Below are 57,012 nucleotides of genomic sequence, written 5' to 3' on the forward strand. Positions count from 1 at the left end.
CAGGCCGGCGCGGGCACGGATGTGGACGACCTCCAGGGCGCGCCCCGTCCTGCTCGGCGTCCCGGGTGTCGGACTGCTCGGCGCGCCGAGTGCCCAGCGGCGCCGCTCCGCCTGCCGGTCGCCGAGCCCGGCCAGGGTCGCGGTGTTGAGGGCGGCGACCTCGTCGGGCGCGGCGCCAGCGGCGAGGCGGTCCAGGGCGCGGCGCTGGGACGGGCTCAGGACGCCGGCCAGGCCGGTCTCGATCACCGGCGCCGCCCGCTCGGGCTCCCCGGCCGCCTGCTGGGGCTCGGGCTCCGGCAGGGCGACCGCCCAGATGCGGTCGGCCTTGCGGCGCAGGCGGTCGAGGTCGGTGGTGGAGCGCAGCCGGGAGCCGGCCGGCATCAGGCAGGCGACGGACCAGTTGTGGGCGACCTTGCCGGGCCAGGCCGTATCCAGGCGGATGGTGCGTCCGCGCAGCTGCTGGACGGCCGCGGCGGTGGTGACGGTGGTCAGGTCCACCAGGGTGTTGACGGCGGGGCAGTCCCACCCCTCCCCCAGCAGGCCGCGGGTACCGACGACGAGGCGCACGGCGCCGGAGGCGACGAGCCCGCCCACCGCGAGCACGAGGTCGGCGCTGCGCGCTGCGCTGCCGTCCACGGTCAGGGACCAGCCGTCGTCGTGGTCGGGCAGCTCCAGGCCGGTGCGGGCGCGCAGGCGTTCCAGGAGCTCCTCGTCGCCGTGGGCCAGGCGCAGGTGGGAGGCGGTGAGCAGGACGGGGTGCAGGCCGCGCAGAGCCGTATCGGTCAGGATCGCGCTGAAGCAGCGCACGGCTCCGCCCGCCGCGCCGGGGCCGTCTGCACCATCGGAACCGCCGGCGCCCACCAGGACGTCGAGGGCCCGGTGGGGCGCGGAGTGCTCGGCGGCGTCGGTGACGACCACGGCGCGCAGCCGCTCCCCCAGCGCGTCCAGCTCGTGGCGCAGGATGTTGATGACGGCGACGTCCTTGGCCCGGGAGGCGGCGGTGATGACGTCGAGGGGCGAACGGCCGGTGCGGATCCCGGAGTCGGTCAGGTGCAGCCCGAAGCCGCGCAGGGTCTGGCGCATGTCGTCCCACTCGTCGCGGCGGGCGGGGTCGGGCAGGAGGCGGTCCAGGGCGTAGCGGGCCAGCAGCCGCAGCTCCTCTGCGGCGTCGAGGGTGTCGAGCTCGGGCAGGAGCGGGGCGAGGAGCACGCTGAGGGGGGTGGGGGTGTAGTCGCGCGTGCGGCGCAGGAGGGCCCCGGCCGACGCGGCGAGATCTGGGTCGGTCTCGAAGCCGGCGGCCAGGGCGCGCATCAAGAGCGGGTCGTCGGGGGCGAGCGGCCTCCCGGGGCGTCCGGCGCCTTCGGCCGGGTCGTCGGGCGCGAGGGCGTCGGCGCCCAGGCCCGGGGCGACGACTCCGAGGAGGTAGTCGATACCATCGGGCGCGAGGAGGTACTGGGCGGTGCGGTGGCGCAGTTCGGCACCGGCGGTGGTCAGGAAGGAGGTCTCCTCGGGCGTGGGCAGGGTGAACCAGGCCAGGGGCCGGTAGGGGGCCAGGTGCCCGGATCGTACGACGGCGGGCACGGGCACCTCGGCGTCGACCTCGCCCAGCAGGGCGTGGTAGCGCCGCCAGGAGCGGTCCTCGCTGCTGGGCTCGGTGGCGGTCAGGCCGATGAGGGTGGGCGCGGCGCCCGCGGCTGCGAGACGGCGACGCAGGTAGTGGACGACGACGGCCCAGTGGGCGCGCAGGTGGTGGCACTCGTCCAGGACGATCGTGGCCACGCCTGCGGCGACGAGCGCGTCCAGGCGCTCGCGCGCCCCGGAGGCCAGCAGCGCGGCGACGGCGTCGTCGTCGAGCTCGTCAACGCGGGCGCGGACGGCGGCGGCGCGCGAGCGCAGGCCGCGCGCGTAGGCGGCGGGGTTGCCCGCGGCGAGGGCGTCGAGCCAGGCGCCGGCCCGGGCCGGGGTGCGCCCGTCGCGCATGAGGTCGTCCAGCCACCGCTCCCGGGCGGCCGCCTCCCAGGGGCCGGCGGCGTCGACCACCGACAGGGCCTGGTAGGTCAGGACGGTCAGGTCCGCGGGCTCCTCCCCCGCCTCGGGGGCGCGGTCGGCGACGGCGGGCGCGCCGCCGCCGGGGGTGCGCAGGAACCGGGCGGCCTGCTCGGCCCACTGGGCGCGGATGACGGTGGTGGGCGCCAGGACCAGGGCGCGGCGCCCGTTGCGGACTGCCAAGGCCAGGCCGAGCACGGTCTTGCCGGCGCCGGGCGGGGCGACCAGGTGGAGGGCGGCGCCGTCGTCGGGGGTCACGCGAGCCAGGAGGTCGGCCTGGTAGCCGCGCAGCGGGACGACCAGGCGCCAGGGGGTGAGCGGACGCTCAGCGGTCATGGCGGCGGCACCGCTCGGCCCCCGGCTCGGCCGGCCCGGCATCGGGAGCGACGTCGATGAGGAGCTCCTCGCTCTGGCGCTGGGCGACCGTGTGCACGTGGGCGGGGTTGAAGACGTCCTCGACGGCGCCCAGGACGGCGCCGCGGGGGTCGGGCCTGCGACGGCGCCAGTAGATCCAGCCGCGGCCCTCCATCCACAGGCAGAGCCGGTCCACCGCCAGGAGGACGGCGGCGACGGCCGTCGCCGCGAGAAGCAGTCGCACAGCCGCAGTATGCCAGGGCGGCGGGACCGGGGCGGGGCCGCCGCACGGCTCCGGCTCAGGGGCGGGCGAGGGCCTCGCGCACGACGGCGACGATCTCGCCGGCGGCCTCGGCGGCGGGCACGCTGCGCCTCTCGCCGCTGCGGCGGTCGCGGACCTCGACCGTGCCCTGCCTGGCCAGGTCGCGCCCGACGACGACGGTGTAGGGCACGCCCAGCAGCTCGGAGTCGGCGAACTTCACGCCCGCGGAGACCCTGCGGCGGTCGTCGTAGAGGACCTCGATGCCTGCGGTGTCGAGCTCCTCCCCCAGGGCGGCGGCGGTGTCGAAGATGGCGTCGTCCTTGCCGGTGGCCAGGACCTGGACGTGGTAGGGGGCGACCCGTATGGGCCAGGCGAGCCCCCGCTCGTCGTGGTTGGCCTCGGCCAGGGCGGCCATGACCCGGCTGACCCCGATGCCGTAGGAGCCCATGGTGACCACGCGCGCCTTGCCGTTCTCATCCAGGACGCTCAGCCCCAGCGCCTCGGAGTACTTCCGGCCCAGGGCGAAGATGTGGCCGATCTCAATGCCTCGGGCCAGCTCCAGGGGGCCCGAGCCGTCAGGGGCCGGGTCGCCGGCGCGGATCTCGGCGGCCTCGATGGTGCCGTCGGCGCTGAAGTCGCGGCCCTTGACCAGGTGGAGGACGTGCTTCCTGGGCTCGTTGGCGCCGGTGACCCAGCTGGTGCCGTCCACGACGCGGGGGTCGAGCAGGTAGCGCACAGAACCGGTGAGGCGCTCGACGCCGTCCTCATCGGTCTCGATGCGCCGAAGGGGCGAGTTGGGGCCGATGGCGGTGGGGCCGATGTAGCCGCGCACGAGCTCGGGGTGGCCGGCGAAGTCCTCCTCGGCGGCCATGTCGACCTCGGCGGGGGCGACGGCGGCCTCGAGCCGCCTCATGTCGACCTCGCGGTCCCCGGGCAGGCCCACGACGAGCAGCTCCTTGGAGCCGTCCGGATGGGTCAGGGCGACCACGACGTTCTTGAGCGTGTCGGCGGCGGTCCACGCCCGGCCGTCGGGGCGGGGGTAGCGCTCGTTGCACAGCGCCACGAGGGTCTCGATGGTGGGGGTGTCGGGGGTGTCGACCACGCGGGCGGGCGGCTCGGCGCTCGCGTCCACGGGCTCGGGGGCGAGGGTGACGACGGCCTCGGCGTTGGCGGCGTAGCCGCCGGCGGAGCGCACGAAGGTGTCCTCGCCGATCGGCGAGGGGTGGAGGAACTCCTCGGAGTGGGATCCGCCCATGGCGCCGGCCATGGCGTTGACCGGGACGTAGTCCAGGCCCAGGCGGGCGAAGATCCGCTCGTAGGCGTCGCGGTGCAGGCGGTAGGAGGCCTCCAGCCCGGCGTCGTCCATGTCGAAGGAGTAGGAGTCCTTCATGACGAACTCGCGGCCGCGGATGAGGCCGGCGCGCGGGCGGGCCTCGTCGCGGTACTTGGTCTGGATCTGGTAGATGACCGCGGGCAGGTCCTTGTAGGAGGAGTACATGTCCTTGACCAGGAGGGTGAACATCTCCTCGTGGGTGGGCGCCAGGAGGTAGTCGTTGTCCCTGCGGTCGGTCAGGGTGAACAGGGTGGGGCCGTACTGCTGCCAGCGCCCGCTCGCCTTGTAGGGGTCGGCGGACAGCAGCGCGGGGAAGTGGACCTCCTGGGCGCCGATGGCGTCCATCTCCTCGCGCACGATCCCCTCGATCTTGCGCAGGGTGCGCAGGCCCAGCGGCAGCCAGGTGTAGATGCCGGGGGCGGCGCGGCGTATGTAGCAGGCGCGCACGAGGAGCCTGTGGCCGGCGACCTCGGCGTCGGCCGGGTCCTCGCGCAGCGTCCGGATGAAGGAGGTGGAGAGTCGGTGCAGCACGGGCACATGGTACGTGCTGCGCATGCGCCTGACAGCCGCGTGCGCGGCGGCCGGGCCCGTGGTCGGGCCGCACCGCGTGGCCCCAGCCGTCACCGGGCCATGGTCCGGCGCGGACGCGATGCGAAACTGGTGCATCATATGTTGATGCGCTAGTCTAGCATCATGCGCACCACGGTTGATCTTCCTCCGGCGCTCCACCACCGGATCTCCCGGGCCGCCGCAGCGCACGGAGTATCGCTGTCGGCCATGATCAGCGAGCTGACCGCCCTAGGACTCGAGCAGTCCGGGGCCGAGGAGGAGATCGGCACGAGCCCCGTCACCGGTCTTCCCCAGCTGCGTGCGGGACGGCCCGTCACCGCCGAGGAGATCAATGACTTCCTCGCGGAGAGCGAATGAGCATCCATCTCGTCGACGCCAATGTCCTCATCGCTCTGCTCGTCCCCGACCACCAGCACCACAGTGCGGCGGAGTCCTGGATGGACGGGCTGGAGGACGCGGACCTGATCGCCTCGGATCCGGCGGTGGAGGGTGCTCTCACCCGGTACGCGGTGCGGATCGGGCACTCCGCCGCTCAGGTGCAGCGCACGCTGCGCCGGGTGCACGAGATCGCCCGATGGCGGTTCTGGCCCGATGACCTTCCCTATGCGGACTCCGACCTGAGCACGGTGCGCGGGCACCGGCAGGTCACCGATTCCTATCTCGCCTCCCTGGCCCGCCATCACGGCGGACGCCTGGTCACCTTCGACCGGGCCCTGGCAGCCCGGTTCCCCGACGTCGTCGATCTGATCGGGTCGGGACATCCCGGGAAGTAGGGATGGGGAGGGCTGGTCATTCATGGCCTGCCGCCGACCGCACCCAGGGCGCCTCACGGCGAAGGCCGGAGGGGCAGGGATTTCGGCCAGATGCAGGAGCTTCGGTCGGGCGCAGGGGTCGTGCGCCCGATGCGGGACTCCCGCCACCCGCCTGAGGCACGGAACCTCTGCTTCAGGACGAGCCCCCGATTCGGGCCGCGCGGGCTCGGCAACGGCCCGGCGTCAACCAGTGCCGGCCCGCGGAAACGCGAGAAGCGAGCAACCCATGAGGCTTATTCAGCAACAGGCCGCCCTGGGCCACTGCCTGGGCTGCCTCAGCCTGAGAATCGAGTGTGATAATCCAATTCTCTCGCGAGACGGCCGATGCTCTTACTAACGACACGAACAACCCATCATGAATAACACCCTTACATCTGCACCTGCGCCAGCACCACGATGAGCGCGCCGACGAAACCGATCACCCCGCAGATAATTCCTGCCGTACCCATGCCCCGATTCTTGGCAAGCCCCTGGTCAGCAGCCGCCTGGGCCTGAAGCCCCAGGACGATGGCGATAATCCCGAAGATCATCCCGCAGCACAGGAGGCTGACCACCCCCAGGCCCAGCGCCCAGTTCCCGAGGTAGTTCTTCTCGTCGCTCGGATAATACCGATCCGAGCGATAGCCCCCGGGATAGCTCACTGGACCCCCATCATGCCCTCCATCAGGAACAGGCTCCTCGTCGATCCCCGTACCGTATCTCCATGTCGGTCATCAGGAGCGCCCTGGCGGTACTGTATTGCCACAATCCACAGAAACGGACCGGGGAAGAGAGCCGCCGCCGTTGCGGAAAGCCCACTACAGCCCCTAGTCGCAACGCTACCCGGATGAGAGCATAGGCGAGCAGTCATTCCGGATGATGGAACAACCCATCGCCGGCGCAGCCTCGTCGAGGCTTGCCCACAGAAATCTTTCCGCCTCGTGCCTGCGCATCTCAGACCCCGTTGCTGCTGGGCAGTGAATAGCGGCCACCGCCATGAAGGCGCCATCACGCCAGGCACCCGGACCACGACCGTGCGTGAGCGCGAGGTGGCGATCCTGGCGGCGCAGGGCCTGGTCAACAGCGAGATCGCGGACCGCCTGGGGATCGGGGCGGCCACGGTCAAGACCCATGTCTCGGCACTGCCGGAGAAGTTCCAGGTCAGGAACCGGGCGCAGCTCGCAGTAGCTGCGGCAGACCGGCTGACGCCCCTCCTGAACCGGGTCCCGTCCGTCGTCGGGCTCGTATCGGACTCATCGCGCCCTGCTGGTACATCCCTGCCGCAGCACCGGGCGACAGGTGACCGACGCCTGATTGCAGAGCCGGAAGCGAGCCATTTAACCTGACCCGGATCATCACAGCCCACTGGGCCGCAACCAAGGAAGCGTATGGACAGGCACTCCCCCACCCACGAGGGCCACGGCCGCACCTGGGCGAAGGCCATCCTCCTGGGTGAGCACTCCGTCGTCTACGGGCACCCCGCCGTGGCCATGCCGCTGCACGACCTTCAGATGCGGGCAACCGCCGCACCGGTGACTGGGCCCTCGATGCTGCGCGGCCTGGACTACTCCGGTCCCATGGACGCCAGCGGGCCGGGCTTCGCCTGCGTCGTGCGCGCCTTCGAGGCGGCCCGCGAGCTCTCGGGCTGCCTGGAGCAGCCCTTTGAGGTGACCACCAGAAGCGACTTCCCCCATGAGCGCGGGATGGGGTCGTCGGCCGCTGCTGCGGGCGCCGTCATCCGCGCCGTCCTGGACGCCTGCGGGCGTGCGGCCTCCACGGATGAGCTGTTCGCCCTGACTCAGATGGCCGAGCAGGTCGCCCATGGCAGGCCCTCCGGGCTGGATGCCGCGGCCACCAGCTCCCCCTGCCCCATCCGCTTCCAGGGCGGCCAGATGCAGCCGCTCACCCAGCGCATCCAGGACGCCCGCCTCGTCATCGCCGACTCCGGCGTCCACGGCAGCACCCGCGAGGCCGTCGGAGGCCTGCGCGAGCGCTACGAGGAGGATCCCGACGGCGTCGGCCCGCTCATCGCCGCTCTCGGCAGGCTCGCGCAGGTCGGCATCGCGGCGCTGGACGGCGGCGACGCGCAGGCCCTGGGATCGGCGATGAACCGTGCCCATGAGGTGCTGGCGCAGCTGGAGCTGAGCCTGCCGGTCCTGGACCGGCTCACGGCAGCCGCCCGCGACGCCGGGGCCCTCGGCGCCAAGCTCACCGGCGGCGGGCTCGGCGGGTGCGTGATCGCGCTCGCCGACGGCGAGGAGGCGGCAGGCCGCATCCGCGGCGCCTTGGAGAGTGCGGGAGCGCCGGCCGCATGGATCTACCAGATGCGCACCAGTGAGGTGAGTCAGTGACGTCCCCGCAATCCCCGGCAATGCCATCGAGGCCCGCAGCATCCACCGCGACGGCGAGCGCGAACACGAACATCGCGCTCATCAAGTACTGGGGCAAGGCGGACGAGTCGCTGATGATCCCCACCACCTCGAGCCTGTCCCTGACCCTCGATGACACCTGGACCACCACCACGGTCTCCTTCGACGGAGGCTCGGGCGACGCTGACGCGGTGAGGATCAACGGCTCCGCCCCCAACGGGACGGCGCTGGCCCGGGTGACCCGCTTCCTCGACCTCGTGCGCGAGCGCTCCGGCATCGCGCAGCGGGCGAGCGTGGACTCCACCAGCACGGTGCCGTTGGCGGCCGGCCTGGCCAGCTCCGCGGCCGGCTTCGCGGCGCTGGCCGCGGCGGCCTCGCGGGCAGCTGGGATGGACCTGGACGGCCGCGCCCTGTCCCGGCTCGCCCGACGCGGCTCCGGCTCGGCGGCGCGCTCCGTGTTCGGCGGGCTGGTGCTGTGGAACGCCGGGGGTGACGACGCCGCCTCCTACGCCGAGCCCATCAAGGGCGCCATCGAGGGCGCCGACGAGGAGACCGCTGGGAGCGGCCTGGACCCGGCCATGGTCGTCGTCGTGCTCTCCGGGGCGCGCAAGACGATCTCCAGCACGCAGGCCATGCGCCGGACCATGGCCGCCTCGCCGCTCTACCCCGCCTGGGTGGAGGCGAGCCGCGAGGACCTGCGCGCCGCCCTGGAGGCGGTTCGCTCAGGGGACCTTGCGCGCCTGGGCGAGGTGGCCGAGGCCAACGCCCTGGGCATGCACGCCTCGATGATGGCCGCGCGCCCCGCGATCATGTACTGGCTGCCGCGGACGGTCGAGGTGCTGCACACGATCCGCGCCATGCGCCAGGACGGCCTGCCCGCCTGGGCCACCATTGATGCCGGCCCGAACGTGAAGGTCCTGACCCGGGGCAGCAGCGCCGAGCAGGTCGCGACCGCGCTGCGCGAGAGCGTCCCCGGCGCAGCGGTGTCGGTCAGGCGCCCCGGCGCCGGTGTGCGATTCGAGGAGGCCTCCCGGTGATCTCGCAGAGCGCCCCCGGGAAGCTGTATATCGCCGGAGAGTACGCCGTCGTCGAGCCCGGGCACCAGGCGGTGCTGGTGGCCGTCGACCGCTTCATCACGGTGCGGATCACGGAGGCAGAGGATGGCGGCTCCGCCGACCCCACCGGCCATATCAGCTCCACCCTGTACGAGACGCAGTCCCTGACCTGGTACCGGCGCCCCGAGGACGGGGTGGTGATGGTCGACAAGCAGTTCGACGACTACGTGGTCTCCGCGATCCGCATGGTGGAGCAGATGGTGCGCGAGGCCGGGGGCCCGCTGCGCTACTTCGACCTGTACGTCTCCAGCGAGCTCGACGACGGCAGCGGGCGCAAGCTCGGCCTGGGCTCCTCCTCGGCGGTCACCGTCGCCACGGTGCGCGCCGTGGCCAGGTTCTACGGCCTCGTCCTGGATGACATGGCCGTCTACAAGCTGGCGCTGCTGGCCACGGATGCCGTCCAGCCCATCGGCTCCGGGGGCGATATCGCGGCCAGCTCCTTCACCGGATGGGTCGCCTACACCTCCCCCGACCGCGCGTGGCTGCACCAGGTGAGCGGGGCCCCGGGTACGGGCAGTAGCCCAGGGGGGTCAGCGGGGCTGAGCGAGCTGGTGCGGATGGACTGGCCGCTGCTCAGCATCCGGCGCCTGCCCGCCCCAGGCCTGCGCCTGAGCGTGGGATGGACCGGCAGCCCCGCCTCCACCCCGCGGCTGGTGGCCGACGTCCAGGCCCACACGCGCGGGGCGCAGGACGCCGCCTACACCGCGTTCCTCCGGGAGAGCGAGGCCTGCCTGAGCGCCCTGACCCTGGCGCTCCGAGAGGACGACGCCCAGGAGACCGGGCTCCGAATCCAGGAGGGGCGCCGTCTCCTGTCGGGTCTGAGCCGCACCAGCGGGATCACCATCGAGACCTCGCAGCTGCGCCGCCTGGTGGAGATCGCCCAGGAGCACGGAGCAGTGGCCAAGAGTTCGGGTGCCGGCGGCGGGGACTGCGGCATCGCGCTGTGCCCGCCCGGGACCGATGTGGCCGCCATGCACGCGGCCTGGGAGTCGGCGGGTATCCAGCCTCTGGACTTGCGCGTCCACTCCCACAGCGGAGACGACTCATGAGCAGCACGGGCATGAGCGCCGCAGGGCCCGCCGAGGAGCAAGCTCGCGCCTCGCGCAAGGACGAGCACCTGGACCTGGCCGTGCGCCTTCATGGCACGGACCGGCCCAACGCCTTCGACGACGTCTCTTTCATGCACCACGGCCTGCCTGGAACGTCCGCCGACTCGACCGACATCAGCACGAGCGTGTGCGGCGCACGCTGGCCGGTCCCCTTTTACATCAACGCGATGACCGGGGGCACGAGCGCCACTGCGGCGATCAACACGGACCTGGCGCGCGCTGCCGCCGACGCGAGCGTCGCGATCGCCTGCGGCTCCCAGCACATCGCCCTTCGGGAGGCCGAGCGCGCCGACGGCTTTAAGGTCATCCGCCGCGAGGCGCCGGACGCCTTCGTACTGGCGAACGTGGGCCCCACGGTGTCCCCGGACCTGGCGCTGCGGGCCGTGGAGATGATCGGAGCCAACGCCCTGCAGGTGCACGTGAATGCCGCCCAGGAGCTGGTCATGCCCGAGGGCGACCGGGACTTCCGGGACTGGGACGAGCGCATCGCCTCCATCACCGCTGCCGTGCCCGTACCGGTGATCGTCAAGGAGGTCGGCTTCGGGCTCTCACGGCGCACGATCGCGACCCTCGTGCGCACCGGCGTCGCCGCCGTCGACGTGGCCGGCGCCGGGGGCACCGACTTCATCACGATCGAGAACGAGCGGCGTGCTGGCCGGGAGTACTCCTACCTGACCGGCTGGGGGCAGTCGGCGGTGCTGTGCCTCCTGGAGTCACTGAGCGGCCGTCTGGACGGCCGAGAGCCCATCGGGCTGCCGGTACTGGCCTCCGGGGGCGTGCGCCACCCGCTCGACGTCGTGCGAGCGCTCGCCCTGGGGGCCCGCGCCGTCGGCATCTCGGGACACTTCCTGCGCACCCTGGTCGACCACGGCACGAGCGGGCTGCGGCGCGAGCTGAGGACGTGGACCGACCACGTGCGCACCCTCATGACCCTGCTGGGCGCACCCGACGTCGAGCAGCTGCGCCGCACCGACGTGCTGGTCACAGGAGACACGGCGGAGAAGGCGCGCCTGCTCGGCGTGGAGCTGGAGGCTCTCTCCCGCCGCTCGGAGCGGTAGGCGGACAACCAGCTGCATATCGCCTACTACGCCGGTCTGCCTCTTACCGTACGAGCACGAGGAGCGTAGTAAGGGGAAAAGGAGCGTAGCAAGAGGATGGCGCACGGACCGATCCGGCTGCGGCTCAGGCCGGGGCGGCCAGCGTCGCCAGCGCCTTGACGATGCCGGGTGCGGCGTACAGCGTCATGAACTGCACGCCGTAGTTGACCCCGAGGCGGTTGAGCGCCCCGCACACCACGCCGATGAGCAGCACGCCGAAGATATTCGGGACGCCGGCGTCGATGTAGGCCAGCAGCAGGACGAATGCCACGAACAGCGCCAGCACCGCCTCGTGCGGGATGCGCCGCACGACGAAGTAGGTGATCTGCGAGGACCAGCGCACGGCGATGATGTAGGTGATCGCAACGGAGACCAGCGCGCCCAGGGCGACGGCCGCGATGAAGCCGGGCACCTGCAGCTGGTAGTGCAGGTTGTTGTGGTTATCCAGGTCGTAAACGGGTGGCGCCTCGAACAGCGGCATCGCGGGCCCGGCGGACACGCCCGAGACGGGGAAGCCCAGCGCGACCAGCGGGATGATGACGCCGGCCAGGTAGGTCGAGTGCGTCAGCGCGCTCATGACGGTGACGGCGCGCTGGGAGCGGCGCACCCGGTCCTCCTTCTGGCGCGACGCCGTGGCCTCCCCCAGCAGGAATGTCAGGCCCACAGGGCTGAGCATGAACAGGGGCGTGGAGAGCGCCGCCATGGCGGCGCTCCACCATCCCTCGGACCGGGTGATCAGGCGGCCCGGCATCAGCCTGTGGGACTCGAACCCGGAGCGCAGGAGCGCAGTCCTCGTGCGTCCTCCGTGAGGCAGAGCCGCACGGCGCCCGGGGTTGAGCAGCTCCAGGAGAGTGACGAGCATGGGGCCCACCGTGATCCCCAGGAAGAAGGAGATGCTCACCTTCTTGTCATCGGTAATGATGTGGGTCATGCGGTAGAGCGCGGGCAGGGCCTCGAACATGAGAGCCAGCGGGATGATCGACACCAGTGCGAGGACCCGGTTCTTCCCGAGCAGCGCCAGGAGCACCGCGCAGGCCGCCAGGATCACGGGGGTATGGGCCTTGATCGGCTCGGCGAAGCGTGCGAGCAGCCCCGCCAGGGCGAAGCTCAGGGGGATGGAGATCGCGGTGCCGATGGTCGAGCCGACCGCCATCTTGCGGATCGTGTCCGAGGCCAGGCCCTTGCCGCGCAGGAGCACGGAGTGATCCATCAGCGGGGCCGACATCACCCCGCCGGGCAGCCCGACCAGCGCCGTGGGTATGCCGTTCATGAGGTTGAGCGTGACGACCGCCGAGACGAAGAAGGCGAGCACCACCTGCGGCGGGGCGCCGGCCAGCACCAGGGCCAGGGTGACGGGAGCGAGCACGCTCGTCTCGTCGGTGCCCGGGATGAAGCCGATGAAGGTGTACAGGACGACGGCGCCGAGCACCGCCGTCAGCATCATGAGAATAAGCTCGGGAGTCACTCGGCACCGCCCTCACCGGAGGCGGCGCAGTCCTTCCTGCCGGCCTCATCGACGATATCGACCTCGCGCTTGGGAGCCACCAGGAAGCAGTTCACAATGAATCCGACGACGGACGCCCCCAGCCCCCAGAAAAGTGTTTGCCCGCCGACTCTCGAGGAAATCATGACCGCTGCGACGGCGCATGCCACCGCCACCAGTAAGCAGATCACAAGGTCCTTGGGCGAGACGAGGTCATTCCAGACCTCAACATTCTGACGCTCCGTGCCCTCGGAGCCGGCTTCGGGTACATCACGCACGGTCGGTGATGCTATGCGAGTCCCCTTGCACGCACTATATGCTGTTCGCCATGGCCCCGCCGACGCCCGAAGGCGTGGCGGCGCGCCGCGACGTCGTCGAGCGCCTCAGCACTCCCCGTCCGGGTCCGCGCCCGCGGGGGCCTGGTCGCCGGGAGGGGGCAGTAGCCCCGCCTCCCTGGATCTCCGGAGGTACTCCACGTGCAGGCCGTCCAGCGCCTCGGGCACGCCGCCCCTCTCCATCTCCGTCAGGGCGTGCTGCCCGGTCGAGGGGTCGGGCACCGGTCCCACGGCCACATGAAGTCGGCGAAAAGGATGAAGACATAGTCGTGTACGGAGTTCTTGACCCTCGTCCGCATCGGGAGAAAAGCGAGCGTCTGCTCCCAGGGGATGAAGCCCACGGAGCTGAGAGTCGTACGGACGACAATGCCGTCGTCATCGATCACCAGGGCGGGGCCTCGGCTCAGGCGGACGATCCCGGCAATGACGGCCACCGCGAGAAGGAGCAGAGCCGCGCACAGCGCACCGAGAGCCAGGGTGATCACCGCTGAGACCGGGTTCGAGCGGTCGTAGAAGAGCCAGAGGTACACGCCGCCGAGGGCGCCGAGAGCACTGACCAGGATCATGGCGGCGGCCGTCTGGCAGAGCCTCCACGGCCTGTGCCGGATGACGAGCGCTTCCACGTCCCCATGCTGCCACGCAGTCGCCCGCAGCAGGGCCCGATACGGCGAAGAGGACCGCTCCGGGTTTGCGGACGGGGCCGGCCGGCATAGAATGAGCCCGCAAGTTTGTTACACAAACTACTTTGGTTATGGAGGACCTTATATGAGCGCCGGCACCCCCCTCGATCCGCGCGCCGCCCTCGAGACGATCAGCGAGCAGCAGGCCGCCCTCCGGCGGCGCGTCCTCATCCGCTCCTCCCCTCTGCTGGCCGCCGGCCTGGCCTGGCTCATCGGCTACGGCGCCGGGTGGCTCAGCATCCGCCCCGACTACACCATGCCGACGCCCGTGTGGGTGGTCTACTTCGGCTGCCTCGCCGCAGCCGGCGCCTACACCTGCACCTATATCGTCCGCCGTGCGCGCGGGGTGCGCGGCGCCTCCAACCGGGCCGGCGTCCGCTACGCCATCGCCTGGGCGGGGGGATTCGTCCTCGGCCTGGTCGTCATGGGCCGGACCGGGGCCTTCCTCGCCTCCCTGGGGACGCCGGAGGCGGCGGAGACGGGCATGATCCTGGGCAACGCCGTGCCCTGCCTCATTATCGGCACCCTCTTCGTGGCCTGCGCCGCCATCTGGGACGAGCCCGTCATGGCGTGGGTCGGCGGCTGGCTCCTCGCGGTCACCACCGCGGCCACCCTCGTCGGCGGGACCGGCCTGTGGGCGATCATGTCCCTGGCGGGCGGCGGCGGCGCGCTCGTCGCGGCGGCCGTTGACGCGCTCCGCACCCGGGCCGTGGGGAGGGCGGCGCGATGAGCACCGACGCCCCGCTCGACCCGGTCATCCACGCCCAGGCCAGGCTCCGCATTATGGCGACCCTGGCGGGCCTGCCCCGGGGCGATGAGATGGTCTTCCCCCGACTGCGCGAGCTGCTCGGCATGACGGCCGGGAACCTGTCCACCCACCTGAGCAGGCTGGAGCAGGCCGGGTACGTGTCCCAGTCCAAGGCCTTCGCGGGGCGCACCCCTGCCACCTACCTCGCACTCACCTCCAGGGGGCGCGCGGCCTTCGAGGAGTACACCCGTGCGCTGCGGGCCGTGCTCGAGGCCGCCGGGCAGTGAGCTCGGGGCGGCGCCCGGACCGCCCCCGCCCCTTGCGCCGCGATCGGCAGTGCTAGAGCAGGATGGTCGCGAAGGTCCCGGTCCGCTCGAAGCCCAGCCGACCGTACAGGCGCAGGGCGGCGGCGTTGAAGTCGTTGACGTACAGGCTCACGGCGCCCTCGGCGCGCATGTGGTCCCGACGCACGGCATCGACGGCGGCAGCCAGCGCCGCTGTGGCGATGCCCCGGCCGCGCAGGTCATCGCGGGTCCACACCCCGGTCAGTTGGACAACCGTGCCCGTGGGGGCGTCCCACACCGCGCCGACGTCGGTCTTGAAGGCCACCAGCGCCGGTCCTCCCGGACGTGCAGGCCGCCCCTCGCCGTCGTCGAGGAGCACGTAGCTGCGTCCGGTGGCCACCAGCCAGGCCACGTGCCGCGCGTAGGATCCGCCCGCCGCCGTCGGGTCGTAGCCGAGCTCGCCGGAGAACATGGCCACCGACGCGGGCAGCACCAGGTCCGTCTCGGTCGAGCTCGCGGCGTGCAGGCCCTCGACCGCCCACCGCAGGGCGGGACGGCGCCCGAGGACCGCCTCGGCCAGGCCGCCGGCGGGCGTCGGCGCCACGAGCAGCGGCTGTATCCACCGCTCCTCGCGGGCGTGCAGGCCGTCGGCCGCCAGCGGCCCCCAGACCGCCTCGACGTCCTGGGCCGGTCCCGTCAGCGAGCCGTGGCGGACCAGGCGCAGCCGCGCATGGTCGGCCACGGCGCGGGCCCCGGCCGACCCGACGCCGTCGTGCCCGAGTCCGGGGCGCGCCGCCAGGCCGAAGGGCATGAGCGAGCCGGTCGCCCACGCCCCGGCCGCAGGCCGGCCCGGGCGCCCCAGGACCACGACGTCGCCGTTGCCCCACCGGTCCCACCGGCACAGCTGGTGGGCCAGGGCCACGGCTCCGACGGGGTCGAGGGCGCACAGACGCAGCAGCCCGTCACGCTGGTGCGGGCCGATGGCGCTCAGGCGGTGGCCGAAGAAGCTCACGGTGGCATCGCAGCGGGCCGGCGGGCCCCGGTAGCGGCATCAGGCACTGGTGACGACGCTGGGAGACGTCCCCGCCAGGGCGGCCTCACCGAGCTCGGCGCGCATCTGGTCGGCCATTGTCTGGGCGTGCTCGAGGAGGGTCTCGACGACCCGGCTCTCCGGGACGGTCTCGACGACCTTGCCGCGCACGAAGATCTGCCCCTTGCCGTTGCCGGATGCGCAGCCGAGATCGGCCTCGCGGGCCTCGCCGGGGCCGTTGACCACGCAGCCCATGACGGCCACCCGCAGGGGGGCGGTGATCTGCTTGAGCCCGCTCTCGACCTCCTCGGCGAGCGTCCACACATCCACCTGGGCGCGCCCGCACGAGGGGCACGAGACGATCTCGAGCCTGCGCTCGCGCAGCCCCATGAACTCCAGCAGCTTGGTGCCGACCTTGACCTCCTCCACCGGCGGGGCGGACAGGGAGACGCGTATGGTGTCGCCGATGCCCTGGGCGAGCAGGGTGCCGAAGGCCGCGCAGGACTTGATGGTGCCCTGGAAGGCGGGGCCGGCCTCGGTCACCCCCAGGTGCAGGGGCCAGTCGCCCTTCTCCGAGAGCAGCTGGTAGGCCTGGACCATGGTGACCACGTCGTGGTGCTTGACGGAGATCTTGAAGTCGTGGAAGCCGCACTCCTCGAACAGGCTCGCCTCCCAGGTCGCGGACTCCACGAGGGCCTCCGGCGTGGCCCTGCCGTACTTCTTGAGCAGGCGCCGGTCCAGGGAGCCCGCGTTGACGCCGATGCGCAGGGAGACGCCGTGGTCGGAGGCGGCCCTGCAGATCTCGGCGACCTGGTCGTCGAACTTGCGGATGTTGCCCGGGTTGACGCGCACGGCGCCGCAGCCGGCCTCGATGGCGGCGAAGACGTACTTGGGCTTGAAGTGGATGTCCGCGATCACGGGGATGCGGGACTGCTTGGCGATGACGGGCAGCGCGTCGGCGTCCTTGTCGGTGGGACAGGCCACGCGCACGATGTCGCAGCCGGAGGCCGTCAGCTCGGCGATCTGCTGGAGGGTCGCGCCGATGTCGTGGGTCTTGGTCGTGGTCATCGACTGGACCGTGATGGGGGCGTCCCCCCCGACGTGGAGATCCCCCACCCTGATCTTGCGGGTGGGCCTGCGAGGCGCCAGGACGGGTCTCTCCTCGCGGACGGTGGGGATACCAAGGGCGATGGCGTCAGTCACGCGCTCAAGTATGGACCCGATGACAGTCCGTCAGCCACACGTGGAGGGCCCCTGTGGCACGGGTCCCGCGGCAGTGGGCGCCGCCTCAGCGCCCTCGTCATCCTGTGCCGAGGCGGGCGGCGACGGCGGCCGGCGGGCGCCCCGGACCGATCTGGACGCGGAAGTGAACCGATCTCGGCGAAGGGGGCTGCCGCCGCGGCGGGACTCAGAACGGCGCGACGATATCGACCCAGATGAGCACCAGCGCCATCATGATGAGGGCGACCAGCACGACCTGCCCCACCGGCAGCATGCGGGCGGTGTCCACCGGGCCGGGGTCGGGGCGCCCGCGCCGGCGCGCCCAGGCGCGCCTGAGGCCCTCCCAGCAGGCGCCCGCGACGTGCCCGCCGTCCAGAGGCAGCAGCGGCACCAGGTTGAAGGCGAACAGGGCGAGGTTCAGCGAGCCCAGCAGGCTCAGCATGGAGGACAGGCGCGCCGAGAAGGGGACCTCGCCGGTGCCCACGCCCGCGCTGGAGACCTCGCCCGCGATCCGGCCCACGCCCACCAGGGAGACCAGGCCGTCGGCGCTGCGCTGCTCCGCCCCCAGGCCCGCGGCCACGGAGTGGTAGAGGCCGACCGGCAGGGTGAAGATCGCCTTGAGGGTCTGCCCCACCGCGAGGGCGACCGCCCCGGGGACCCGACTGAGCGGCACCCGCACCATGCCCAGTGCCGGACCGATGCCGACGTAGGGCCGCAGCTCGGTGGAGGTGCTCCCGTCGGAGGCGGTGACGGTGCGCTCGACCTCGACGGGGGTCACGCTCAGGGTCACCGTGGCCCCGTCCCGGCGCACGACGACGTCGGCCGGCCCGGTGCCGCCGGAGCGGATGGCCCTCTGGACGTCCTCCCAGGCGGGGGTGGGGGCGCCGTCCCAGGAGACGATCTCGTCGCCCGCCTCCAGGCCCGCGGCCACCGCGGGCGAGGCGGCGTCCGTGGCGCACTCGGGGCCGCCGGAGGCGTCGGCGTCGATACTGGCCGGGACGCAGGGCGCCACCGAGGAGACCGTGGAGGTGTAGGTGTACTGCCCGACCGCGCCCAGGGCCAGCACGAGGCAGACGACACCCAGGGCCAGGTTGGTCAGGATGCCGCCCGCCATCACCACGAGCTTGCGCGGCACGCTCAACCGGTAGAAGGCCCGGTGCTGCTCGTCGGGGCCCAGCTCCTCGAGGGACTCCTGGCGGGCGTCGGCCACCATGGAGCCGGGCCTGTCCGGGTGGCCGGGGCGGGCCGGGGGCAGCATGCCCAGCAGCCTGACGTAGCCGCCCAGCCAGATCGCCTTGACGCCGTACTCGGTCTCGCCGCGGCGGATGGACCACACGCGCGGCCCGAAGCCGATGAAGTACTCGGGCACCTTCACGCCGAATCGTTTGGCGGGGATCATGTGCCCCAGCTCGTGGAGGGCGACCGACACAGCGACCCCCGCGATGAGGACGATAATGCCGAGGATGTAGGCGAGGGTCTGGCTCACGGGCGGCTCCTGGTGCGTTAGGTACGGGCGAGGTCGGTGGGTGTCGGGCGGCGGCTCGGCGCGAGCGCCTCAGCGGTCCGAGCGGGAGGCGATGAGCTCGTCGGCACGCCGGCGCGCCCAGGTCTCGGCGGCCAGGACGTCCTCCAGGCCCGGGGGAGCGCCGGGGGCGCCGTCGTGCTCCTCCACGACGGCGGCGTCGATCTGGACGATGTCGGCCCATCTCAGCCGGCCGGCCAGGAAGGCGTCCACGGCCTGCTCGTTGGCGGCGTTGAGGACGGCCGGGTGGGTCGCGGAGGACGCCACCGCGCTGCGGGCCAGGTCGACGGCGGGGAAGGTCCCGGCGTCCAGAGGCTCGAAGGTCCAGGCGGTCGGCTCGTCCCACCGGTTGGGGGCCACCAGCCCGGACAGGTCGGGGCGCGCCGGCCAGGTCAGGCCCAGGGCGATGGGCAGGCGCATGTCGGGCGGCGAGGCCTGGGCGATGGTGGCGCCGTCAACGAACTCGACCATGGAGTGGACGACGGACTGCGGGTGGACGACGACGGCGATGTCGGCGGGGGCGACGTCGAACAGGAGGTGGGCCTCAATGAGCTCCAGGCCCTTGTTGACCAGGGTGGAGGAGTTGACGGTGACGACGGGCCCCATCGCCCAGGTGGGGTGCGCCAGGGCCTGCTCGGCGGTGACGCCGGCGAGGTCGGCGCGCGTGCGGCCGCGGAAGGGGCCGCCGGAGGCGGTGAGCACCAGGCGGCGGACCTCGCTGCGCCCGGTGACCACGGGGCTGGTCAGCCCCCTCTCGTGGCGGCCGGAGGCCAGGGCCTGGGCGATGGCGGAGTGCTCGGAGTCCACCGGGACGACCTGCCCGGGCCGGCGCGCGGCGCTCCTGACCAGGGCGCCGCCCACGACGAGGGACTCCTTGTTGGCCAGGGCCAGGCGCGCGCCGCTCTCCAGCGCGGCCAGGGTCGGGCGCAGGCCGACCGAGCCGGTGATCCCGTTCAGGACGGTGTCGTGGGGCCCCAGCCCCGCCCGGGCGACGAGCTCGACCGGGGCGTCGGGGCCGGTGAGGATCTCGGTGACTGGGTCGGGCCGGCCCAGGCGGTCGGCCGCCGCGGACAGGGCCGTGCGCACGCGCGCGCCCAGGCCCGCCTCGCGGGCGGAGACCGCGAGGCGCGGCACCGCGAAGGTCACGGCCTGCTCGGCCAGCTCGGCCAGGCGGGCGCCCCCGGCCGCCAGCCCCGCGACCCGGGGCGCCGGCCCCGCGGCGCCCAGGCGGGTGACGACATCCAGGGCCTGGGTCCCGATGGAGCCGGTGGACCCCAGCACGACGACCCGGGCGGGTTCGTGGCTCATGCGTACTCCTTCCTGGTCGCGGCGGCCGCGGAGGGCCCTCGCGTCGTAGCGGGCTCGCGCCCCGTCTCCCGGCGCCTCACTCGACGGACAGCAGGACCTCGACGACGCGGGCGAGGTAGCGGTCCACGCTCCTCTCGTCGTAGGCGGCGTCCCGCTTGGCCGCGGAGAAGGTGGCCGTGCGTACCTCGGTGGAGGACAGGGCGGTGGCCGCGTCGAAGTAGGTGGCGACGCGGTCCATGAGCCGATCGACCTCGACCTTGGAGTACCCGTGCTTGTGGGCGGGGGCGAAGCGCGACCCGTGGGGCCGCAGCAGCCGCGGGTAGAGGGTGGTGGCCAGCTGGGCGACCTCCTCCATCCAGGCCTTGCGGCCCCGCTCGGCCACGAAGTCGGCCCGGCGGCGCTGCAGGAAGGCGGCCTCGAGCCGGTCCAGGGCGGCGTCGACGGCGGCCGGCTTGTAGCCGCCGCGCACAATGTCGAAGGCGACGGTGCGCACGCCCTCGGAGTCCATCTCGTCGAGCTCGCCGGCATCGTAGATCTCGTGAGCGGTGGCGAAGTACCCCTCAACCTGCTCGCGGCGGTAGCCCTGCCGGAACAAGCCCACTCTCGGGAACATGTCGCTCATGTCCTGGCCCTTTCCTGGTGGAGCACCTCAGTGGCCAACTGGCCGCAGGCGCCGTCAATATCACTGCCACGAGTATCGCGCACCGTCGTCGTGATACCGGAGCGCCGCAGCGTGTCAACGAAGAGATCCTGCACGTCCGCCTCCGAGCAGGTCCAGATGGACCCCGGCGTCGGGTTGAGCGGAATGGGGTTGACGTGCGCCCATCCGCGGCCGCGCGCGTTCAGCTCGTCGGCCAGGAGGCGGGCGCGCCAGGCGTGGTCGTTCATGTCCTTGATGAGGGCGTACTCGATGGATACGCGCCGTCCGGTCGCCCGGAAGTAGCCGTGGGCGGCGTCGAGCAGCTCGCCGACCTTCCACCTGGAGTTGACGGGGATGAGCTCGTCGCGCAGCTCGTCGTCGGGGGCGTGCAGGGACACCGCCAGCGTCACGGGCACCCCCTCGGTCGCAAGCCTGCGGATCAGGGGCACCAGGCCGACCGTGGAGACGGTGATCGCGCGGGCGGACAGCCCGAACCCCTCGGGTGAGGGGTCGATGAGCCGGTGCAGGGCGGCGACGACGTTCCTGTAGTTGATCATCGGCTCGCCCATGCCCATGAAGACGACGTTGGACAGGCGTGCGGGGCCGCCGGTGAGCGTCCCGGCCGCCGAGGCCTGCGCGGCGTGGCGCACCTGCTCGACGATCTCGGCCGCCGACAGGTTGCGTGTCAGCCCCATCTGGCCGGTGGCGCAGAAGGGGCAGGCCATGCCGCAGCCGGCCTGCGAGGACACGCACAGGGTGGTGCGGTCCCTGTACCGCATGAGGACGGACTCCACGCGCACCCCGTCGTGCAGCTCCCACAGGTGCTTGATGGTGCGTCCGCCGTCGGCGCGCAGGGCACGGACCCTGTGGATGAGGTCGGGCAGGAGCTCGGCGGCCAGCTGGTCGCGCTGCCCGGCGGGCAGGTCGGTCATGTCGGAGGCCTCGCGCGTGAAGCGGGTGAAGTAGTGACGCGAGAGCTGGTCGGCGCGGAAGGCGGGCAGGCCCGCCCGCCTCAGGACGTCCCTGCGGCCCGCCAGGTCGAGGTCGGCCAGGTGCCGGGGGGCCCTGCCCCGCGCCGGGGGCACCGCGAAGGACAGGCGGGGGCGCGCGTCGGGGCTGGCGGCGCCCTCCGGCGGCTGGTCGGTGGGCCGCACCTGAGCCCGCCCCGCCTCGGGGGCCGTCGGCCCGCGTCCGATCGCCACGGGCGTGGGCCGGGGCCTGCGGCCGCGGTCGTGTAGGGGGCTCACGGGTTGGGGACTCCTCTCAAGGACGGACGGTGCGGATGGGATCGGAACAGGGTGGGTCAGGATGGGCTCAGAACACATCATGCGGACGGGCTCTAGCGGGCCGGCCAATGGACGATCAGGGAGAAGACGTAGACGACGGGGGCGGCCACGAGGATCGAGTCGAGGCGGTCCATGATCCCGCCGTGACCCGGCAGCAGGGTGCCCATGTCCTTCAGGCCGAGGTCCCGCTTGAGCAGGGACTCACCCAGGTCCCCCAGGGTGGACACGACGACGATCGTGGCGCCCAGGACGGCGCCCGCCCACCAGGGTCCGCCCAGGGCCCACAGGCAGAGCGCACCGGCGCACACGGCGGCGATCAGGGAGCCGGCGAAGCCCTCCCAGGACTTCTTGGGCGACACGCTCGGCGCCATGGGGTGCCTGCCGAAGGTGATGCCCGCCAGCCATCCGCCGGTGTCGTTGGCCACGGGCAGGGCGATGAGCGTGAGGACCTTGCCGACGCCCTGGTCCTGGGCGGCGACCAGGACGGCGAAGCTGGCGAGGAACGGCAGGTAGGTCGCGGCGAACACGGAGGCGGAGGCCTCCACCGAGCGGGAGCGCCGCACGGCGTCGTGCTCGTCGGTGCGCGGGACCAGCTGGTCGGGGGCCTCCAGGTCGGTCCCCGACTCGGCCTCCGCCTGGTCCATGAAGCACCACAGCACGCAGGCGCCCGCGGTGGCGAGGTAGGCGCCGAGGGCGGCCTCGGCGCCGATGGTCCAGGCGCACACGACCATCCCCAGGGAGCCGAGCCACAGGGGCGCCAGGGGCAGGCGGATGCCCTTGCGGGCGAAGGCGCCGGCGAGCTCCCACAGGGCGCCGCAGACGGCGATGACCACGACCCCGGTGAACACGACCTTGTAGAAGAGCAGAGAGGCCAGAACGGCGCCGATCAGGACGGCCGCCACCCCGATGGCGGCGGGGAGGTTGCGCCCTGCCCGCCCGGTGGCGGGCAGAGGGGGGCGGTTGCGCGTCGGCGGCGGGGTCAGCAGCGTGCTCAGCAAGGTCACAGAAGATGGTCTCGTCGATCTCCGAAAAGCGGTCGGTGCGGGCGGCGGCTCAGACGTCGAGAAGCTCGGCCTCCTTGGCGGTCAGCGCGCTGTCGATGGCCTCGACGAAGCGCTTGGTCAGGGCGTCGAGCTCGGACTCGGCGCGCATGACATCGTCCTCGCCGGCCTCCCCGGCCCTCTTGATGGCCTCGAGCTCCTTCTTGGACCTGCCGCGGACGCCGCGCACCTGGACGCGGGACTCCTCGGCGCGGCTGCGGGCGAGCTTGACGTAGTCCCTGCGCCGCTCCTCGGTCAGGGCGGGCAGGGTCACACGGATGATCGTGCCGTCGTCGGTCGGGTTGACGCCGAGGTCGGACTCGCGGATGGCGGTGGTGATGGCCTTCATCGCGGAGCGGTCGAAGGGGCTGACGATGACGGTGCGCGCCTCGGGGATGGTGATCGAGGCGAGCTGCTGGAGCGGGGTGGGGGCCCCGTAGTAGTCGACCAGGATCGGGGTGAACATGGCGGGGTTGGCGCGACCGGTGCGGATGGAGGCGAGCTCGTGCTTGGCGGCCTCGAGAGCCTTGTCCATCTTGTCCTCGGCCTCGAGCATGACGTCGTCGATCATGGTTCTTCCTTCGGTGGTGGGCTGGTGGTGGTCGGTTCGTGGGGCGGGTGCGGCCTCAGTCCCGTGTGACGAGAGTACCGATGTGCTCACCCAGCAGGGCGCGGGTGATATTGCCGCCCTCGCCCATGCCGAAGACGCGCATGGTCAGGCCGTTGTCGCGGCACAGGGCGAAGGCGGAGGCGTCGACGACCTTGAGCCCCTCGGCCAGGGCGCGCTCGTAGGTCAGGTGGCTGAGCAGCCGCGCCGACGGGTTCTTGCGCGGGTCCGCGGTGTAGACGCCGTCGACGCCGTTCTTGCCCACCAGGAGCTCGTCGCAGCGGGTCTCCAGCGCCCGCTGGGCCGAGACGGTGTCGGTGGAGAAGTAGGGCAGGCCCGCTCCAGCGCCGAAGATGACGACCCGCCCCTTCTCCAGATGGCGGATGGCGCGCAGCGGGACGTAGGCCTCGGCGACCTGGGTCATGGCGATCGCCGACTGGACGCGCGCGGGCACCCCGGCCTTCTCGATGAAGTCCTGCAGCGCCAGGGCGTTCATGACGGTGCCGAGCATGCCCATGTAGTCGGCGCGGTCGCGGGCCATGCCGCTCTGGGAGAGCTCGGCTCCGCGGAAGAAGTTGCCCCCGCCGACGACGACCGCCACCTGGACACCGGTGAGCACCGCCTCGGCGATCTGGCGGGCGGCGTCGGAGACGACGTCGGGGTCCAGGCCCACCGCGCCCCCGCCGAACACCTCTCCGGAGAGCTTCAGCAGGACGCGGCGCGGGGCGGCCGGGGGCTCGGAGGGCGTCGGCTGAACGGTCATAAGTGATGTCTCCTGGTTGTGCGTCCGATGATCATGCTGGGGCGTGCGGGAGTACTGAGGGCGAGCCTACCCGGTGTCACGGGACCGCCTCCCGCTCGCGCGAGGTCTGCTCGATAACGAAAGCGCCATCGGGCCCGACTTCCGCATTGAGTATGCCCGCGCCTCTCGGGCGCGTCCATGGGCGCTCCTCCCCGGCGGCCCGGCGGGGCACCGGGCGGGACGGCGCCGGGGCGCTGCAGGCGCCAGCCGGGCGGGATGCCGGTATGCACGGGTCCGGCCGGCCCACCGCGGGCGCGGCGGGCCGGCCGGACCCGAATGGCTCAGGCGCCGACGCGGAAGCGGACGAAGCCGGTGAGAGAGCCGCCGGCTGCCTTGGTATCCACGGTATCCACGGCATCCATCACCTCCATGCGCCGCCTGGCCCACACGCTCACCGACGACACCGCCTGGCCCACACGCTCACCGACGACACCGACTGCCCGGCCCTGGACGACGCCGCCTAAAAGAACACCGCGCCACAGGACTTGACCCTCACAGCGCGGAGAGGTATGGTCTATATCATACCTTCGGCGTCTGGACAACAACACTGGAAAGGAGGTATAGGCTGCGGTCGCCCCAGAGTACCAGGGAACAGCATTCGCATACATGAACGTGGTGCCGATCTAACGCCCACGCAATTCTTCACCGCCAGCCCAGCGCGGGCTACTATTACATTCCCGATTCCGAAACGTCCACGGAGCGCGTCAACCGCACAGGGGAAGAGATTCTCGACCTCTGCACCGGAGACAACTCCCCCGAAGACATCTGCCAGATCATGTCCAAGCGGTACAATGAAGGCATAGACACCGTCCGATCGCTCGTCTACCCCTTTCTCGCAGAGTCTGCGGCCCGTAAGACAATCACTATCCAGAACGAGCAGGAGACCATTGAGGATCGAGCATCGGTCACCGGCTCTTACGATATGCGGATCCCCTTGATCGTCTCACTAGAGCTGACATCGGGATGCAATCTCGCCTGCACCCACTGCTACGCCTCCGCGAGCCTGGGCCGCGGAGAGCATCTCGCGGAGTCTCACGCCATCGCGACCTTGCAGTACTTAGCGAGCAACGGAACGTACTCTGTTCTCCTCACCGGCGGCGAGCCCACGATGCACCCCGCGTTTTCGCACATCCTGTCCACGGCGTCCGAATTGATGCGACTCGTTCGCGTGGCAACGAATCTGTATTCGCTTCCGGAACCGTCGCTCCGTGCGATCACCGACAACGACAAGGTTTCCGTCCAGACCAGCATTGACGGTCTTTCTGACACCCACAATCTCATTCGCGGCGGCAACTGCGCATTCGAAAAAACTATGCACAACGTAAGGCTCCTCGCAGCCGCGGGGAAGACCGTGATAGTAGCCATGACTGCCAATCGACTAAATTGGCGCGAGGTCGAGCAGGTCGTCGAACGGTGCGTAGACTCCGGGGCGGCCGCCTTCCGCCTCGGTCTCACCTTTCCCGTAGGAAGGGCCGCATTCTCAGGACTAGCGCTGGACCCCGTCGAGATCGAGACGCTTCAGCGCGACTGGGAGGGGATTGTCTCCAGATACTCCTCACCAACCTTTTCCCTCAATCGCTCCGAGGAGGCGCAGGACTACCAGGAGATCAGCGTGTCGAACAATGACATTCCTTCGTGCGGCGCAGGACATCTCATCGCTCACATCTGCGCCAACGGCGACATCAACCCCTGCCCCATGCTGCGCGTTCGCCTGGGAAACATCGTCACGAGCGCCCTCGACGATGCCTTCTCGGGTCCGCTCTACCCATTGCCCGACGATGCCGCTTCTCCCGGAGGCTCGCATTGTGCCGGCTGCGAGCTCGCAAGCATGTGCGGCCGTTGTCATGCGGTTGCCGCAGCCTGGTCTGATGGCGACGACTGCTGGTGGCGCGAAACTGACCTGGGTCGTCACCTCCTGGGCGTGAGGCACTGACCATGACGCCGGAGCCGTCGGCCAGATCTTCGCTCACGAGCCGGGTACGGGCGACAGTGCCGATGCTCTTCGGCGCTGTCGCCATCCTCATGGGCATCGCCGTCTACTCTACCGCCTCGATCAGCGCATACCCGCGCGTTCCTGATGGCGTGAGCCCCACCTCAGCGACCGCTTCCGCGTCGGCATTCGCCGAGGCCGTCGGGATCGGGGCGCTGGGGAACACACGGGTCACTGCATCATCAGACTCGATGGCCGCGACGTGGTTCACCCTCAATGGTCTTTCCGCCTCAGAGGCAGCTGGTCTGCCCATTTACTACTGGACCGTGAACGACGAGTCAAGCGATTGCTCCATCGACGTGTTCCTCGACGGGTCGGTAGGCGGCTTCAGATGCCCGGCCGACGCAGTGTCCAGCATCTCGGCGGAAACGCTGGTCTCCTGGGCGGGCGCCCGCACCACGACTGCGGGCGTTGAGGAGAGCGACGTGGATTCCATCCTGAATGGTTCGGGGTCCGGACGAACGCTCGTATGGTCGGACGCGGCTTACGGCGAAGCGGTCGTCGAATACACACTCGCACGTGAGAACGATACCGTCGTCATGCGGGACTCCCTTGTCCCGCCGGCCTCCGAGCAGTCCGCGATCGAGCGATCATCCTTCATCGGCGAGGCTACATCGACGGTCGGCTTCGTGTCGTGCCTGATACTCCTAGTCCTCGCCGTCGGCTCCTCGCTCCGGTCTTCTGTCGGCAGAGTCTCCTCTCGTCCGCTCACAGTCATCACTCTGGTTCTCGCGACCCTCGTTATGTGCTCCGCAGCCAACAGCCTCACGAGCACCACCATCGTCCCGCCGCCCGGCGTGTCGGAGAGCACATACATCCAGGCGCTGTTCCTTTCCAACGGCTTTGCCGCTGCGCTGCTCTTCCTCACCGTGAAAATATGCGGAGAGGCCGGTGCGGCCCTCACTCCGCCCTCGGGAGGATGCCTGCTCGGCCGGGTGACATGCCTCCCCCGTCGACAGGTCGGGCTCGGCCTTGTCACCGCGGCGGTTTGGCTGGCGGTGTGCTCCGTCGTCTATGCGTGGACCAACGAGAACGGACTGACTTCGGTCAGTCTGAGCCAACCGGACGACTTCGCCGCTGCAAGCGCCTTTCCTCTTGCAGCCCCATTACTGTCCTCGCTGGTCGCAGCGTTCCAGGAGGAGATCCTCTTCCGCTGGTTCGCCCTACGATACATCGCCTCCAGGACGAGGAGCCTTGCTCTGGCCATCACGGTCACAGCCGTCCTCTGGGCGCTCATCCATGCAAACTACAGGATCATCCCACCAGCTTCGCGCGTCATCGAGCTCGTCCCCCTAGGGATAATCCTTTCCGTCCTGAGCCTGCGTTATGGAGTCATCACTGCGATCGTCGCGCACTTCACGATCGACTACATCACCGAGGCGCTGCCTCTTGCACGCATTGCATCGCCACCTGAGACCGTCATCCTACTGGTTCTGCTCGCACTACCGGCCTCCATCTGCTTCATCCGTTGGACGCGCACGCCGATCGACCGCCTCGAGAAGATCGAGATGACCGGGTCCGGCTCGGAGCCGGCGAAGACAGATGCGCACCGCAGGCAGCTGGCAACACGCCTTCCTCGATCCAGTGAGCCCACCGAGAGAGGAACAAGTGCCATCACGGTCCGAGCAGCATGCAAGGTATTCGACGACATCACCGCGCTGCATAACGTCAGCTGCACAATGCAGTACGGGAAGATCAACTGCCTCCTCGGGCCGAACGGCGCCGGAAAGACTACCCTCATTCACGTCGTCATCGGGCAGGAGACGCTCACCGACGGCAGTGTCGAGCTAAGAGTCCAGCGCACCTCGCCACACCATGCGTGCGCGATCGGGTACGTCCCGGACGCGTCATTGGTGTACCCGCTGCTCACCGTTCGCGAGCACTTACGACTGATCGAAGCCGTATACCAGCTGTCCAGGTTCGACGTGTCGAACGAGAACGATCTTCTCAAGCGATTCGGATTGGAGAGGCATGCGAACCACCTTGCAAGCAAATTGTCTAGAGGACTCAAGAAGAGGCTGATGCTGGCGTGCGCCGTCCGCCAAGGAGCATCGATCATCATCCTGGACGAGCCCTTCGACGGCCTCGACCCAGCAGGCCAGGACACGCTGATGAAACTATTGGTTGACCTGCGGGACACCGGACGCTGCGTCCTCGTCTCGACGCATCGGCTGGATATCGCAGAGCGGATCGCTGACGCTCTTCTCGTCCTTAGCGACGGCGAGGTCGTGTTCTCCGGCACAGGAGCACAGTTTGCGCGCACAGGCCTCCCGTCACCGGGCAAAACGGCCTTCGAGGCGGCTTTCGCGGCCGTGAGCACGGCTGGCGGCCGTGCTCCCATGGCGGAGTGGGACGGAACGAGCACATGACACAGGCCGTTCACGCCCTGCTCAGTGCCCGCTGGAGGGGCGTGAGGAACAGAATAGCGGCGCTCCTGTCTCATTGGCCGGGCAGGGTCGGAGGTCTTGTCGCCGTTATCATCATTCTGCGGCTCATCCATGGCTTGGCCCGCATACCCGCATCGGCCTCGGGCACCGGCAACACGAACATCGCGACGACCGTGTACGCCAGCACCACCCTCCTTATCGTCTGCGGGTACGGAACACGATCAGTCGTTCGACCTCCTTTCGTCCTCGCGCTCGGCGACTTCGGTGTACTCGACGCGCACGCCCTGATCAGGCCCGCCCTGGTCGCCGGTCTCCTCGCTCGTGTCCCGATGGCCGCTTTGGTGTCGCTGCTTGCAACATCAGTGCTCGTGAACCTCACCCCTGAGGTCTGGCCGACAACGCGTTCACGCGCTGGGGCTATTCTTTTTCTCCTAGCAGGCCAGCTCGCGCTGACGTCGCTGCGGCTCGCCTCCGGGTGCGCGGCATGGGCGTGGCCGCGATGGAGGCTCGTGCTGGCGGGTGTGTGGATCATCCCCGCCGCCGGCTGTATCGCCCTGATACTCCTACGCCTCCCGTCCCAGGGAACGGATGCATTCTTGACCTGCGCCGGACTGTTCGCCCTCGTAGACGATCATGTCGGCTGTGCCGTCGCTATTTGCCTCCTCTTTTTCGCGATCTCCTCCTCAGCCGTCATCCGAGTCGCTCCGCGCCTAGTCCCGATATGGGCATCCACCAGTCGGCAGATCGCCACCATCATCGATCTTGCTCATGAGGCTGACGCGGCGGCGGCGCTTGCGTTAACGCAGTCCTCGCGAGCCAGGAGCAGATCTATTCCACGTTCTCTCGCCGGCCCCAAGGGCTTCCTCGGACGACAACTTATGGAAGCGCATCGCAGAAAGATCGGCAGGGCACTGGCCGCGCAGGTCGTATGCGCCTGCGCGCAGAGCTGGCTCGTGGCCCGTTTTCTGCCGTCCTGGTGGTTTTTTGCGTTCCTCGTCATCGGCTCTTTCGTCGTCCCGCAAGCGGTCCTTGACGGCGCGCTGAGTGAGGTTCGATATCCGGTCTTCGTTATGGCAGGCGTGCACGACAGACGGCGCGCGCTCGCTGCCTGTCTGTGGTCGTGCGTCCTACCGGCGAGCAGGGTGGTGCTGCTCCTCCTCTTGACGTCACTCAGTGCCATCACAGCGGGGATCAGCCCGCGCTTCGGGCTCATCGCAGTCGGTTGCGCCATCACCTGGGCGTCCTTCGCCGCGTGCTGCTCCAGTGCCGGTGCCCTCACTCGACTCTTCAGAAGCCGGACACGCGCGCCACGGGGATCAGCCGCAGTGGCCTCCTTGGGCGGGCCGGTGCTTCTGGCTGTCGGGCAGGCGGCGGCCCATCTCCCGGTATCGCACATCACGGTATCCGGAGTCCTCGTACTCGTCGTGCAGGCGGCGGTGGCCTTCGTCCTCTCGTGGGCCTTGCTGTACATCGCCATTTCTGCCGGAACTGATAAACGCTACACGATTCTGAGCGACGCTACCCTGTCGGCGCTCACGAATGACCTCGTCGCAGACACAGGCACCAAAAGGGAAGAAAGGAACGATGTGCAATGAGTGGCTTCACCCAGAGTGCGAAGACGGTGCTCAAGGACTCGAGAAACGCGGCCAGGCAACGGGGCGCGTCGCAGGCGACGGCTCTCGATGTCCTCATCGCCGCCATCCGCAGCTCGCCGTCTGTCGCCGCCGTCGCCGACGGCATCCACCTGGACTGGCACGACCTCCTGGCCGCCGGCGCCCAGTCCGATCGTCAGGGCCAGGGGCTGTTCCGTCTGCTGAAGAGGCCGGTGGGGTTCGACGACGAGACCAAGACGGTCCTTGTCAGGGCGACGGCGCTGGCGTCTGGTGGGGACGTATCCGCCCACCACCTTGCGGCGGCGGCGCTCGAGGTCGACGACGACCGCGTGTCCGAGCTGCTCGCGGTGAGGGGAACGGACCGCGCCTCACTGCGCGCCGCGCTCCTGTCCTGACCCGTCAACGCCGGGCCGGCCTATCGCTCGGGGCCGTCGTCGCGCGCGCCGGGCCCCGGCCCTGTGAGGGGTCGGGGCCCGGCGCGCGCGGCGGTCCGGGGCCCGGCGCGCGCGGCGGTCCGGCACCCGGCGCGTACGGCGGTCCGGCGCCCGTGGCGGCCGGGTTCCGGGTGGGTCAGGCGCCGACGCGGAAGCGGACGAAGCCGGTGAGAGAGCCGCCGGTGGCCTTGACGACCTTGCCGACCGTGGTCTTGGGGTCCTTGGCGTAGGGCTGGTCCACCAGGCAGTTCTCCTTGAAGTAGCCGTTCAGGCGGCCCTCGACGATCCTGGGGACGGCCTTCTCGGGCTTGCCCTCGGCGCGGGTGGTCTCCTCGGCGATGGCGCGCTCCTTGGCGATCGTCTCGGCGGGGACGTCCTCGCGGGTGAGGTAGAGCGGGGAGTAGGCGGCGACGTGCATCGCGACGTCGTGGGCGACCTCGGCCGCCGCCTCGTCGGTGCCGACGAGGACCGCGACCTGCGCCGGCAGGTCGGGGTTGGTGCGGTGCAGGTAGGTCTCGACCCTGGGGGCCGCCAGGCGGCCCACGCGGCGCACGACGATCTTCTCGCCGATGACGGCCTGCATGGAGTCGGTCAGCTCCTTGACGGTGGAGCCGCCTGTGGCGACCCCGGCGAGCTCCTCGACGGTCTCGGCGCCGGAGTCGACGGCCGCGTCGAGGACCTTGGCGGCGAAGTCGATGAACTTCTGGTTCTTGGCCACGAAGTCGGTCTCGGCATTGACCTCGACCAGGACGCCGACCTGACCGCCAGTGCCATCAGTGGCCTCGACGACCTTGGCGGCGATGAGGCCCGCGGTGGCGGAGCGGCCCTCGCGCTTGGCGATGCCCTTCAGGCCCTTGACGCGGATGATCTCAATGGCCTTCTCGGCGTCACCGTCGGCCTCCTCGAGGGCCTTCTTGACGTCGAGCATGCCGGCGCCGGTCTTCTCGCGCAGCGCCTTGATGTCAGCAGTGGTGTACTTCGCCATTAAATTCTCCTGGTTGTGCTGGAGTGTGTCTGTGACCGGCTGTGCTCGCCGGCAGGCGGGGCGCTCAGGCCTGCCCGCTCGGCTCGGCGACCGGCTGCTCGGGGGCGGCGGCCTGCTCAGCCTGCTCGGGCTGCCCGGCCTCGGCGCCGGCCAGGAGGGCGGCCTCCCACTCGGGCAGCGGCTCGGCGTCGGGCGCAGGGACCTCGGCCTCGGCACCCGTGCGGGCGCGGCCGGCGGAACGGGCGACGAGGCCCTCGGCGGCGGCGTCGGCGATGACGCGGGTCAGCAGGCTGACGGCGCGAATGGCGTCGTCGTTGCCGGGGACGCCGTAGGTGACCTCATCGGGGTCGCAGTTGGTGTCAAGAATAGCGACGATGGGGATGTTCAGCTTCCGGGCCTCCGAGACCGCCAGGTGCTCCTTCTTGGTGTCCACCACCCACACCGCGGCCGGCAGCCTGGACATGTCGCGGATACCGCCGAGGGTCTTGACGAGCTTGTCCTTCTCACGGCGCATCATGAGCAGCTCCTTCTTGGTGCGGCCGGAGCCGGCCACGTCGTCGAAGTCGATCTGCTCGAGCTCCTTCATGCGGTCCAGGCGGGTGCGCACGGTGGAGAAGTTGGTGAGCATGCCGCCGAGCCAGCGCTGGCTCACGTACGGCATGCCGACGCGCTGGGCCTGCTCGGCCACGGCGGCCTGAGCCTGCTTCTTGGTACCGACGAACAGGATGGTGCCACCGCGGGCGACGGTCTCCTTGACAAAGTCATAGGCGGTGTTGATGCCCTCGACGGTCTGCTGGAGGTCGATGACGTAGATGCCGTTGCGCTCGGTGAGGATGAAGCGCTTCATCTTGGGGTTCCAGCGGCGGGTCTGGTGGCCGAAGTGGACACCGCTCTCAAGGAGCTGACGCATGGTGACGATCGCCATGTCGGTCCTTTCGCGCGCAGTCCGGAGGTTGCCGGGTGCGCTGTGGGTCGTGGGGCGGTTGCCCACCGGTCTCGGCGGCGCCCCGGTATTAATGGTTCCTCCCCGTTGACCGGAGGGCCCGCGCGGCGGGCCGCGGCTCCGTCCCGGCGGAGGCCGGGAGGATGGGGCCTGGTGCCCGCGACGCGCTGCCACCCTCGCCGCCCGGATGCTCATCCAGACGGTTCAGGACCTCGGCCGCGACGCCCGAAAGGAATCCCCGCGCCCGAGTCGGACTGAGCCGGTGGGCGCGGGCGCGAGCACGCGAAGTCAGCCGCCCCCGGTCGGCGCCGAACCCGTTCAGGGCCGCTCCAGGCCGATCCAGAACCGATCCAGAACCGGTTCGCGCAGACCACAGGCGACTGCGACGGTGAGACTACCACAGCACTTATGACGATTCCGCACCGATCCGGGAGAATCTCGGGAGCGCGGGGATGTCGTTCCCATCACCTCACCGGGCTCCACAGGCGCCCGGGGCGCACCGCCCTCCACGGGGCTCGACGCCGTCGGGTGCGCCGTCCGGGACCCCCGGGGCAGCCTGATGGGCATGAGCACCGCGCACGCCTCCGCGCCGTCGTCGTCGGCCCGGCGCCGCCGGCCGCCACCGGGCCGCCGCGCCCGCCGTCTCGCGGCGGGCCTGGCCCTCGGCCTGCTGCCGCTGTCCGCCACCGGACCGCCGCCCGGCACCGCGCCGGCGCAGAGCCCGGGCCTCCCCGCGGCGGTCGTCGCGCGGGCGCCGGCTCCCGCACCGCGCCCCCGCTACGGGTGGCCGACCGGCGCCCCCGCGGAGGTGGTTCAGGGCTTCGATCCGCCCGCGGTGGTCTGGGGCTCGGGGCACAGGGGCGTGGACCTGTCCCTCGCGGCCGGGTCGCCGGTGCTCGCGGCAGGCGCCGGGACCGTGGCCTTCGCGGGCGCGGTCGCGGGCCGCCTGGTGGTCTCCATCGACCACGCCGACGGGATCCGCACCACCTACGAGCCGGTCGAGCCCTCGGTGGCGGCCGGGGACGCTGTCGCGCGCGGGCAGGTCATCGGCACGCTCGTCGCGGGGCACCGCTCCGACGGGGTGGACGCGCTCCACTGGGGGGCGCGCACCGGACCGAAGAGCTACGTCAACCCGCTGCGCCTTCTGCGGCCCGCCGTCATCCGCCTCAAGCCGCTGGAGGCCGGGCGGTGAGCGCGGCCGGGCCGGCGGGCCGGGCGTCGGCAGGCGGTCAGAGCCGTCAGGAAGAGCCGGCTCAGGCCCGCGGAAAGGCCTGGGCGTACACCGACCGCAGGCGCTCGGCCGACACGTGGGTGTAGCGCTGGGTGGTGGCCAGGGAGGCGTGGCCGAGCAGCTCCTGGACGCTGCGCAGGTCCGCCCCCCCGTTCAGGACGTGGGTGGCGGCGCTGTGCCGCAGCCCGTGCGGCCCGAGGTCGGGCACGCCCGCGAGCGCGGCCGCGCGGTGAACGACGTCGCGCACCGCGCGCGGGTCGAGGCGCCGTCCGCGCGCCCCGACGAAGAGCGCCCCGCCTGCCGCCCTGAGGGCGATACGCCCGCGCACCGCCAGCCAGTCCTCCAGCGCCCTGGACGCGGGCGCCCCGTAGGGCACGGTGCGCTCCTTGTCCCCCTTGCCCAGCACGCGCATGGTGCGGCGGGAGCGGTCCAGGTCGGCGACGTCGAGGCCGCACAGCTCCGAGACGCGCACCCCGGTGGCGTAGAGGAGCTCCAGGAGGGCGACGTCGCGCAGCGCCACAGCCCGTGCAGCGCCCTGCCCGCCCTCCTTCGAGGCGCCCTCCGCCGGGAGCGCGACCTCCTCTGCGCGGCGCGCGGCAGCCGCCAGCAGCGCCCGGGCCTGCTCCTCGGTCAGGACCGCCGGCAGCCGGCCGTCGGCCCGGGACGAGCGCAGCCGGGCGGCGACGTCGGCGGCGAGCAGGCCGCCGTGGTGCGCCCAGGCGGAGAAGGTCCTCGCCGCGGCCGAGCGGCGCGCGATCGTGGCCCGGGAGCCGCCGGAGGCCGACATCTGCGCCAGCCAGGCGCGCAGGTCGGCCAGGTCGAGGCTGGCCAGGGCCAGGGCGACCGGCTCCTCGGGGCCCTCCCCGACGCCGAGGAAGGTCAGCAGGTCCGCGAGGTCGCCGAGGTAGGCGCGCACGGTGTGTTCGGACAGGCCCCGCTGCAGCGACAGGTGACGGGCCCACGCCTCGCTCAGCTCGCCGCGGGTGCGCGGCCGGACCGGATCGCTCATGGGGGCAGGCTATCCCGGGTTCTGCGACGGTAAGGCCGGGCCCCGGGGCGAGTAGTGCGCCGTCTACCCGTTGAGCGCCTTGTAGAGGGTGAGTGCGAGCGCAGTACGATCACGCGCATCGAGCTTGCGGAGGAGCGCTGAGACGTGATTCTTCACCGTGCCCTCGGCCAGCACGAGCCTGGTCGCGATCTCGGTGTTCGTCAGGCCCTTGGCGACGAGCTCCGCAACGACGCGCTCGGTGCGGGTGAGGATTGCCAGCGCATTGTTCGTCGGCGTAGTGGCGTGCAGAGCCGCACGGGCGACACGCGGGTCGATGACCATTCCGCCGCGAACGACGGCGCGCAGAGCGATGGCGACTTCCTCCACAGACGTGTTCTTGAGCAGGAAACCAGAGGCGCCGGCGGACAGTGACGCCTGCACGAGCGCATCGTCGTCAAAGGTCGTGAGGATGAGGACCGGGATCTGGGGATACGTGCGCGCGCAGTGGGCGGCGAGCTCGACTCCGTCCATGCGCGGCATGCGCGCATCGGCGAGGATGACGTCGACCTCTGTGTCGGCAAGTGCGTCGAGGGCCGCGTACCCGTCCTTCGCCTGAGCGGTTACCTCGATGCCGTCGACGGTTAACAACAGCATGACCAGCCCTCGTCGAATCAGCTGCTGGTCCTCAACCAGTAGGACACGCACGGACTCCGCGTCATTCATAATGTGATGTCCTGCCGCTCGCCCGCTGCCTGGTTGCTCAACGGTACGCTGATCTCGAGCCGGAAGAGCTCTCCTACTCGGTGCGCCCGAAGTCGTCCTCCGCGCTGTGCTGCGCGATCGGAGAGTCCTCTGAGCCCGAAACCGAAGTCCGGTACTCCGTCGGGCGCGTCCGCGCCGGCGTCGCGGCCGAAGTCGTTGGTGATACTCAGATCGATTCGGCGATCGCGGCTGGTGAGCTCGATGTGGACGCTTCGCGCCCGGCCGTGCCGGAGCGCATTCGTCAGCCCTTCCTGGACAGCGCGATACATCAGGAGAGCGGTTCCATTATCGTTGGCGAGCTCGTGATCCGCCGTCTCATCCCCGCTGACGTCAACGGTCAGTCCGGTGCCCCGGAACGATTCCGCGATGAGCTCGAATGCGGCGAGCCCGCGCGCTGCGGCGTCTCGGACGGGGCTCAGGGCCCTGACCCAGGTCCTCATCTCGGCAAGCACCTCGTCTGCCGTGTTCTTCGCGGTGCGGATCTCCTCCCAGGCCTGATCCTCATCGGTTGATCGCACGCGTTCGGCCAGCTCAAGACTCATCGAGACGAGTGTCAGCCGGTGACCGAGCCCGTCGTGCAGCTCGCGGGCGCTGCGTGAACGTTCGTCCGACAGGAGGAGCTCCTTCTCAACCTCGGAGGCGTGCTGCAGGCGGTTGATGATTCTTCGGTCGGCCTCCCGCCGCTGCTCGAACCCGCGCAGGGCGATGCCCAGCACGATTCCGAAGCACAGGGCGACTGCCGCCGGTACGACGTTGACCAGCGCCCGGCCCGCGGCCGCGGCGAGTGTATGCCTTGGTCCGAGCCGCTCCGAGACCAGGAGGATGAAGCCCACTGCGGAGATCCAGATCGTGGCGTGGACTCCCGCGCGCGGCGAGACATCGACGACGGCGAACGCCACGACGAGCAGGAGGACCGGCAGGGTGAAGCCCAGGGTCCCGAACACCGCAACGGGGGTGGCCAGCATGACTGCAACGGCAGTCGCGGCGATCCCGTGGCCGGACTGGACCAGCCTGGGGCGCAAGAGCCACAGCGCCCCGATGATCGGCACCAGCGCAAGCCAGGTGACCGCGATGAACAGTCGCTCGCCCGTGCGCGTGTAGTCGATGATGCGCAAGATGGCGGCCAGGGCGAGGCAGCACAGGGCGACAGCCTGGAGCGCCACCAGGGTGCGATCGATGTTCCTGCGCCCAGAGCCCATGCCTCGCAGTATAGGGCTGTACGCGCCCGGAAACCCGTGACCGGGGTCATGACTCAACTCGTGACCACAGCGGGTAGAGACGGCTCCGCCGTCTGCATCAAAATCATGGCCGGCAGACGAAAACGTAGAGGAAATAATGAGGACCGTTTCAATGCCCACGCTCAGCGCCCATGCAGTACAGCGGGTGGTCACAACGGGCCAGACCAGGACAGAGGTGCTTCAATGCTGCGACCTTGAGCTGCGTGGTACCGGCCTGACAGCCGTGGTAGGCCATTCCGGCTCGGGAAAATCATCGTTTCTCATGTGCCTCAGCGGGCTGGACAAGCCAACGTCGGGCACCGTTGCGCTCAACGGCCGCGATATCTACCGGCAATCCCGAGCCCAGCGGGCGCGCATGCTCCGTCAGGAGATCGGATTCGTCTTCCAGCAGTACAACCTTGTTCCGTTTTTGAGCGTCGAGGAGAATATCTCACTGCCGTTTCGACTCAACCATGTAGCCATCCCCCGCGACGCGATAGATCAGCTGATCGACGCCTTCGGGCTGGGGCGCCGGCGGAAGGCCCCTGCGAGAACACTCTCGGGCGGCGAGCAGCAACGCACTGCCCTGTGCCGCGCTCTCGCACTGCGCCCCAGCATCGTCTTCGCCGACGAACCGACCGGCGCCCTGGATTCGCAGAGCTCCCAGCTCGTCCTGTCAACGCTGCGTCGTATGGCCAATGAGGGGCAGATGATCGTCATGGTCACCCATGACCTCTCGGCTGCCGCCCTGGCCGATTCCATTGTCATCATGCACGACGGTCGGACCGTTAAACGCTTAGGTGCAACCAACAGCCGGCAGCTGTTGGGCCTGATGACCGGGCTGAGGGCGTGAACGGTGCAGCGCTACGTCTTCCGCATGTTCGCTGACGAGTGGCGGCAGTGGACGCCTGCCATCGCAGTCGTCACGGTGATCACGGCGATGATCGGCCTGTGCGTCCATCAGCTCGCCTGGACAGGCGATCCGCGGTTCCGTGCCGCTGTCACGGCCGCAGGTGTACCTGTCGAAGAATTTCAGATCCTCTCAGTCACGATTTACATCGTCGTTGCACTCATCGCCTGGGTAAGTCTGACGATCGTCGGCAGAGCCTCGGTTCACTCGACCCAACACACCTATGCGCTGTGGCTGCTGCTCGGGGCATCTCCCTCGACCGTGTTCACAGCAACGCTTATCGTCCTGCTCGTCGTTGCCGCATGCGGGGCGGTCCTGGGGACGGTGGTCTCGACAATCGCTGGCTTCTGGGCGATCCCAGCATTTAATAAAGCATTTGCGAGCGGCCTCGATCTGCCTTCTTTCACATTATCAGTCTGGGCTCCGCCGGTAACAGTCGCCGTCGCTGTCGCCACGACGCTCGTCGGCGGCCTTCTCCCGGCACGTCGCGCCTCGCAGACACCACCGAGCGCAGCCCTTCGTCATCTCGACAGCGCCGCCAGCCGCAAACCCGCTGGGCGGTTCCTCCGTATCAGCGGCGGTGTCGTCTTCCTCCTCCTCAGCATTGGTCTTGTCGTCGCCGCCCGGTTCTCTGAGACGCTTGGACCCATCGGCCCGGGCCCCATGTTCAATCTCTCCGTCGATGCCGGCGGCTGTACCCTTATTGCGGTGTACCTCTTGTGCCCTGAGATCGTCTCCTCCGTCTTGCGGGTCATTCATACGGTGCTCGATCACGCCAGGCTTCCCGTGCCGGCCCTGGGCGCGCGGTCGGCGGCGGACCGCGTCTCGCAGAGCGTGACGACAATTGCCCCACTTGCCGCTGGGATGGGAGGCATCGGGCTGCTTCTATGCGCCATTAAATCTGTAACGTCATACATCGAGACCGTACAGCCGGGGACCCCGACCGATCTCACCGACGTCTGGACCATCGTTGCCGTCATCGCGGTATCCATGCTCGCCACAAGCGCAGCGGTGATCGCACTCTCTGCGCGCGGACGAGGACACGAGATCGCCCTACTTCAGGCAAGCGGCATGCAGGAGCAGCAGGTCTACGCAATGATCGCGGCAGAGACCCTCACCATGTCGATCACCGCTATCTTGACAGCATTGATCCCAGTTGCAGCTGGCGGTGTCGTTTGCGCACTCGTGACACACGCTGCAACGGGCAAGTATATCGTCGTATGGCCGCTTGAGATGCTGGTTTCCGGCTTGTTCGTCTCCTGGGCTGTGCTCTTCGCCATTGTCGCCGCACCGGCTATGGCACCACTTCGCAACGGGCCGGCAACGTATCTCCGTGAGCAGGGTGTCTGACATACCGCCGTCAAGCGAGTCGCAAGGGGCCGGCTCGGAGGAGGCCTGCCTCGTCGGCGCAGATTCTGCCGCTCGTCCCTTTCTCCTCGTGACAGTGTCCGGGGCGCGCCACCGGCGAAGGCCCAGGTCCTTCATCGGTGCGAGTCGGGCGGGCCCTCTCCTGCGGACGAGCGCAGTCCCTCACCGGCAGGCGGACGTGGCTGCGACCCTCACCGGTCGGTGCGTCGGCGCCAGCGCAGCCCGTCGCGCCTCACGTGCCCGGACAGCTCGAGCAGTCCGAGCGCGGAGATCACCTCCTGCTCCGATCGGCCCGCCGCCCGCGCCAGCGCCTCGACACCCGCCGAGCCGTGCGCGGGCAGGGCGTCCATGACCACTGAGGCATCCCCCGTCAGCCCGTCGAGCAGCCCGGCGCCGGCGTTGCCGGGGGCGGCCGCGCGGGTGGCCTCAGGATCGACTCCGCCCAGGGGGACGACGAGCTCGAGGGCGTCCTCGGCGTCGGTGACGCACACCGCGCCGTCGCGCAGCAGCCGGTGGCAGCCGACGGACTCCATGGAGGTTACCGGACCGGGCACCGCGCCGAGTCCGCGGCCCAGGTCGCGGGCGTGCCGGGCGGTGGACAGGGCCCCGGAGCGCCAGGCCGCCTCGACGACGACTGTGGCCCCGCCCATGGCCGCAATGAGGCGGTTGCGCGTCAGGAAGCGGTGGCGGCCGGGCTGGCAGCCCGGAGGGACCTCGGCGACGAGGGCGCCGGTGTCGATGACGGCGCGCAGCAGGTCGGCGTTGCCCGCCGGGTAGAGCCGGTCCACTCCCCCGGCGCTCACCGACAGCGTCGGGCCGGCGCGCAGGGCGCCGCGGTGGACCGCGGCGTCGATGCCGAAGGCGCCCCCGGAGATGACGACGACGCCCTGGGCCGTCAGCTCGGAGGCGATCTGGGCGGCGACGCGCTCCCCGTACTCGGTGGAGGCCCTCGACCCCACCAGGGCCAGGGCCCTCCCGGTGCCGGGGCCCGCGGCGACCAGGTCGGCTCGGGTGCGCGGCGCGCCGGCGTCGGGCCAGGAGGCCGGCGCCGTCCCGCCGGTCGCGCCGTCCGCCCCGCTGACCGCGTCGCCGTCGCCCGGCACCAGCAGGGCCGGGTCTCCGCGGACCCACAGGCAGTGGGGCGGGTGCTCCAGGTCGTCCAGGCCGGTGGGCCACCACGGGTCGCCGGGCAGGACGAGGCTTCCGCCGAGCCGCTCCAGGGTCTCGAGCTCGCGGCGGATGTCCAGGCCGGTCAGCCTGGGCGCCCAGCGCGCGGCCGCCCTGCTCCATGCGGCACTGGCCCTGGCGGCGTCGCCGCGCGGCGCAATGGGCGGGCGCGGCGCGGGGCGCGGCCGGCCCTCGCGGTCCAGGGCCTCGTCCAGGAGCCAGGCGAGCCCCGCTCCGGCGCCCAGGGCCCCGACCAGGGCGCAGGCGGCGTGGTCGGCGGGCTCGGCCAGCCGGGACCAGGTGGCACGCGCCAGGGTCTCGTCCCGGACGGGGTAGGGCAGCCCGCGGCGCCGCGGGCGCGGCCCGCTCGTCCCCGGCGCCGGGTCGGGGACGACGGCGGCGCGGGCGGGCTCGGCCGCACCGGACGGCTCGTCCGGGGCGGCAGCGGGCTCCGCGGCGGCCAGGGCGGTGGCTGTCTCTGCGGAGTCGGCCGGGACGGCCGGATCGGCTGGGCTCGCTGGGCCGGCGGGGTCAGCGGTGCCTGCCGGGCCTGCCGGATCGGTCGGGATCATGGGCGCGCTCCTCTCATGCGCAGGGCCAGGGCGCCCCCGAGGTCGGAGGCGGAGGGGGCGGGGCGGGCGGCGAGGTCCGCCAGGGTCCAGGCCAGGCGGAGCACCCTGTCCACGCCGCGCAGGGTGAGGTCGCCGCGGTCCAGGGCGGCCATGAGCGGCGCCAGCAGGGCGGGGTCCATCCCGCAGGCGGGCGAGCGCAGCCAGGAGCCCGGCACCTGGCCTGTGAGCCGCCAGGGCGTGTCCGTGAGCCGGCGGGATGCGCGCGAACGGGCCCGCGCCACGCGCGCGGCGACGGCCGCGCTGGAGTCGCCTGCGCCGCCCGAGGACAGGTCCTGGGCGGTGACGGCGGCGACCTCGACCTGGATGTCGATGCGGTCCAGGAGCGGGCCCGACAGGCGCGAGAAGTAGCGCCTGCGCTGCAGGGACGTGCAGGTGCACTCCAGTCCGCGTCCCCCGCCCTTGCCGCAGGGGCAGGGGTTGGCCGCCAGGACCAGCTGGAAGGCGGCGGGGAAGGCCGCCCGCCCGCCAACCCTGTCGATGGTCACCGAGCCGGTCTCCAGGGGCTGGCGCAGGCAGTCCAGGACACCGCCTGGGAACTCCGGCGCCTCGTCGAGGAAGAGCACCCCGCGGTGGGCCAGCGAGACGTCGCCCGGCCTGGGCGTGCCGCTGCCGCCCCCGATGACCGCTGCCCTGGTCGCGGTGTGGTGCGGGGCCCGCAGGGGCGGGGCGGTCAGCAGGCCGGTCTCGGGGTCGAAGGTGCCCGCCAGGGAGTGCAGGGAGGTGACGGTCACGGCGTCCTCGTCGCTCAGCGGGGGCAGGATCGAGGGCAGGCGCTCGGCCAGCATGGTCTTGCCGGCGCCGGGCGGGCCCACCAGGAGGATGTGGTGGCCGCCCGCGGCGGCGACCTCCAGGGCGTGGCGGGCCTCGGCCTGCCCGACGACGTCGGCCAGGTCGAGGACGCGGTCGCCCTCCGGGCGGGGCTGCGGGGCGCGGGGCTGCTCGCAGCGCCGGCGGGCCCGCTCGACGACGGCGCGGGCGCGCGGAGGCAGGGCGCCGCCGTAGTCTTCGACGAGCTCGCCAATGTGGTCGACCGCGCGCACTCGCGCCCCGGGGACGAGGGAGGCCTCGCGGGCGGCGGAGGCGGCCACGATGACGTCGGGCACGCCGGCCTCCACGGCCGTGCGCACGGCGGGCAGGATGCCGCGCACGGGGTGGACGGAGCCGTCCAGGCCGAGCTCGCCGATGTAGACGGTGCGGTCCAGCACCGCCAGGGCGCGCCCGGGCAGCAGGTCGCGCGCCCCGAGCACCGCCAGGGCCAGGGCCAGGTCGAATCCGGTGCCGGTCTTGCGCACGTCCGCCGGGGACAGGTTGACCGTCAGGCGCTGCTCGCCCCAGGTGACGCCGCAGACGGTCAGGGCGGCCCGCACGCGCTCGCGCGACTCGCGCACGGCGGCGTCGGGTAGTCCCACGAGGGTGAAGCCGGGCAGGCCCGGGCCCGAGTGGGCCTCGACGTCGACGAGGTGGCCCTCCAGGCCGGTGAGCGTCACGGCGAGGGTGCGCGCCAGGCTCATAATGCGCCCACCCCGCGGTGGTGGCGCAGGTCGGCGGGCCGGTCCGGGTGCAGGAGCACGGAGACGACGTCGAGCCGCAGGCCGCCGTGGGGGACGGGGTGGCGCGCCGCCCAGGCGGCCGCGAGGACGCGCAGGCGCGCGAGCTTGCCGGCGCCGACGGACGCGGCGGGCGGCCCGGCGCTCAGGGTCGTGCGGGTCTTGACCTCGACGACGACGAGGGCGGGCGCGCGCCCGGACACGGGCTCCAGGGCCACCAGGTCGAGCTCGCCGCGCAGCCCGGCCCCGGGGCGCCAGTTGCGGTCCAGGACCCGCCAGCCGCGGTCGTCGAGGTACCGGGTCGCGATGTCCTCGCCGCGTCGGCCGACGGCCGCGCGCCCGGAGGCCGCGACGGACCGAGCAGCGGGCCCGGGGGCGGGTGTCGTGGTCACGGGGATCACCTCCGCCACCAGGGTGCGCGGCGGGAGGGGGATCGCGCGAACGACGCCGTCGAGCCCGGTGGGCAGGACCCGCACGGGCAGCACCGTGCAGCCCTGAGACGTGCGCTGGGACACACCATGATCGCGGCGCGGTCAGGCCGTGCGGTCAGGAGGGGATATCCATCTCCGGCTTGGTGAGCTCCTCGACGTTGACGTCCTTGAAGGTGACGACGTGGACGGACTTCACGAAGCGGCTCGAGCGGTAGATGTCCCACACCCAGGCGTCCTCGAGGCTGAGCTCGAAGAAGACCTCGCCGCCGTTGGTGCGCACCTGGACGTCGACGGCGTTGGTCAGGTAGAAGCGGCGCTCGGTCTCCACGACATAGGAGAACAGTGAGACAACGTCCCTGTACTCGCGGTACAGGTCCAGCTCCAGGTCGTTCTCGTAGGACTCGAGGTCGTCAGCGCTCATTGACCCATCATGCCCGTCCAGGCTGTGCGGCCAGAGCAGGCACCGGTGGCGCGTCGCACTCAGCCGATGGCGTACCGATAACAAGCAGATCACAACCCGGCAGCAGGCTCATCGCGCTGCATCCGCGGAGGCGTCCAGCCCGGGAAGGCGCCAGGAGCGGCGGTGCTGGTCGCTCGCGCCGAGGCGGGCCAGGCCCGCGATGTGGGCCGCGGAGGCGTACCCCTTGTTGGCCGCCCAGCCGTAGCCCGGGTCGGGCAGGTCCGCCATGAGGCCGTCGCGCTCGACCTTCGCCAGGACGGAGGCCGCGGCGACGACGGCGCAGCGGGCGTCCCCCTTGACCTCCATGCGCACGGGAGGAGTCAGGCGAGCGGGCAGGGCAGGTGCGCCACCCGCCGCCGTGTCGCCCGCATCGGCGCTCCCGGCGAGGGAGCCGAGCAGGTCGGGGCCCGGTTCGGTGAGCCAGTCCGCCGTGCCGTCGAGGATGATCGCTCCGGGCAGGTGATTGCGCAGGGCCACCCGGGCGAGAGCCCGCCGTCCGGCAAGCCGCAGGGCTCCGACGATGCCGAGCGCATCGATCTCAGCGGGCGCGGCGTGGGCCACGGCCCAGTCGAGGAGCCAGGCGCAGCACGGCTCCACCAGGGCCTCTCGGCGGCGGGGGGTGAGCTGCTTGGAGTCGGCCAGGGTCGTGGGGAAGGCGTCCAGGGTCCGGCGTCCGACGACGGCCAGGCCGACGGTCACCGGACCGGCCAGGGAGCCGCGGCCGACCTCGTCCATGCCGCCGACCAGCTCGTGGCACGCGAGGAGCCCTGCCTCCACGGCGCGGTCGGGGCGGAGCCGCCGTGCGGTCAACTGGGATCGTCCGGGACGCCCTTGAAGACCGCCTCCCCGTCGTCGAGCGAGTCCCAGTGGCCCACCGGCCACACGACATTGGTGGCCACGCCGACGACGTCCGTCACCGGCACTGCGCCGCCGTGCGGGTCGTCCTGGTGGAAGCGGGAGTCCGAGGAGTTGGAGCGGTTGTCCCCCATCACCCAGACGCAGCCCTCGGGCACGACCACGTCGAAGGGCACCGAGGACGGGGCGGAGCCCTGCCTGACATAGGTCTCGTCCAGCGGGACGCCGTTGACGCTCAGGGCGCTGGTGCCGTCGGCCGTGATGTGGTCCCCGGCCACGCCGATGACCCGTTTGATGAGGTGGTGTCCCGAGTTCTTGGGCAGCAGTCCGGTCAGGATGAGGCCGTTGCGCACCAGCCCCTGGAGCCCGGTCGGGTCCTTGGCGTCGAGCCAGCCGCCCGGATCCGAGAAGACGACGACGTCTCCGCGGTGGATGCTGTGGGCGTCGTACATGCGCACGGCGACCTGGTCCCCGGTCTGCAGGGTGTCCTCCATCGAGCCGGACGGGATCTCGAAGGTCTGATAGATGTGGGTCTTGATGAAGGCGGACAGGGCGATGACGACCAGGACGACGACGATGGTGGACAGCCAGCTGCGGCGCGGCCGGGCCTCCGAGGCGCTGTCCTCCTCCTGCCCGGGGATCGGCAGGGGGCGGGGGCGCCGGGTGGGCGGGTAGGAGGGCGGCAGGTCGACAGGCTCCTCGGCCTCGGACCCCTCGCTGTCAGCGCCTTCATCCGCAGGCGCCTCGGCATCCGTCGTCACCTCCGCCCCGGCATCGTCAGGGCCCTCGGCCGCGTCGCCGGCCTCGGCGTCCTCGGCATCCGCAGTGGAGGCGGGCGTCGTCTTCACGGGCTCGGACTCGGCCGGGGCGACACCCGGCTCAGCCGACTCGGTCTCCCCCGGCCCGGGCTCGGCCGGCTCAACCGCACTCGTCTCAGGCTCGGCCTCGACCGGCCCGGACGCCTCGGGCTCGGCCTCGACCGGCCCGGACGCCTCGGGCTCCGGCCCGGGCTCAGCAGGAGTAGCCACCGAATCGGGCCCCGCCGGCTCGGCGGGAGCAGCCGCAGGCTCGGGCTTCACGGCCCCGGCCACCGACTCATCCCCGGAGCCGGCCGACCCGGCCTCCGCCGTCGCAGAAGACTCGTCCTCTTCGGCCGCGGGCTCGTCATCCACCGGCTCGGCGGGCGTCTGCGCCGTATCAGCCCCCGCGAATCCGACCGCGGACCCAGCAGGAGCAACAGCCTGCTCGGCCTCCACCAGCCCGGCCACCCCGGGCTCCGGCCCGGAATCCGGCTCCACCACCGCCTCAGGCTCGGCCTCGACCGGCCCAGCCTCCTCGGGCTCGGCCTCGACCGGCCCGGACGCCTCGGGCTCGGCCTCGACCGGCCCGGACGCCTCGGGCTCCGGCCCGGGCTCAGCAGGAGTAGCCACCGAATCGGGCCCCGCCGGCTCGGCGGGAGCAGCCGCAGGCTCGGGCTTCACGGCCCCGGCCACCGACTCATCCCCGGAGCCGGCCGACCCGGCCTCCGCCGTCGCAGAAGACTCGTCCTCTTCGGCCGCGGGCTCGTCATCCACCGGCTCGGCGGGCGTCTGCGCCGTATCAGCCCCCGCGAATCCGACCGCGGACCCAGCAGGAGCAACAGCCTGCTCGGCCTCCACCAGCCCGGCCACCCCGGGCTCCGGCCCGGAATCCGGCTCCACCACCGCCTCAGGCTCGGTCCCGACCGGCCCAGCCTCCTCAGGCTCGGCCTCGACCGGCCCGGACGCCTCGGGCTCCGGCCCGGGCTCAGCAGGAGTAGCCACCGAATCGGGCGCCTCGTGCCTCGCATCATCGGGCATCGCAGCCCTGCCGCCTTCCCGCACGCTCGGGCGCCGCACCGTCCCTTCCTCGGAAACAGTCGGCGCGGGTGCCTTGTCGGCCTGCTCCTTGCTGGGAGAGGTCGATGCTCCGCCGCCGTCGACGTCGGGCTCGAGCTCCTCGTGATCATCCTGCGGTGAGGTCACCGTGCTCCTGTTCCGAGGTGGTGCATGTGCATGACGAGGCCGTGACGCCCCGATGATAAGGATAGTGACGCCCGGGCCCGGAGGCCCCGGGCGTCACCAGAGAGCATAGCGGGCGCCCCTCAGTGCTCGCGGCGCTCCTTGATCTTGGCCGCCTTGCCGCGCAGCTTGCGCAGGTAGTACAACTTGGCGCGACGCACGGCACCGCGAGTGACGACCTCGATCTTCTCGACGGTGGGCGTGTGGACCGGGAAGGTCCGCTCGACTCCGACACCGAGGGAGATCTTGCGGACGGTGAAGGTCTCGGAGACGCCCTTGCCCTGGCGGGCGATGACGACACCCTGGAACACCTGGGTACGGGTACGGCTGCCCTCGACGACCTTGACGTGCACCTTGAGGGTGTCACCGGGCTGGAAGTCGGGCACATCGTCGCGCAGCGAGGCGGCGTCGATCTGGTCGATCAGGTTGGTCATTGTTCTCTCCACGCTCGTGCCACTGGTCATGGGCGCTTGGTCAGAGGTGCCGCGACTCGTCTCGGGACGGACCCGATGCAGTGGCCGCACCGTTCTCGATCGCCCGCGGATCCTGCGCGTGAACACCTTCCCCAGTGGCAGAGGGCGTCCGAGGCCCGGAGGCGGGGTCAGTCTGCCACAGCGCGTCGTCACGCTGCGAGACGGTCGGGGCGCAAGTGCCCGACCTCACTGGCCCCTGCGCCCTCGCGGCCCTGCGGGCGGCCTCCGCCTCACGGCCCGTTCAGCACAGCGGTGGGCGCTGCGGGTGGAATCGAGGTCGCCGCGGGCACGTGCGAGAAGGCGTCCCGCCCGTCTCCCAGGCCGGACCAGCGCCCGACGGGCCAGTACACGAATCTCGCGATGCCGACAATGTTGCCAGCCGGCACGAAGCCGCCGTGCGCGTCGGTCTGGTGCATCCGGGAGTCCGCCGAGTTCGACCTGTTGTCGCCCATGACCCACACGTAGCCGGCGGGGACGGTGACGTCGAAGGCGACGTCCGAGCCGGAGCGGCCCGGCTTGAGGTAGGGCTCGTCCAGGACGACCCCGTTGACGCTCACCGGCCCGGTGCCGTCGGCGACGACATGGTCGCCAGGCATCCCGATGACTCTCTTGACGAGGTGGTGCCCCGCCTCCCGCGGCAGGAGCCGCAGCAGCACCAGCACGTCCTGGACGACGCGGGCGAAACCTGTCGGCTCGGGGTCGGTCAGCCAGTGGTCGGGGTCGGTGAACACGACGACGTCGCCGCGCTGGACGGAGTCGGCGTCGTACAGGGTGACCATAATGCGGTCGCCCGAGTGGAGGGTGTCCTCCATGGACCCCGAGGGAATGGTGTAGCTCTGCACGATCAGGCTGCGCACGACCGCGATGATCGCCAGAATGACGATCAGGGTCAGCAGCCTGCGCAGGAACGGGTGGGACTCCCACGCGCTGAGGCTGTGCGACCGCCTGGAGCGGGTGCCCGGAGCGGCGTGCACGGGCGCGCCGACGCCCGCTGCGCCCGTCGTCTCAACGTCCTCAGTGCTCTCAGTGCTATCGATGCTCTCAGTGCTGCTCATAGTGGACCTCCTGCGGGTTAAGGCTCATGACCACGTCCCGGCAGGTCTGTCCGCCGACGTCGTAGGTGCGCGATCCGAGCAGTCGGAAGCCGCGCCGCCTGTAGGCCCTCTGCGCCCGGCGGTTGCGCTCGTGGGTGCCGAGCCACAAGGCCGTGGCGCCCAGGGCCGCGGCATCGCGGACGGCCCGCTCCAGCAGGGCCGCGACGACGCCGGAGGAGCGCAGACGGGCATCGACGTAGACCTTGGACAGCTCGGCGGCCAGGGCGGCGGAGCCGTTGGCGCGCGGAGGGGCCTCGACGACGGCGGGCCGCGGGTCCAGCCCGGCGACGGACTCGCCCGCGGGGCCGGGCAACTCGGCGAGCACGGCGCTGTAGCCGATGAGCTCTCCCGGGGCGACGGCGTCGGCGGGATCGGCGCCCGCCGCGAGCCTGCCCGGCGCCAGCCCGCCGGGCAGCTCGGCGACCGTCAGGACCGCGCGCGGGTCGGCCTGCCAGGCGGCGAAGCGCTCGGGGGTGAGGCTGGTCGCGATGTGGGCGGCGATCTGCTCCCCGGAGAGGAAGGGCGGGCAGGCGTCGGGGAAGGTGCGCGCCGCCAGTGCGGCCAGGGCCCGGGCGTCCTCGGCCCGGGCGGGCCGCAGGACCAGCTCGACCGGCCCGCAGGCGCTGACGGGCACCGCCCAGCCGTGACGCGCCAGGGCGGCGCGGTCCTCGGCGTCGAGGTCCCCGGGGCGCAGGCGGGCGATCATGTCGGGGCGGCGGGCGGCCGTGCGGGCGATGGCCTGGTCGCGGCGCGTGCGGGCGATGCGGGCGTGGTCGCCCGACAGCAGGTGCGGGTCGGAGGCGGCCAGGTCGAGGCCGCGCCAGGCGACCGGCCGGGTGTGGACGGGGTACTCCAGCAGGCCCGCCTCGGAGTGGGACTCCTCGACGACGGATGCGGGGTTGCCCACCACCCCCGGGCGCAGGCGGGCGATGGCCTCGATCATGACCAGGGCCGCGGCCTCGCCGCCGCTGAGCACGTAGTCGCCGATGGACAGCTCGTGCACCTCGATGCCGGCGGCCCGGTAGTGCTCGGCGACCCGGGCGTCGATGCCCTCGTAGCGTCCGCAGGCGAAGGCGATCCGGTCGGCGCGGGCCAGGTCCTCGGCGGTGCGCTGAGTGAACAGCCCGCCCGAGGGAGTGGGGACGACCAGAACCTGTCGGCCGGGTCGTCGATCCGGTACAGCCGGGGCGCCGGCGGGCAGACCGAGGACGGTGTCGAGGGCCTCGCCCCACACGTCGGGCCTCATCACCATGCCGGCGCCGCCGCCCAGCGGGGTGTCGTCGACGGTGCGGTGGCGGTCGTGGGTCCACTCGCGCAGGTCGTGGACGTGCAGGTCGATCAGGCCGGTGCCGGCGGCCCTGCCGATCAGGGACAGGTCCAGCGCCCTCAGGTAGTCGGGGAAGATGGTGACGACGTCGAGGCGCAGGGGGCGGGCGCCGGGTGCCGCGGGGGCCCGGGTCATCAGCGGGCCTCCTCGGTCTGGCCGACGCCGGGGAAGAGCCCGCCGGGAGGGTCCAGGGTGACCGTGCCGGCGTCGGGGTCGATCTCGGGGACGAGCGCCTCGACGAAGGGCACGGCGACCCTCTCGCCGTCCGGGGTGCGCACGACCAGGCGGTCCTGGGCGATGCCGGGCTCAAGGTCGACGACCTCGCCGAGGTGCTGGGGGGCGCTGTCCGGCGGGGTCTCGGAGGCAACTCGGATGGCCTGCAGGCCGATGAGCTCGTGGGCGTACCAGGCGTCATCGTCGGCCCCGCCGGTCCCGCCAGCGCCATCGGCGGCATCGGTGTCCACCATGAGGCGCGCGCCGCGCAGGGCCTCGGCGGCGGTGCGGTCGGGGACATCCTCGAAGCGGGCGAACCAGCGGGCGCCGTCGAAGCGCAGGCGCGCGACGGTCAGGTGATCAGGCACGGGGCCGGCGGAGCCGGTTGGGCCGGCGTGCCCCTGGGGCGCCTGCACCGGCAGGCTGGTGCCGGGGGCGAGCCGGCCCTCGGGGTCGTCGGTGCGGATGTCGAGGCGGACCTCGCCCTTGAGGGCGTGGGCGGGTCCGATGACGGCAACGGTGAGCAGCACGGGGCAAACCTACCGCGCGCGACCGCGAGGAGGGTCGGCCCGCCGGGTTGGCCCGCCCCTCTCTCGCCGAGATCGGTCGCAATCCGGCTCGAGATCGGTCCGTGTGGCCTGTTGGCTGCTCCGGTCGCCCCGGAGCCGGCCGCCTCAATGACCGGCTCCGGGGCGGGAGAAGCGATCGCCCCACGCGCCCTGGGACGACCGACGGTCCCGAACGCCGTGGGGAACCGGTGCAATCCCGCGGTTCTGCGGCGTGAGCCCGGCGGCTGGTGTGGTGACGACGACGGTGGGCGGCCGGGGGCTGGTGGCAGCCGGCGGCGCCCGGCGCCTCGAACCGGTCTCGGTGCGGAGGTGGGCCGGTGCCGGTGAGATGCGGGGGTGTCAGTGGCGGTCGGTGTCGATGACGTCGACGCGCACGGGTTCGTCGGCCAGGGCCCCGATGACGGCGCGCAGGGCCCGGGCGGTGCGGCCCGAGCGGCCGATCACCCGCCCCAGGTCGTCGGGGCTGACCCGCACCTCCAGCAGGTCCCCGCGGCGCAGGGACCGGGAGACCACCGTCACGTCCTCGGGGCGGTCCACGATCCCGCGCACCAGGTGCTCCAGCGCCTCGGCCAGCACCTGTCAGGCCCCCTCGGCGCCGTCGGCCCGCCCCGCGCTCCCGGCCTGCTCGACCCGGGCGGCCGAGGCGGCCTTGAGCCTCTCGGCCTCATCGGCCGCCTCGCGCACCGCCGCGTCCCGCGCCGCCGCCACCGCGGCCTCGTCCCTGACCCGCAGCCTGCCCTCGGGAACGGGCAGGCCCTTGAACGCCTGGTAGTCCCCGGTGATCCTCAGCAGGTTGTGCACCGTGTTCGACGGCTGGGCGCCCACACCCAGCCAGTAGCGCACCCGCTCCGAGCTGATGCGGATCAGCGAGGGCTCCTGCACCGGGTCGTACAGGCCGATCTCCTCGATCACCCGCCCGTCGCGCTTCTTGCGCGCATCGACCACCACCACCCGGTAGACGGGCGAGAACTTCTTGCCAATGCGCTTAAGACGAATCTTGACTGCCACTTGAGTACAGCTCCTGACTTCCAGACACGGTTTCCGGACACGGTAGACGACAGCGCGCGCCGACCTACCGGTGGGGTCAAGCAACAGTCCCTCGACGCACGCCTACCAGCACGACCACGCCCGGGAGAGGGACCGCACACGGCCGCACAACCACGCCATCATGCCAGACAATCACCACCGTCAACCACTGCGCCCCTTCCCAGTGCCCGTGCGCACCTGCGGGATCCACCACAGGCCTCGACCGGTCCGGCGCACGTGAAGGTGCTGAAAGACGCTGCAGTAGAAGGTGGCGAGCCGCCGGGCGAATGGATCATGCTTCTGTTTGTGAGACGCCCCTCTTTCGGCATCCGTCCCCCCGGCGCATCGTCCTCTGTCCGCCCGCCCCGGCCGGCGAGCGGCGTCTCCGGCTCATCCCCGTTCCACCGCCCGGGCAGGGTGGCGCGCACAGGCACGCTCGACCCGTCCGAACCGCCGTCGGGCACCGAACCGCCGCGGCGCCCGAACCGCGTGGAGACGTGGCTCGGGAGCCTCACTCGGAGATCTGCGTTCCTCATCGCCACCACCGTCGCCCTCGTCGTCGTGCTCGTCGCGGTCGGCGCACTCGCACGTCTCCGAAGAGACAGTGAGCAGAACGCAGCGGGAGACACGCGGTCGACGGGGGCCGCCGCCGCTCCTCAGCCCTCCGCATCCGCCTCCACCGCGTCCCCCGCACCCTCTGTCGGCCCGAGAGACTCGTGGAAGCAGGCATGGAGCACCGATCTCGACCTGGGCGCTGACGCCCAGGTCGAGATCTACGCCAACAGCGACTACGTCGTGGTCTATGACTGGGTTCCCGGGGAGCGGGCGAACGCACGGCTGCGCGGATACAGCCTCGCCGGCGGCCGACCCCAGGAACTGTGGTCGACAACATCCGCGGGCCAGCCGACAGCGCTGACCTCCTCGGCCCTCGTTCTGGGCGGTCAGCTCATTGATCCCGCCACCGGCGAGACCACGGATGCCCCTTGGGGCGCGTCGTCCTACGCATCCCTGGTCACGGATGACCTCATCATCACCTGCGCGACAAGGCCCTCCCCTGCCTGCACCGGCTGGGACCTCGACGGCGGAGCCCTCATCCAGCGCTGGGGACCGGTCGCCTTCCCCGGAACCGCCCGTCCTCGTTTCAACAGGACTGCCGTCACCGGGGACACCCACACCGGCTACGCCCTGGCAGAGGTCCATGGCTCATTCTCGTCCGAGGAATCCGTGGCTTTCGTGTCACTGGCAGACGGGAGCATTCAGACCCGGCCGGACGAGGAGGGCGGCGAGTACCTGCATTTTGTTCCTGCCGCGGACGGATGGCTCCAGCTCGGCGCCGCTCCCCGGTCGGTCACCGCCCTGGAGCCGGACGGCACCGAGATAGAGACCTATGGTTCTGTCCAGAACATGCTGACACTGCTGCTGACAGACTCCGACTCCGGGCTGCCCACCGTCGAGCAGTACAAAAGTACTTTCACCTTGGGAGGGACCTCCTGGGCCTCGATAGCCTTCAGCTGCCACAGTCGCTCCTGCACGCTCAACGGACAGCCGCTCACCGGCGCGGATGACGCCACGCGGTCCTCGCTCATGTACGAGTTCGACTTCACTGCGACGGCGAATGAGCGCTACCTCGTCCTGAGCCACGACTTCGGAGGCAAGGTGCGCATTATCGATCGTGACCGGGGAGGCGTCGTCCCCCAGGGGGACGCGCTGTACGGGTCCCGCACCCGCGTCAAGGTCGTGCGGGCGGACCTGCTTATCGCGGTCGAGGACGGCAGCCTCGTCGCCTACACGCCCCCCGAGTGAGCCGGCTGTCTTCAACCGGCTGCGCGGAGACGACCCGACGTCGGCGTAGATGATCGATTCCGTGGACGGCGAGCGGGGCCGGCGCCCCCCTCGGCACGGCCCGCGCAGCCCCTGCAGCCCTCTTCGCCGAGATCGGTTCACTTCCGACCGATCTCGACGAGAGAGGGGCCGCGGGGGACGGGGAGGCGCGCCCATGGGCGCGCCTCCCACCTGGCCCGGCCCACGCCCCGTTGGAACCGATCATCTGAAGAGGACGACCCGGGCATTCCGACCGGGCACTGGCGAGCCGCAAGACGCGTAGGTCATGCTTATGCGTATGAAGCGTCCCTTCTTCGGCATCCGTCCCCCCGGCGCGCCGACATCCATCCGTCCGCCCCGGTCGGCGCACGGCTCCGGCTCCTCCCTCTTCCGCCGCCCGGGCCGGGCAATGCCCCACCCGAGCCGGACAACGCCCACAAGCGAGCCGCCCCTCGTTGAACCAGTACCGGCCCCCGAGCCGTTGCGCCGCCCGACGCGCAGGCCCGCCCCCGCGGAACCATCGCCGGCCCGCGAGCCCCGGCATCGTCCGACAAGCAGGCCCGCCCCCTCCGAGCCGCCGCCGGCCCGCAAGCCCCCGCAGCGCCCGGACCATGCCAGCCATGCCAGGGGGAAGCCCCGAGACTTCGACTGGGGACCTGCGATCCTCACCGCCTCGGTCGCCCTCATTGTCGTCGGCCTTGTCCTGGTCGGCTCTCTCGACAACGACGGCGAGAGGAACGCGGCCCGGAGAGCACGGCCGACAAGGGCCACCTCCGCACCGCGGTTCTCGGCCTCCTCCCGCGCCACGACGCCCACATCGTCGAATACCGCCGACGACTCGTGGAAGCAGGCGTGGAGCATTGACCTCGAGCTCGACGACGATGCCGACATCCGCACCTACGTCAGCGGCGACCACCTCGTGGTCCACGACCGGGCTGCCGGGGCGAAGCAACAGCTGCGCGGATACAGTCTTGCCGGCGGCCGGCCCCAGGAGCTGTGGTCGATCACCCCCAGGGGACGGCCCCAGGCCATGACCCCCACGGTCCTCGTCTCCTCCAGAAGCCTCATCGACCCGGCCACCGGTGAGGCCACGGACGCGCCCTGGGGATCGTCCGAGCCGGTTCTGGTCACGGACGATTTCATCATCACGTGTACGAGCAGGCCTTCTCCCGCCTGCACCGGCTGGGACCTCGCAGACAAGACCCTCACCCAGCGCTGGGGACCTGTCGCCTTCCCCGGAACCGTCCAGCCCGGGTTTCTCGACTCCGCTGTTACCGGGGACACTCACACCGGCTACGCCCTGGCGATGACCGGGGACTCGGACTCGTCCAAGGAGAGGGGGACGGTGTCCTTCGTGTCGCTGGCGGACGGGAGCATCATGGCGACCCGCCCCCAGAAGGAGGCGGGGAAGGTCATAAGTCTCTTTCCCGCCGCGGACGGGTGGATCCTGCTCAAGGACGATGAGAAGCCGGTCACTGCCCTGGGTCCCGACGGAACCGAGCAGGAGACCTACACCGCTTCCCAGAGCACCTCCGCGCTGCTTCTGACGGACTCGGGCATTCCCACCCTCGACCAGTACAAGAAGGCATTCACTTCGGGGGACATATCCTGGGCCTCCATCGCTCTCAGCTGTCGGTCCCAGGAAGGCACCTGCACTCTCAACGGGCGCACGGTGACTGACGCGGACTACGGCACAAAATCCTCGCCCATGTACAAGCAAGGGTTCACCGCCACGGTGAGTGAGCGGTACCTGATCCTGAACCACAGCCGCAGCGGCCATGTGCGCATTATCGATCGCGACCGGGGAGGCCTTGTCCCCCGAAGGTACGGGCCACGGGACCACGTCGCCGTCGCGCGCGCCGACCTTCTCATCGCGGTCAAGGACAGCAGCCTCGTGGGCTACGCGCCCGCCGGCTGAACCGGCGGGCCGGGGCCGAACCGGACAGGAGCGCCCCCGGCCGTCCCCGGCTCACGCCTCGTCGAGGCTGGCCACCCGGGCGGCCGCGCGCTCGGCCGTCCACACGTGCCCGGGCAGCCCGCCCGGCAGCAGCGGGTTGTCCGGTGCCACGAAGGCCGGCTCAGCAACGCCCCGGGCCCGCTGCCCGTCGTAGTCGCGCAGGGCGGCGAGGACCCAGCGGCTCAGCCACAGGACGGCGATGAGGTTGAGGATCGTCATGAGCGCCAGGGCGATGTCCGCCATGACCCACGCCAGCTCCAGGGCGACGACGGCGCCCAGCCCGGTGGCGGCCGTCATGGCCAGGCGCAGGGCGATGCTCGCGGCGCGGCCTCCGCCGAGGTAGGAGACGTTGATCTCGGCGAAGGCGGAGTAGCCCAGCACGCTGGAGTAGGCGAAGGTGAAGACGACGAAGGTCATGAAGCCGACGACCCAGCCGCCCGGCAGGGCGTCCGCCAGCGCGTGCTGGACCAGCGTGGTCTCGGCCCACTCGGGCTCGACGCCGGGGGTGTAGACCTGCGGGGAGGCGAGCAGCACGGTCAGCCCCGTGGCCGTGCAGATGACGATCGTGTCGATGAAGACGCCGAGGGCCTGGATGAGCCCCTGGGTGACGGGGTGGGCGACGTCAGCGGTGGCGGCCCCGTTGGGCGAGGAGCCCTGGCCGGCCTCGTTGGAGAACAGGCCGCGCTTGGTGCCGTTGAGGAAGGTCGCGAAGAAGCCGCCGGCGGTGCCCGCCAGGCCCGCCCTGAGGTGGAGGGCGCCGGCGACGATATCGACGAGCACCCCGGGCACCCGCGGGGCCGAGACGATAATGACCACCAGGACGACGCCCAGGTAGGCCAGTGCCATGAGCGGCACGAGCCACTCGGTGACGCGGGCGACCACGCGCATGCCGGCGAGCAGGATCGGGGCGGTGATGGCCATGAGCCCGATGGCCGTCACGATCGTTCCGACGCCGTGGCCCTCCTGGAGGGTCAGGGCGATGGTGTTGGACTGCACCATGGGGAAGATGAGGCCGTAGGAGAAGACGAGCATGGCGGCGAAGACGACGCCCATGCCCCGGCCGAGCCGGCTCAGGCGGCGCCCGCCCCGCAGGCCCAGGCCGCGCTGCATGTAGTAGGCGGGGCCGCCGCGGAAGATGGCGTCAGAGCCGCGGACCTTGAAGACCTGGGCGAGCGTCGACTCCGCGAAGGAGGTCGCCATGCCGAGCAGGGCCACCACCCACATCCAGAACAGGGCGCCGGGGCCGCCGAGCGTGACCGCGAGCGCGACCCCGGCGATGTTGCCGGTGCCCACGCGCCCGCCCAGGCCGATGACGAAGGCCTGGAAGCTCGACAGGCTGCCGCGCTGGTGGCGCGAGCGCGCCACCAGGTGAACCGCGCGGGAGAACAGGCGCATCTGGACGCCGCGCGTGCGGATCGTCAGGTACAGGCCGGCGCCGAGCAGGACCCAGATGAGGATCTTCCCGGAGACGAGCTCCTCGAAGGCGGACAGGTCCTGCGTCAGGTCGGCGCCTGTCAGGGCGGGCAGCGCGATGGGCACGTGGGTCTCCGTCGGTCGGGAACGGGTCGCGCGCGACGCTACCGGACGACTCCCCCGGCCGCGCCGGGCGTCCGCATCCGGGGACGCGGGCCGGAAGGGCGCGCATGACGTGTATGACACCTGTCACGTCGAGCCGGTGACAGCGCTCAGTACCGCGCCGGGCCCGCCGGGGCGAGGGTCGGGTCATGAGCAGCACACCCTCCCCCACCTTGACGCGCCCCGCCGCCGGCCCGGTCGGCGCGGCCCCGGCCGCCCCCGCCGTGCGCGTGCGCGGCCTGCGCAAGACCTTCGGCCCCGTCGTCGCCGTCGACTCCCTCGACCTGACGGTGACGCCCGGTGAGGTCGTCGCCTTCCTGGGCCCCAACGGGGCCGGCAAGTCCACCACCCTCGACGTCCTCCTCGGCTTCACCCGGCCCGACTCGGGCACCGCCGCCGTCCTGGGCGTCGAGCCCCGGGAGGCGGTGCGGGCCGGGCGCGTGGGCGCGGTCCTCCAGACCGGGGGGATCCTGCCCTCCTACACGGTCCGCCAGACCCTCGACATCATCGCCTCCCTCCAGCTGCGCGCCCCCGACGTCGAGGCCATCATCGACCAGACCGACCTGCGCGGGATCCTGCGGCGGCGGGTCGCCCGCTGCTCCGGCGGGGAGGTCCAGCGCATCCGCCTGGCGATGGCCCTGATGGCCCAGCCCGAGCTGCTGATCCTGGACGAGCCGACCACCGGCCTGGACCCCAACGCCCGCGCCGCCTTCTGGGCCACCATGCGCGCCCAGACCGAGGCGGGCCGCTCCATCCTCTTCGCCACCCACTACCTGCAGGAGGCCGCCGACTTCGCCGACCGCATCGTCATCATCGACCGCGGCCGCCTGGTCGCCTCCGGCTCGGTGGACGAGGTGCGCGCCATGGGCGAGGGCACCACGGTGAGCGCGACCTGGCGGGGCCTGACCGGCCCGGCCGAGCTGCGCGCGGCCCTGGCCCCCGTGTCCGACTCCCTGCTGGCGGCGG

53 protein-coding genes (2 of these 53 running past the window's edge) are annotated in these 57,012 nt (G+C 71.4%); 19 read left to right on the top strand and 34 right to left on the bottom strand.

Going from position 1 to position 57,012, the window contains the following annotated elements:
• The 3 genes in view from AIF0345_RS10445 to AIF0345_RS10455 are tightly spaced (at most 55 nt apart) and all read right to left on the bottom strand, a layout consistent with a single transcriptional unit that may run on beyond the window.
• Positions 1 to 2,382 carry the 5' portion of a DEAD/DEAH box helicase family protein gene (locus AIF0345_RS10445; RefSeq protein ID WP_285296122.1) on the bottom strand. The gene continues 672 nt to the left of window position 1, outside the view, so 2,382 of the gene's 3,054 nt are visible here — the first part of the coding sequence; it begins with the start codon at positions 2,380 to 2,382; the stop codon falls past the left edge of the window.
• Entirely contained in the window at positions 2,372 to 2,644 is a 273-nt protein-coding gene (locus AIF0345_RS10450) for a hypothetical protein (RefSeq protein WP_285296123.1), read from the bottom strand. Before AIF0345_RS10450 ends, AIF0345_RS10445 begins: the two co-directional genes overlap by 11 nt.
• Before the next feature lie 55 nt (positions 2,645 to 2,699).
• A complete protein-coding gene (locus tag AIF0345_RS10455; protein WP_285296124.1) occupies positions 2,700 to 4,526 on the bottom strand; it encodes a proline--tRNA ligase in 1,827 nt (608 codons plus the stop codon).
• A gap of 162 nt (positions 4,527 to 4,688) precedes the next feature.
• Here AIF0345_RS10455 and AIF0345_RS10460 point away from each other — a divergent pair, with 162 nt between their 5' ends.
• Positions 4,689 to 4,922, top strand: coding sequence for a toxin-antitoxin system HicB family antitoxin (locus tag AIF0345_RS10460; protein WP_043560793.1), 234 nt, complete (start codon positions 4,689 to 4,691; stop codon positions 4,920 to 4,922).
• On the top strand, positions 4,919 to 5,338 hold the full coding sequence (locus tag AIF0345_RS10465; RefSeq protein ID WP_268918399.1) for a TA system VapC family ribonuclease toxin: 420 nt from the start codon (positions 4,919 to 4,921) through the stop codon (positions 5,336 to 5,338). Before AIF0345_RS10460 ends, AIF0345_RS10465 begins: the two co-directional genes overlap by 4 nt.
• Before the next feature lie 407 nt (positions 5,339 to 5,745).
• Here AIF0345_RS10465 and AIF0345_RS10470 read toward each other — a convergent pair whose 3' ends face one another.
• Positions 5,746 to 6,018 carry a DUF4190 domain-containing protein gene (locus tag AIF0345_RS10470; RefSeq protein WP_285296125.1) on the bottom strand — a complete coding sequence of 91 codons (273 nt, stop codon included), beginning with the start codon at positions 6,016 to 6,018 and terminating at the stop codon, positions 5,746 to 5,748.
• A gap of 372 nt (positions 6,019 to 6,390) precedes the next feature.
• Between AIF0345_RS10470 and AIF0345_RS10475 the strand changes: the two genes are divergently transcribed.
• Genes AIF0345_RS10475 through fni form a run of 5 tightly spaced genes read left to right on the top strand, consistent with a single transcriptional unit; the run spans position 6,391 to position 11,007 of the window.
• Positions 6,391 to 6,702: a response regulator transcription factor gene (locus AIF0345_RS10475; protein ID WP_285296126.1), complete on the top strand. Its 312-nt coding sequence runs from the start codon at positions 6,391 to 6,393 to the stop codon at positions 6,700 to 6,702.
• A 42-nt stretch (positions 6,703 to 6,744) separates the two neighbouring features.
• A complete protein-coding gene (gene mvk, locus AIF0345_RS10480; protein ID WP_285296127.1) occupies positions 6,745 to 7,707 on the top strand; it encodes a mevalonate kinase in 963 nt (320 codons plus the stop codon).
• Positions 7,708 to 7,727: 20 nt separating this feature from the next.
• Positions 7,728 to 8,762 carry a diphosphomevalonate decarboxylase gene (mvaD, locus tag AIF0345_RS10485; RefSeq protein WP_285296128.1) on the top strand — a complete coding sequence of 345 codons (1,035 nt, stop codon included), beginning with the start codon at positions 7,728 to 7,730 and terminating at the stop codon, positions 8,760 to 8,762.
• Positions 8,759 to 9,889, top strand: a complete 1,131-nt coding sequence (locus AIF0345_RS10490; RefSeq protein ID WP_285296129.1) for a phosphomevalonate kinase — start codon at positions 8,759 to 8,761, stop codon at positions 9,887 to 9,889. The genes mvaD and AIF0345_RS10490 overlap by 4 nt, the downstream gene beginning before the upstream one ends.
• Positions 9,886 to 11,007 carry a type 2 isopentenyl-diphosphate Delta-isomerase gene (fni, locus tag AIF0345_RS10495; protein WP_285296130.1) on the top strand — a complete coding sequence of 374 codons (1,122 nt, stop codon included), beginning with the start codon at positions 9,886 to 9,888 and terminating at the stop codon, positions 11,005 to 11,007. The genes AIF0345_RS10490 and fni overlap by 4 nt, the downstream gene beginning before the upstream one ends.
• 124 nt (positions 11,008 to 11,131) lie before the next feature.
• Here fni and AIF0345_RS10500 read toward each other — a convergent pair whose 3' ends face one another.
• The 3 genes from AIF0345_RS10500 to AIF0345_RS10510 form a co-directional block, all read right to left on the bottom strand.
• Positions 11,132 to 12,511: a tripartite tricarboxylate transporter permease gene (locus AIF0345_RS10500; protein WP_285296131.1), complete on the bottom strand. Its 1,380-nt coding sequence runs from the start codon at positions 12,509 to 12,511 to the stop codon at positions 11,132 to 11,134.
• Complete coding sequence (locus AIF0345_RS10505) at positions 12,508 to 12,807, bottom strand: hypothetical protein (protein WP_285296132.1); 300 nt, start codon at positions 12,805 to 12,807, stop codon at positions 12,508 to 12,510. The genes AIF0345_RS10500 and AIF0345_RS10505 overlap by 4 nt, the downstream gene beginning before the upstream one ends.
• Before the next feature lie 245 nt (positions 12,808 to 13,052).
• Positions 13,053 to 13,487, bottom strand: coding sequence for a hypothetical protein (locus AIF0345_RS10510; protein WP_285296133.1), 435 nt, complete (start codon positions 13,485 to 13,487; stop codon positions 13,053 to 13,055).
• Between the two features lie 142 nt (positions 13,488 to 13,629).
• Here AIF0345_RS10510 and AIF0345_RS10515 point away from each other — a divergent pair, with 142 nt between their 5' ends.
• Positions 13,630 to 14,274, top strand: coding sequence for a hypothetical protein (locus AIF0345_RS10515; RefSeq protein WP_285296134.1), 645 nt, complete (start codon positions 13,630 to 13,632; stop codon positions 14,272 to 14,274).
• Positions 14,271 to 14,579 carry a transcriptional regulator gene (locus tag AIF0345_RS10520; RefSeq protein ID WP_285296135.1) on the top strand — a complete coding sequence of 103 codons (309 nt, stop codon included), beginning with the start codon at positions 14,271 to 14,273 and terminating at the stop codon, positions 14,577 to 14,579. Before AIF0345_RS10515 ends, AIF0345_RS10520 begins: the two co-directional genes overlap by 4 nt.
• Before the next feature lie 52 nt (positions 14,580 to 14,631).
• Here the strand turns inward: AIF0345_RS10520 and AIF0345_RS10525 are convergent, their stop codons facing one another.
• From AIF0345_RS10525 to pyrH, 9 genes are all read right to left on the bottom strand, one after another.
• Positions 14,632 to 15,588, bottom strand: a complete 957-nt coding sequence (locus AIF0345_RS10525; protein WP_285296136.1) for a GNAT family N-acetyltransferase — start codon at positions 15,586 to 15,588, stop codon at positions 14,632 to 14,634.
• A 39-nt stretch (positions 15,589 to 15,627) separates the two neighbouring features.
• Positions 15,628 to 16,809 carry a flavodoxin-dependent (E)-4-hydroxy-3-methylbut-2-enyl-diphosphate synthase gene (gene ispG / locus AIF0345_RS10530; protein WP_043560834.1) on the bottom strand — a complete coding sequence of 394 codons (1,182 nt, stop codon included), beginning with the start codon at positions 16,807 to 16,809 and terminating at the stop codon, positions 15,628 to 15,630.
• Positions 16,810 to 17,014: 205 nt separating this feature from the next.
• Positions 17,015 to 18,313 (bottom strand): M50 family metallopeptidase, encoded by a 1,299-nt coding sequence (locus AIF0345_RS10535; protein ID WP_285296137.1) that lies wholly within the window; start codon positions 18,311 to 18,313, stop codon positions 17,015 to 17,017.
• Positions 18,314 to 18,382: 69 nt separating this feature from the next.
• A complete protein-coding gene (gene dxr / locus AIF0345_RS10540; protein WP_285296138.1) occupies positions 18,383 to 19,657 on the bottom strand; it encodes a 1-deoxy-D-xylulose-5-phosphate reductoisomerase in 1,275 nt (424 codons plus the stop codon).
• 76 nt (positions 19,658 to 19,733) lie between these two features.
• Positions 19,734 to 20,279 carry a DivIVA domain-containing protein gene (locus tag AIF0345_RS10545; protein WP_043560838.1) on the bottom strand — a complete coding sequence of 182 codons (546 nt, stop codon included), beginning with the start codon at positions 20,277 to 20,279 and terminating at the stop codon, positions 19,734 to 19,736.
• Positions 20,276 to 21,544 (bottom strand): 23S rRNA (adenine(2503)-C(2))-methyltransferase RlmN, encoded by a 1,269-nt coding sequence (gene rlmN, locus AIF0345_RS10550; protein WP_285296139.1) that lies wholly within the window; start codon positions 21,542 to 21,544, stop codon positions 20,276 to 20,278. Before rlmN ends, AIF0345_RS10545 begins: the two co-directional genes overlap by 4 nt.
• Positions 21,545 to 21,636: 92 nt before the next feature.
• The gene (locus AIF0345_RS10555; protein ID WP_404976012.1) at positions 21,637 to 22,578 is read right to left on the bottom strand and encodes a phosphatidate cytidylyltransferase; all 942 of its coding nucleotides are present in this window, start codon (positions 22,576 to 22,578) and stop codon (positions 21,637 to 21,639) included.
• A gap of 58 nt (positions 22,579 to 22,636) precedes the next feature.
• Complete coding sequence (gene frr / locus AIF0345_RS10560) at positions 22,637 to 23,194, bottom strand: ribosome recycling factor (RefSeq protein WP_043560844.1); 558 nt, start codon at positions 23,192 to 23,194, stop codon at positions 22,637 to 22,639.
• A gap of 55 nt (positions 23,195 to 23,249) precedes the next feature.
• The gene (gene pyrH / locus AIF0345_RS10565) at positions 23,250 to 23,993 is read right to left on the bottom strand and encodes a UMP kinase (protein ID WP_268918412.1); all 744 of its coding nucleotides are present in this window, start codon (positions 23,991 to 23,993) and stop codon (positions 23,250 to 23,252) included.
• Between the two features lie 712 nt (positions 23,994 to 24,705).
• Here pyrH and AIF0345_RS10570 point away from each other — a divergent pair.
• The 4 genes from AIF0345_RS10570 to AIF0345_RS10585 are packed head-to-tail and all read left to right on the top strand — an operon-like array spanning position 24,706 to position 30,417.
• Complete coding sequence (locus tag AIF0345_RS10570; protein ID WP_285297931.1) at positions 24,706 to 25,965, top strand: PqqD family peptide modification chaperone; 1,260 nt, start codon at positions 24,706 to 24,708, stop codon at positions 25,963 to 25,965.
• A 2-nt stretch (positions 25,966 to 25,967) separates the two neighbouring features.
• Entirely contained in the window at positions 25,968 to 28,391 is a 2,424-nt protein-coding gene (locus AIF0345_RS10575) for an ATP-binding cassette domain-containing protein (protein WP_285296140.1), read from the top strand.
• Positions 28,388 to 30,004: a hypothetical protein gene (locus AIF0345_RS10580; RefSeq protein ID WP_268918415.1), complete on the top strand. Its 1,617-nt coding sequence runs from the start codon at positions 28,388 to 28,390 to the stop codon at positions 30,002 to 30,004. Before AIF0345_RS10575 ends, AIF0345_RS10580 begins: the two co-directional genes overlap by 4 nt.
• Positions 30,001 to 30,417, top strand: coding sequence for a hypothetical protein (locus AIF0345_RS10585; protein ID WP_268918416.1), 417 nt, complete (start codon positions 30,001 to 30,003; stop codon positions 30,415 to 30,417). The genes AIF0345_RS10580 and AIF0345_RS10585 overlap by 4 nt, the downstream gene beginning before the upstream one ends.
• 175 nt (positions 30,418 to 30,592) lie before the next feature.
• Here the strand turns inward: AIF0345_RS10585 and tsf are convergent, their stop codons facing one another.
• Positions 30,593 to 31,441, bottom strand: a complete 849-nt coding sequence (tsf, locus tag AIF0345_RS10590; protein ID WP_043560858.1) for a translation elongation factor Ts — start codon at positions 31,439 to 31,441, stop codon at positions 30,593 to 30,595.
• 64 nt (positions 31,442 to 31,505) lie between these two features.
• Complete coding sequence (gene rpsB, locus AIF0345_RS10595; protein WP_043560861.1) at positions 31,506 to 32,366, bottom strand: 30S ribosomal protein S2; 861 nt, start codon at positions 32,364 to 32,366, stop codon at positions 31,506 to 31,508.
• A 583-nt stretch (positions 32,367 to 32,949) separates the two neighbouring features.
• On the opposite strand from rpsB, the gene AIF0345_RS10600 reads away from it, so the two are divergent.
• The gene (locus AIF0345_RS10600; protein WP_268918723.1) at positions 32,950 to 33,576 is read left to right on the top strand and encodes a M23 family metallopeptidase; all 627 of its coding nucleotides are present in this window, start codon (positions 32,950 to 32,952) and stop codon (positions 33,574 to 33,576) included.
• Between the two features lie 61 nt (positions 33,577 to 33,637).
• On the opposite strand, the gene AIF0345_RS10605 is transcribed toward AIF0345_RS10600, so the two are convergent.
• From AIF0345_RS10605 to AIF0345_RS10615, 3 genes are all read right to left on the bottom strand, one after another.
• Entirely contained in the window at positions 33,638 to 34,624 is a 987-nt protein-coding gene (locus AIF0345_RS10605) for a tyrosine recombinase XerC (protein ID WP_285296141.1), read from the bottom strand.
• Between the two features lie 63 nt (positions 34,625 to 34,687).
• Positions 34,688 to 35,326 carry a response regulator transcription factor gene (locus tag AIF0345_RS10610; protein ID WP_285296142.1) on the bottom strand — a complete coding sequence of 213 codons (639 nt, stop codon included), beginning with the start codon at positions 35,324 to 35,326 and terminating at the stop codon, positions 34,688 to 34,690.
• Positions 35,323 to 36,564, bottom strand: coding sequence for a sensor histidine kinase (locus tag AIF0345_RS10615; protein WP_285296143.1), 1,242 nt, complete (start codon positions 36,562 to 36,564; stop codon positions 35,323 to 35,325). The genes AIF0345_RS10610 and AIF0345_RS10615 overlap by 4 nt, the downstream gene beginning before the upstream one ends.
• Positions 36,565 to 36,715: 151 nt before the next feature.
• Here AIF0345_RS10615 and AIF0345_RS10620 point away from each other — a divergent pair, with 151 nt between their 5' ends.
• Positions 36,716 to 37,435, top strand: coding sequence for an ABC transporter ATP-binding protein (locus tag AIF0345_RS10620; protein WP_268918719.1), 720 nt, complete (start codon positions 36,716 to 36,718; stop codon positions 37,433 to 37,435).
• A gap of 3 nt (positions 37,436 to 37,438) precedes the next feature.
• On the top strand, positions 37,439 to 38,842 hold the full coding sequence (locus AIF0345_RS10625; RefSeq protein WP_268918718.1) for an FtsX-like permease family protein: 1,404 nt from the start codon (positions 37,439 to 37,441) through the stop codon (positions 38,840 to 38,842).
• A 209-nt stretch (positions 38,843 to 39,051) separates the two neighbouring features.
• Here the strand turns inward: AIF0345_RS10625 and AIF0345_RS10630 are convergent, their stop codons facing one another.
• The 12 genes from AIF0345_RS10630 to rpsP form a co-directional block, all read right to left on the bottom strand.
• The gene (locus AIF0345_RS10630) at positions 39,052 to 40,599 is read right to left on the bottom strand and encodes a DNA-processing protein DprA (RefSeq protein WP_285296144.1); all 1,548 of its coding nucleotides are present in this window, start codon (positions 40,597 to 40,599) and stop codon (positions 39,052 to 39,054) included.
• Entirely contained in the window at positions 40,596 to 42,170 is a 1,575-nt protein-coding gene (locus AIF0345_RS10635; RefSeq protein ID WP_268918724.1) for a YifB family Mg chelatase-like AAA ATPase, read from the bottom strand. The genes AIF0345_RS10630 and AIF0345_RS10635 overlap by 4 nt, the downstream gene beginning before the upstream one ends.
• Positions 42,167 to 42,721 (bottom strand): YraN family protein, encoded by a 555-nt coding sequence (locus AIF0345_RS10640; RefSeq protein WP_285296145.1) that lies wholly within the window; start codon positions 42,719 to 42,721, stop codon positions 42,167 to 42,169. The genes AIF0345_RS10635 and AIF0345_RS10640 overlap by 4 nt, the downstream gene beginning before the upstream one ends.
• Before the next feature lie 31 nt (positions 42,722 to 42,752).
• Positions 42,753 to 43,058, bottom strand: coding sequence for a DUF2469 domain-containing protein (locus AIF0345_RS10645; protein ID WP_043560876.1), 306 nt, complete (start codon positions 43,056 to 43,058; stop codon positions 42,753 to 42,755).
• Positions 43,059 to 43,166: 108 nt separating this feature from the next.
• Positions 43,167 to 43,907, bottom strand: coding sequence for a ribonuclease HII (locus tag AIF0345_RS10650; RefSeq protein WP_285296146.1), 741 nt, complete (start codon positions 43,905 to 43,907; stop codon positions 43,167 to 43,169).
• Positions 43,904 to 45,955: a signal peptidase I gene (gene lepB / locus AIF0345_RS10655; RefSeq protein ID WP_285296147.1), complete on the bottom strand. Its 2,052-nt coding sequence runs from the start codon at positions 45,953 to 45,955 to the stop codon at positions 43,904 to 43,906. The genes AIF0345_RS10650 and lepB (AIF0345_RS10655) overlap by 4 nt, the downstream gene beginning before the upstream one ends.
• Positions 45,956 to 46,074: 119 nt before the next feature.
• Complete coding sequence (rplS, locus tag AIF0345_RS10660; protein ID WP_043564463.1) at positions 46,075 to 46,425, bottom strand: 50S ribosomal protein L19; 351 nt, start codon at positions 46,423 to 46,425, stop codon at positions 46,075 to 46,077.
• A gap of 269 nt (positions 46,426 to 46,694) precedes the next feature.
• Positions 46,695 to 47,519, bottom strand: coding sequence for a signal peptidase I (lepB, locus tag AIF0345_RS10665; protein ID WP_268918728.1), 825 nt, complete (start codon positions 47,517 to 47,519; stop codon positions 46,695 to 46,697).
• Positions 47,506 to 48,984 (bottom strand): tRNA (guanosine(37)-N1)-methyltransferase TrmD, encoded by a 1,479-nt coding sequence (gene trmD, locus AIF0345_RS10670; protein ID WP_268918730.1) that lies wholly within the window; start codon positions 48,982 to 48,984, stop codon positions 47,506 to 47,508. Before trmD ends, lepB (AIF0345_RS10665) begins: the two co-directional genes overlap by 14 nt.
• A 35-nt stretch (positions 48,985 to 49,019) precedes the next feature.
• Positions 49,020 to 49,628, bottom strand: coding sequence for a ribosome maturation factor RimM (rimM, locus tag AIF0345_RS10675; protein ID WP_268918729.1), 609 nt, complete (start codon positions 49,626 to 49,628; stop codon positions 49,020 to 49,022).
• Positions 49,629 to 50,006: 378 nt separating this feature from the next.
• Positions 50,007 to 50,243, bottom strand: coding sequence for an RNA-binding protein (locus AIF0345_RS10680; protein ID WP_285296148.1), 237 nt, complete (start codon positions 50,241 to 50,243; stop codon positions 50,007 to 50,009).
• Positions 50,244 to 50,246: 3 nt separating this feature from the next.
• Entirely contained in the window at positions 50,247 to 50,675 is a 429-nt protein-coding gene (rpsP, locus tag AIF0345_RS10685) for a 30S ribosomal protein S16 (RefSeq protein ID WP_043563127.1), read from the bottom strand.
• 507 nt (positions 50,676 to 51,182) lie between these two features.
• Between rpsP and AIF0345_RS10690 the strand changes: the two genes are divergently transcribed.
• Positions 51,183 to 52,496 (top strand): hypothetical protein, encoded by a 1,314-nt coding sequence (locus AIF0345_RS10690; RefSeq protein WP_268918645.1) that lies wholly within the window; start codon positions 51,183 to 51,185, stop codon positions 52,494 to 52,496.
• 316 nt (positions 52,497 to 52,812) lie between these two features.
• Positions 52,813 to 54,432, top strand: coding sequence for a hypothetical protein (locus AIF0345_RS10695; protein ID WP_268918644.1), 1,620 nt, complete (start codon positions 52,813 to 52,815; stop codon positions 54,430 to 54,432).
• 51 nt (positions 54,433 to 54,483) lie between these two features.
• Here the strand turns inward: AIF0345_RS10695 and AIF0345_RS10700 are convergent, their stop codons facing one another.
• Positions 54,484 to 56,010 (bottom strand): alanine/glycine:cation symporter family protein, encoded by a 1,527-nt coding sequence (locus AIF0345_RS10700; protein WP_268918643.1) that lies wholly within the window; start codon positions 56,008 to 56,010, stop codon positions 54,484 to 54,486.
• Between the two features lie 185 nt (positions 56,011 to 56,195).
• Here AIF0345_RS10700 and AIF0345_RS10705 point away from each other — a divergent pair, with 185 nt between their 5' ends.
• A protein-coding gene (locus tag AIF0345_RS10705) for an ABC transporter ATP-binding protein (protein WP_285296149.1) crosses the window boundary here: on the top strand, positions 56,196 to 57,012 show its 5' portion. 176 nt of this gene lie beyond the right edge of the window; 817 of the gene's 993 nt are visible here — the first part of the coding sequence; the start codon lies at positions 56,196 to 56,198; the stop codon falls past the right edge of the window.

Source organism: Actinomyces israelii, from assembly GCF_030253495.1.
GTDB classification, from domain to species: domain Bacteria; phylum Actinomycetota; class Actinomycetes; order Actinomycetales; family Actinomycetaceae; genus Actinomyces; species Actinomyces israelii.

Coding starts and splice junctions, on each gene's coding strand:
- AIF0345_RS10630 (WP_285296144.1), bottom strand. CDS start 40,599: ATGATCCCGACCGATCCGGCAGGCCCGGCAGGCACCGCTGACCCCGCC.
- AIF0345_RS10645 (WP_043560876.1), bottom strand. CDS start 43,058: ATGAGCGCTGACGACCTCGAGTCCTACGAGAACGACCTGGAGCTGGAC.
- AIF0345_RS10695 (WP_268918644.1), top strand. CDS start 52,813: ATGAAGCGTCCCTTCTTCGGCATCCGTCCCCCCGGCGCGCCGACATCC.
- AIF0345_RS10515 (WP_285296134.1), top strand. CDS start 13,630: ATGAGCGCCGGCACCCCCCTCGATCCGCGCGCCGCCCTCGAGACGATC.
- AIF0345_RS10610 (WP_285296142.1), bottom strand. CDS start 35,326: ATGAATGACGCGGAGTCCGTGCGTGTCCTACTGGTTGAGGACCAGCAG.
- AIF0345_RS10460 (WP_043560793.1), top strand. CDS start 4,689: ATGCGCACCACGGTTGATCTTCCTCCGGCGCTCCACCACCGGATCTCC.
- AIF0345_RS10615 (WP_285296143.1), bottom strand. CDS start 36,564: ATGGGCTCTGGGCGCAGGAACATCGATCGCACCCTGGTGGCGCTCCAG.
- frr (WP_043560844.1), bottom strand. CDS start 23,194: ATGATCGACGACGTCATGCTCGAGGCCGAGGACAAGATGGACAAGGCT.
- lepB (WP_268918728.1), bottom strand. CDS start 47,519: ATGAGCAGCACTGAGAGCATCGATAGCACTGAGAGCACTGAGGACGTT.
- AIF0345_RS10620 (WP_268918719.1), top strand. CDS start 36,716: ATGCCCACGCTCAGCGCCCATGCAGTACAGCGGGTGGTCACAACGGGC.
- pyrH (WP_268918412.1), bottom strand. CDS start 23,993: ATGACCGTTCAGCCGACGCCCTCCGAGCCCCCGGCCGCCCCGCGCCGC.
- AIF0345_RS10545 (WP_043560838.1), bottom strand. CDS start 20,279: ATGAGCGACATGTTCCCGAGAGTGGGCTTGTTCCGGCAGGGCTACCGC.
- dxr (WP_285296138.1), bottom strand. CDS start 19,657: ATGAGCCACGAACCCGCCCGGGTCGTCGTGCTGGGGTCCACCGGCTCC.
- AIF0345_RS10465 (WP_268918399.1), top strand. CDS start 4,919: ATGAGCATCCATCTCGTCGACGCCAATGTCCTCATCGCTCTGCTCGTC.
- AIF0345_RS10605 (WP_285296141.1), bottom strand. CDS start 34,624: ATGAGCGATCCGGTCCGGCCGCGCACCCGCGGCGAGCTGAGCGAGGCG.
- AIF0345_RS10585 (WP_268918416.1), top strand. CDS start 30,001: ATGAGTGGCTTCACCCAGAGTGCGAAGACGGTGCTCAAGGACTCGAGA.
- AIF0345_RS10635 (WP_268918724.1), bottom strand. CDS start 42,170: ATGAGCCTGGCGCGCACCCTCGCCGTGACGCTCACCGGCCTGGAGGGC.
- mvaD (WP_285296128.1), top strand. CDS start 7,728: ATGCCATCGAGGCCCGCAGCATCCACCGCGACGGCGAGCGCGAACACG.
- AIF0345_RS10575 (WP_285296140.1), top strand. CDS start 25,968: ATGACGCCGGAGCCGTCGGCCAGATCTTCGCTCACGAGCCGGGTACGG.
- AIF0345_RS10580 (WP_268918415.1), top strand. CDS start 28,388: ATGACACAGGCCGTTCACGCCCTGCTCAGTGCCCGCTGGAGGGGCGTG.
- rpsB (WP_043560861.1), bottom strand. CDS start 32,366: ATGGCGATCGTCACCATGCGTCAGCTCCTTGAGAGCGGTGTCCACTTC.
- rplS (WP_043564463.1), bottom strand. CDS start 46,425: ATGACCAACCTGATCGACCAGATCGACGCCGCCTCGCTGCGCGACGAT.
- fni (WP_285296130.1), top strand. CDS start 9,886: ATGAGCAGCACGGGCATGAGCGCCGCAGGGCCCGCCGAGGAGCAAGCT.
- AIF0345_RS10600 (WP_268918723.1), top strand. CDS start 32,950: ATGAGCACCGCGCACGCCTCCGCGCCGTCGTCGTCGGCCCGGCGCCGC.
- tsf (WP_043560858.1), bottom strand. CDS start 31,441: ATGGCGAAGTACACCACTGCTGACATCAAGGCGCTGCGCGAGAAGACC.
- mvk (WP_285296127.1), top strand. CDS start 6,745: ATGGACAGGCACTCCCCCACCCACGAGGGCCACGGCCGCACCTGGGCG.
- AIF0345_RS10520 (WP_285296135.1), top strand. CDS start 14,271: ATGAGCACCGACGCCCCGCTCGACCCGGTCATCCACGCCCAGGCCAGG.